Genomic DNA, 57,671 nt, shown 5'->3' on the forward strand with positions numbered 1-57,671 from the left:
CATAAAAAAAGCTCCCACAAATGTGAGAGCTTTCTTTTACACAAAGTATATCTTACTTTTTGAAATAATCTTTAACCATTTCGTTAGGAACTACACCTTCTTGAAATGTATATGAACCGGTTTTATCTGATTTCACCATTTTGATTACTTTCGCATAACCTTTACCGGCACCTTTTTGCAATGATGCTACTGCTTTCTTTGCCATATCTCAAATTATTTAATTTCGCGGTGTACAGTTACTTTTTTCAAGTTCGGGTTGTATTTTTTCAACTCCAAACGTTCTGATGTGTTCTTGCGGTTTTTTGTAGTAATGTACCGTGAAGTTCCGGGAACGTTCGTTTCCTTTTGTTCGGTACATTCCATAATAACCTGAACTCTATTTCCTTTTTTAGCCATTTCTTTCGGTTTTAAACAGTTTTAATCAAACCTTGTTCTTTGGCACCTTTTAATGCCGCACTTAATCCATTTTTGTTAATGGTACGCAATCCGGCAGCCGATACAGTCAATGTAATCCAACGATCTTCTTCTGGAAGATAGAATTTTTTATTGAACAGGTTCGGACTAAACCGACGTTTAGTCTTTTTATTCGAGTGAGAAACATTATTTCCCACCATTGCTTTTTTTCCGGTTATTTGACAAATTCTTGACATTGTCTTTATTTTTTACAGTATCACACACGTTTTTCAAACAGTTCGCAAAATAAGTGCTTTTTCCTGAAATAATCAAATCGTAAAGAAAGTTTTTTCGACTTTTTTCAACAACTAAATGTTTAAAAATCAAAAAGTTTTTCAATTCTTTCAATTTCAACCCCAAATAAACGTATAAAATCAAGACAAATCAAATCAAATAAGGAACATATGTTCTATTTTCATATTTCCTAAAAACACTTGAATTTATTCAAAAAGAATCAGTTATTTGTATAACCGAAGGTAAATTCCTCGTATAAACCGATAAAATCATTACAACTATGGAAGAACAAGTAAATCAAATGCCGCGCATAGGCGACATGGCTCCCGATTTTCAGGCAGATACCACCTACGGTCCTTTGAAATTTTCAGAATACAACAACGGTAGCTGGGTTATTTTGTTTTCACACCCGGCAGATTTTACACCTGTTTGCACTACCGAGATGAGTGGTTTCGCCCTGCGAAGCGACGAATTTAAAGCTTTAAACACGAAGCTGATTGGTCTCAGCATCGATAGTATTCATGCTCACGTAGCTTGGGTAAACAATGTGAAAAAGAATTCCGGCGTACTTTTTAATTTCCCGATCATTGCCGATATCGACATGAAGGTTTCCAAATTGTACGGAATGCTTCAGCCCAACGAAAGCCAAACTGCCGCGGTACGGGCGGTGTTCATTATTGATCCGACAGGCAAAGTGCGCCTGATGATGTATTATCCATTGAACGTTGGTCGTAATATGGACGAAATTGTTCGGGCACTTAAAGCGTTGCAAACATCAGACAAGCATGGAGTAGCACTACCACTGAACTGGGTTCCGGGCGAAAAAGTGATCGTTCCACCTCCCAAAACAGTTGACGCCATGATTGAGCGCGAAAAATCTGATTACGAAATGATGGATTTCTATCTGGCTAAAAAAGATTTGTAACATATAATTCTTAATGATTCTAAAAGGAGACAGTTTTCACTCGTCTCCTTTTTCATATTTATCAGAAACGAATTATCTTCGGAGTAGTAATACACAACGCATGAATACAGAGCAACAGCGCTTCTACCCCACCTTTCTCGGTGCGGCACATTTGGTGATTCTCTACATTTTTATCCAAACCATTGTGGATTTTCCGCTGGCCATTTGGGATTATTACCACGGAACAGAATATTTGTACAACCCGGCAAAGAAAATTATACTTGGCGTAGGCTCAATCGTATTCATCCTTTATTTCGGGTACCGAAAGGCGAAAACGTCAATCGACAAGCTTTTCCCAGTGAAATTATTCAACCCGCTTATTCTGCTCCCCGTCACACTCTTTTTAATGAGCGCCCAAATATTTTTAACGGAAGTTAATCTGTGGGTGGACAGCTGGCTGCCTGCTCCACCTTGGTTTTGGGAACTTTTCGACAAAATATTCGATAATGATCTGGGCATTTGGGGAGCTTTCCTGAAAGTCGTGATCATTGCGCCGATAATTGAAGAATTGATTTTCAGGGGAATTATCATGCACGGGTTCATGCGTAACTACCCGCAACTGATTGCAATCTTCTTCTCGGGCTTATTGTTTGCTCTCTTCCACCTGAATCCCTGGCAGTTTCCCGCTACTTTTATGCTGGGATGCCTGCTGGGATGGATCATGATCATTACCCGGAATATTTTCGCCTGCATCCTGGGACACGCCATTAACAACCTGCTCGTACTGCTCAGCATCGAGTATAATCGTGAAATATCTGAATTCTCTTTCTTTCTACTAAAACGAAACGAGCAACTGCACATCAGTTACCTCGTTGCTGCACTCAGCTTGGTGCTAATCGGACTTTTTGCCGCATTTAAACGCAAGAAAGTCGTAGCATGATGGATTACCTCCTCATTATTCTCGGAGCCTGTTGCATTTTGATCGGGATCGCGGGTTCAGTATTGCCTGTTTTGCCAGGCCCTCCAATTAGCTACCTGGGGTTACTTTTGATGCACTTTACCGATAAATACCAGTTCAGCACAAAATTTCTGATTATCTGGGCTGCCATTTCTGTAGCTACAGTTCTGCTTGATCAGCTAATTCCGGTATGGGGTACAAAGAAATTCGGAGGCAGCAAACAGGGAGTTTGGGGCAGCGTGATCGGATTGCTGATCGGAATGATCTTTCTGGGACCTCCGGGGATTATTATCGGTCCGTTTTTGGGTGCTGTCGCTGGTGAATTGATTGCAGGAAAGCGCTCTTCTCAAGCATTAAGAGCGGGAACTGGTGCATTGCTGGGTTTTCTCGCTGGCACCATTCTCAAACTTGTGGTCTCAGGAATGATGTGTTGGTACTTTATGGCAAAACTGATTTATTGAGTTTGGCACGACGAATAAACAATTGGTCGAAATTTCCGGGGAATTTGGCGATTTTTTGATCTCTTTCCCTAATAAATTGTTTACACTTGACAAGCATTTAAACAAGACGTAGAAAACAAAACCAAGAATGAAAACATCGCATCGAATTTTATCCGGGCTTTTAATTATTGTATTTTCCACATTATTCACATTATCGGCATCAGCCTGGGGCAGTACCGGACACCGGGCAATCGCTCAAATTGCCTGGCAACAGCTAAGCGACAAGAACAAATCAAAAATTGAAGCCATATTGGGCGACAGCTATTTGCCCCTGTTTGCAACCTGGGCCGATGACATTCGTTCGGAGAAAGATTATCCGCTCGGCACCATCCCTCACTATGTGAATATGCCACTTGGCCAGAACTATGAAGATTCGCAAAAAAACGAAAAAGGTGATTTAGTCACCATCCTGAACGGGATGTTGGATCAGTTTCATAATCCAAAGTCGACAACTGAAGAAAAGGCTGTTGCTTTAAAAATTATTATTCACCTCATTGGAGATCTGCACCAACCGATGCACATTGGGCTGGCAGAAGATCTAGGTGGCAATACAATAAGTGTTAAATGGTTTAACGAAGATTCTAACCTGCACAAAGTTTGGGACGAAGATATTATCGATAACAGTCGGTTGAGTTATACAGAACTGGCTCGATTTGCCGGCCAACCGTCAGAAAAAGAACTTCAACAACTTGAAAAGGGCGGTTTGATCGCCTGGGTTGATGAAACCCACCAGATCACTCAAACAATCTACGACAACCTTGGTAACAAACATTTCAGTTACGAATATTACTACATGTTTAGCCCAGTCGTTTTGAAACAAATCCAAAAAGCGGGGTACAGATTGGGCTATGTGCTAAACAAGATTCTGGACGGAAAACAGATCTAGCGCGATTGGATTAAGCTATAATAATTATTACTTTTAGCCGTTTGTGCTCCGAAAGCTATTCGGAACAGACCGAATTAGTCTGGAATGATAATTAAACCGGCAAAAAGAGTTTGATCCAATCAGAATCAATTGCCTCTTAATCCAAAATTCATGAAGAAACTGGCATTTACTGCTGTTATTGCGCTATTATTTTTCGCTTCGTGCAAAGATAAACCTAAAAAATTACAGGTTGAAAAGGTTGTACCCAAAGTCGAGGAAGTAAAAAAAGATACGATTCAAAAGCAAGTGTTGGCACCACAACCAATCGAAAAGCCAGCGGACAAATACTTTCTGATCTCCGGAAGTTTTTTGAAAGAAGAACAAGCTGAAACTTATAAGTCAGAGCTTGAAACCCAAGGGTACCCGGCACAAGTTGTACAACGCTCGTGGGGGCCGAACAGCGAATACTTTCGGGTGGCTATGTACGGATACCACGAGAAAGGAGACGCTTACGCAGATCTAAGCAAGGCACAACAAGAAGGTAAAGTCGTTTGGTTGCTCGTCAAATAAGCAAAACAATCCATCAAATACACAAAGAGGCCCCGTTTGGCCTCTTTTTTTGTTCTAAATCGTCACTTTTAGTCACTGTCAAGCAAATTTCCTTGTTTTATGGCATAATAACTGCTGTTTTAGAATATCCCCGATTAATCTTTTTCGGCTCGAAAATGTTATAACTTAAAAAAGTTAAAAGATATGGAACTAAATACAGAAAGACTGATGCGCGGAATATTCGAGGAATTTAATAAGATGGATGCCTTTCGTACCCGTTTCAAAAACGACTTTTTTGAAACATTCCGGTTGGCCGTCGCAAAATTATATCCTGTTTCCGAAACCGACGATTTGGTTGAATACCTTGATATAATGGCAGAGGAAGCTCTGAGAGTTGCCAGTGATGTGATTGAGAAGGACCGCACTTATCCGGAGTATCGTCAGGTAATGGAGTTGAAGACATTCAATTCACTTTTGGAAAAACAAAACATTTCTGAATATCAAACGAAGGAAATCGAGTTTGTCAAGCATGAATTGAATAACCTTCTGTTGAAACACTACCCGGCGATTTTTGAATTTTCATCCTTCGGATATCGGTTGCTGGATCGTAATGTACAGTTCTTCGCACGCCAGTTTACAAAAGCGCTGCGCGAAGCCGCGGAGAAAGCAGTATAGCTACTAAGGCAATAGGATACGAACGGATGAAAGGGAAGATCAATCATCTTCCCTGCGTGACTGCGATGTGTTTTATTGTCCGATAATCATCTCTTTGAGGGACCATAGTATAAACAAAACATCCTTTTGCGTCACTTCATCAATTTTGTGATTGACCAAGGTGATCATCACATCGTCTACAACATGGGTGTATTCATCGCGACTGATGTTCATCCCTTTGTGGGCATTAACCATATCCTTGCCCGAATACTTGGCCGGTCCACCACTTCCCTCACTGAAAAACTCGACGGAATGCTGTTTCACCAATGCCAGCTTTTCGGGGGTATCCAAATACGGTACAAAACGCGCACTAACATGGGGATTCTTCATGTGGGCATCTACGGCATCATCAACAATTGCAATAATTCCTTCAGTGCCACCTAATCGTTCAAACAAACTCTGACTCATCTGACTTTCTATTTAGGGTTAATACTAATATTCACCTAATTCCGGCAGATCGTCGATTAATGATTTTTATTTTTTACAGACTACTAATTCAAGCAAAGTTACAGCGTTAGATCCTGCAACAACTAGCAATTTTAAACCAAATACTAATACGTTTCGGTCGTTTACAAACTAGACCAAAGCCTGTTGCAAATACTCCGATGGTAAAATACCGTACTTCCGCAAAAAGCATTTCGAGAAATAAGAAGGGCTGTTAAATCCTGTTTCGTAAGCTATTTCCGCAATGTTTCCACTTTGGCGCCTGATGCGTTTTGCAGCTTTCCGCAAGCGATAGTTTTTGATGAAATTATTGGGTGTCTCGCCAACCAGCGAAACCATTTTACGATAAAACTGAGATTTACTATATCCAAGGTTCTTTCCCAAATCTTCTACTTTCAAATAAGGATTTTGCCAGGTCTCAGCAATATAATCCATCAGTGGATAAAGAAATTTCTGGTCCGTTGGGCTGAGCGACACAAAGAGCTCGTGTTCCAAATAAGCATCCGGATTTTCTTCTTCATACAGGCTTTTCACATCTGCGGAAACCACGATATTGTTTTCGGAGATATCGTGGAGCATTCGTGCTTCTTTTTCAGCCTCTTCAAACAATTCCCGGTTACCGGAAACCGGCACTCCCGCGCTGATGCCTGTCTTCAATCTGATCGGAGCACAATTGGCCTTTTTCCCCCATTCCACAATTCCGGAATACAGCTCTAAGGCACACAAAATAGTCTGGGTAACCGACTGGAATGAAACCAGGTAAGAGGTTCGGAAAGTCTTTACGACCCGCCCGCCGAACTTCTGAAAAATCGGTATCAGTAAATTCATACAGGCCGGAATATTGACATCTTCTCCTGTTTTCTCCGCATGTAGAGAAGCCCAATCATCAAACCCCACCATCATCAGAGTTCGAAGTGCCGACTCGCTAATGACATTCAGTGGCCCTTCGCCTATTTGTTTGGGGTCGCTTATACGTCCCAAAAACGACTCAACCACAAGCGGGTCTACTTCAATAATCTCATTCGGAACTTCGCCATGTGCAGAACCATGCATCTGCTCAATAGCCTCCTTATTCGGGGCCTCAATCAGGCAAAAAGCTGTTTTCCGGCGATCGTCGAACCAATAAGTCAATCCCCGGCATTGAAAGTTATGCTGAATCTTCAGATCCTGTTGGTGAAGCTGGGCAACAATCTCAGCGGTTACCTTTTCCGAAACATCGTGTCGATCCATGTAGATAGGCATAGTCTTCGTTTTTAGTCGTTAGTTAAGCCATCTGCCGCGAAACAATCAGACAGACGGTATAACCATATACCGCTTTCAATTAAAATTGGTTATCATTCGGATGGAAATCTCCGTTGACAAGAAATTTCGGAAACAGGCGAATAGGATATTTTTTTGTCTACGGGCGGAGATAGATGAATTGAAAAATAAATCCGTAAATTCAGTAGAAGACTTTATTAGAGCTCAATCTAGAGAGATCCTCTCAAAATCAGCTTTGGAGGAAGCGTTTCGAAAAGTTTTTCCTTTGATTCGACAAAGTGTGCCGCTTTTTTACCCATTTCCGCAAAATCCACTGAAATAACTGTGATACCGTCGCCAACAAGTTCCTTCAGCGGACTATCGTTGTATGCAATCATTCCAATATCTTTCCCGAGTATCAGCTGTTGTTTCTTGGCACTTTTAACAATGTAAACCAAATCTTCTTCCTTAATTACAAAATAAGCTTCGCCTGATTGAACCGACTGTTCCGTTAACTTCTCTATTACATTGCAAACAATATCATTATCATTACAAAATGAAATAAATGAATTTACAAATTCAGACGGATGCGGCGTTGTTTTGGGAAATACCAGGTTGAATTTACGATAGCAAGTCAAACGATCTTTAACCTGCTCCAAACAGTTGACAGCGCCATTTGCGAAGTCCTGATTCAAATAGGCAATATCCGGGTTGTCGGGTGTTCCCATATCCAGAATCAGCAGTTTGTTGGGATCAATTTTGCGAACCACCTTCTCCATCCGATGATGTTTGATATTCATCACCACATACATACTGTAGCGCCCCAAGCTGTTTTGAATCAGCTGTTCAAACACATCCGGATTGTAATGATGGAAAAGTAAATCGACCACATAGTTATCCGGTAAATTAGCCCTGAAACTACCGTAAAGCTGTTCTTTAAACGCGCTGAAGTCGTCCAGCAACATCATCACTTTAAACGAGGCAGAATTTACAAAATAGCCCTTCGTCGGCGTTGATGAGATGATGCTGCGCTGCTTTAAAATCCGGTAGGCTTTGAAGATGGTGTCGCGGGATAAGCCGCTGGATTTGCTCAATTGATTGACCGAGGGCAGAAAATCACCTTCTCTAAGCACACCGTTGCTAATAGCCTCGTTTACGGCATGCAGCAGCTGCTGTATTTTAGTTTGTGCAGATCCCTCGTCTATGGAAAACTGAAAGCCCATAAGCTTAATTTAGTGAACGAAAAAGCCTGAACTGCCACTGCAATTCAGGCCTATAAACCCAACAACTTATCTGAATATAGTAGAAAAACGTTACTATCCAAGAGCGGATACTAACAGAAGTTTTCATAAAGCCACATTGCGTGGCCTTTATATTCAACTCAAAAATAGTATTTCTGCCCGAATAACCAGCAATATAAAACAAAGCTTTTGTCAAAAAACACCCTCCTTTCATTTGGTTATCCTTACAGAATTATTCTTTAGTCAGCATAATAGTGAATCGTAAATGTGCGATACCCATAGATCCCGATAATAACGAAACAAAACAATGGGATTGCAAACGACACATTTACCGCGGGCAGACTGAAAAGGCTTCCCTGATCGATAACCCAGGCCTGAATTTTGGGTAGGAAAGTACCACCAACAATCGACATGATCAGTCCGGCAGCACCGAACTTGGCATCCTCACCCATTCCGCGAAGCGCAATGCCGTAGATTGTTGGGAACATGAGCGACATACAGGCAGAAATTCCAACAAGACAGTATAGCCCCCAAATGTCCTGGAATAAGATCGTACCGGCCGACAAAAAGATTGCTCCAACCGAAAGGATCATCAGCAATCGTCCGGGGCGGATATATTTTAGCAGGAAGGTGCAAATGAACCGCGAAACCAGAAAGCTTCCCATGGCGAAAATATTGTACAACTGTGCTTTCTGAGCCGCATCCCCCGCCGTTAGACCGAACTGTTCCATGAAAATACGTTGCCCATATTGGACGATAAACGTCCAGCACATAATTTGCGCCCCAACGTAGAACAACTGCGCCACCACGCCTTCGTAGTAACGGGGAACTTTCATGAGGTTTTTCAGTGCACCGAAAAAATTCAAATCGTGCGAAGACTCTTCGTTCTTTGGCATCTTCGCAAAAAGAATAATCAGAAATACAGCGATAATCACCCCGCCAATGGCAATATAGGGCGAACTCAAAATATCCAGATCATGGACTTTTAGCTGGTTGAACTCTTCCGGCGACAACAGTGCTCTCTCATCAGCTCCACGCGGATCAAGACGAGCCTGAATAAATGTTTTAGCAATGAACATCCCTGTCAACGAACCCATCGGGTTAAAAGCCTGCGCCAGGTTCAACCGACGGGTTGCGGTACTGTCGGGCCCCATAAACAAGATGTAAGGGTTGGCACTCGTTTCCAAAAACGAAAGCCCGCAAGTCATTACGAAATAGGCGATCAGAAACGGGTAATACATCCCGATAGAGTTAGCCGGGATAAACAACAATGCTCCGGTAGCGTAGAGGCCTAAGCCCATTAAAATCCCGGATTTATATGAATATTTTCGAATGTAGAAGGCAGCAGGAAAGGCCATTGCGCCGTATCCTCCATAGAAAACGACCTGCACCCAGGTACCGCCACCGACCCCCATGTTAAAAATACGGGAAAAAGCTTCGACCATCGGGTTGGTAATATCATTGGCGAAGCCCCACAATGCAAAACAACTGGTAATTAGTATAAACGGAACTATGTATTCCGTTGGAACTACTTTTTCTTTGGTTTTCACGCTTGGTTTGTTTAGTTATTGTTTGAGTAATTTTTTAGTTGAATGAATCTTCTAATTTCAGCAAGGTCACGCCGAGAACATTTTCCGCAATGGCATTCAAGTCTTGCAAACTACCTTCAAAATGATAAGTCCGCTGGATATGAATATGACTTTGACCGGATTCAAGCTGAAGCGCTTCCGATGATGACTCCAACTCGTAAAATGGTCCAAGTTGTGCACCATTCGCAAGCGGTCCGTCATTGTAAACATTAATCAAATCTCCTTTAAACGGTTCTTTCTGGACTTCATCCCAGGCAGAATTGACATAGTCCGTCGCATACGGATTGATAGTTGTCTCCAGAATTGTCAACCGCTGATTTGCCAAATCATAGCTTCCTAAAAAACGCTTAGCTCGAACGGGAGGGATTCCCAACTTACTTCGGTACTGACCATCCGCTTTCAACAAAACATGGTCCGCTTTAATTTTGATCCGATCTTCCGGGATCTCTCCAAAGTAATCCGCTTTCAGAATTGGTCCTTCCTCTTCAGCATTAAACGGGACAATAATGATGACGTCCGGCGACGGATTATACATGGAAAGCATCCAAATGGAAGGCAAACCTCCCGCCTTGATCCATGTGTTCGCTCCAATGTTTTTTAGCTGATTTAACGACTCGTAAGCCACTGATTTGACAGACGGGCCGGGTTGACAATTCAAACTGAAAACAATCTCATCGGACAGGATGATCCCCACCCGACGGGTGACCTCCATCTCGAACTCGGTTCCGGAATAGTTTTTCAATTTAAATACTTGATTAACCGTGACCATTTCCGGCATCACTTCCTTCACCTCCCAGGGCATTACATCAATAACTGAAGGAACCTTCCAATTATTGATTTCCATGGTCTTTCCCTTTTCGAAATAAAAGGAGAACTGACCACCCTCGGGACCAAACCAGAAGCGCTCTTCGCCGCCATAAGCATTGAATTGTTCGGAACGTTTTTCCGCTTCAAACAGTTCGTGGTTTACCCATCCGAATGAATAGCCCTGCTTGCCCGACGTTGTGCTCGTCATGACCCGTCCCTGCAAATCGGGCGCCACTAAAACACGGGACTCTCCGCCAACCAGCTCCACGGCTGTTTGGTATTTTTGAAGACATTCCAGGTCGTATCCGTATTGTCCTTTCTTAAATGACATGTATTTGATTTACTTTCAGCGTTAAAAAGGTGGTGGTTTCAACCGAGAAGCGGCTGAAACCACCGAAATTTCTGCTAAAGATAAAATTCCTATCTAAAATCAGGCAAACATCGGCCCGTAAGTTTCGCAAGCTTTATAGTCCGCAGCCTCTTTATCCATGCCGAAAGATGCCCAGGCACTCGGTCTGAAAATAGATCCTTCCCCGACGTTGTGCATACAAACCGGAATTCGAAGAATGGAAGCTAAAGTGATTAAATCGGCTCCAATATGTCCGAATGAAATGGCTCCATGGTTCGCTCCCCAATTGGCCATTACGCTGTAAACATCTTTAAAAGCTCCGTTCCCGGTTAAACGAGGCACGAACCAGGTTGTTGGCCATGTTGGGTTGGTACGTTCGTCCAAAATGCTGTGAACGTCATCCGGTAGCTCAACGGTCCAGCCCTCCGCTATTTGAATCACAGGCCCCAAGCCCTTTACCCAATTCACACGCGACATGGTAACCGGCATCTGCCCGGCTGTTTTAAATTGTGATGAATAGCCACCGCCCCTAAAATACCCCAGGTCAGCCGGACTCCAGACTGTATTCTCAAGACAGGCTGAAACATCTGCCTCCGTAATTTCCCAATAAGGTTTCATCACCGAATTTCCATCAGCATCTTTCTGTTGTGCTGTTGCATCCAGCGTTGTTGAGCCGGAATTGATTAGGTGGATAATGCCGTCTTTTGCCAAGCCGGTTAGCTCTTTACCTGTAACACGTTTCACGGATTCAGGGCTCCAGAACGTGCGAACATCCGAGAAAATCTGAGCTGTATTGGTTAACAAGTGGCCAAACAGCATTGGTACGGCATTTAAGCTGTCATTTTCTGTGGCAAACACAAACGCCTCACGGATGCCATTCCAATCGAATGAGGAGTTTAAAATCGCTTCTGTGAAGTCCGCGTTTGGATAGTAATCGGTCCATTGGCGTTGCCCCTGGAAACCTCCGGTAATCGCGTTATGACCTTTTGACTCCTCGCCAAATCCAAGTTCAGCCAATTTCGGATTACCAATCATCAGGTCGCGGCAGATCAACGTCATTTTTACGACAATCTCCCACTCCCAATCTTTTCGTTCACGATCCGTTTGTTTTGCAGCATCGTTGCGGTCTTCGCCTTCTTGGCAATTCGCTTTTACCCAGGCCAGCGCCTTCTCAAATTCTTCTTTATCGTAAATTTCCTGATCAATCCGTCGTTTGACTTCAACCGAATCAACAAATTCGGTGCGCATGCCCAAATAATCCTGGAAAAAATCGGGGTTAACCATTGAGCCGGCAATCCCCATCGATGTGTAGCCAATCGACAAATACGATTTCCCTTTCATTTGAGCGGCAGCCAGCGCTGCCTTCGCAAATCGCAGTATTTTTTCTTTTACATCATTGGGGATCGTTGTGTCTCCGGCATCCTGCACATCGCGGCCATAAATCCCGAATGCAGGCAGACCTTTCTGTGTGTAGCCAGCCAAGGCAGCTGCCAGGTAAACTGCCCCCGGACGTTCCGTTCCGTTAAATCCCCAAACAGCTTTTGAAATCAGCGGATCGGCATCCATCACCTCGGTTCCGTAACACCAGCAAGGAGTTACCGTCAACGAAACTTCAACCCCTTCGCGCTTGAATTTATCGGCGCAGTTTGCTGCATCTGCCACACCGCCAATCGTGGTGTCGGCAATAACACATTCTACCTTTTCTCCTGACGGAAAACGCAGGTTCTCTTCGATCAAAGCAGCAGCAGCTTTGGCCATATTCATGGTTTGTACTTCAAGGGATTCGCGGACGCCGCGTTCACGTCCATCAATGACAGGACGAATACCAACTTTAGGCAAACGTCCGATTAATCGGTTTGACATAGCAATATTGTGTTTTATTAGGTTATTGTATTGTGCTGTACTGTGCTGCAATTTATAATATTTTCTTTTAGCCTCATTTATGTTGATAAACATTTTTTATTAGTAGATTTGTAACTATCAGTCAGTTATACCAGCTGATTGTAACCTGAACTAACGACTCTAATGACCTGCCTTAACGCTCAATATTTCAACCTCTTAAAACTCTGATATGTTTCTATTAAAAATGAAGCTTCACTGGCAAATTCTGATCGCGTTGGTCATCGCCGTTCTATTTGGTTACTTCTTTGCTAACCAGGTTCAATACATCTCCTGGATGGGCGACATTTTCCTACGCTTACTGAAAATGATTATTATTCCGCTTATTTTCAGTTCTATTATCAGCGGTGTTACCAGCATGGGAAGCGGCAAAAATCTTGGTCGGTTGGGATTGAAGACACTCTCCTACTACTTGTTCACCTCGCTTTTTGCCATCCTGACTGGTTTGGTCATGGTGAATCTGATCCGCCCCGGAGTTGGTGTCGACTTAGGATTACATTCCAATGCTCCTCAATTTGAAGCGCACGAATCGAAAATTTCGGATATCTTCTTCCGGATGATTCCGGAGAACATCTTTCAATCGCTTTACAACGGCGACATTTTATCAATCATCTTCTTTGCCATCCTGTTTGGCTTCTTTATAAATGCATCGAAAACGAAATACCAGCAAACGCTGACCAACTTTTTCGATGCGGTATTCGATGTGATGATGCAGCTCACCATGTTCATTATTCGGTTTACACCGCTTGGTATTTTGGGCATTGTTGCCAAGGAAGTCGCCCGCAACGCCGAGCAACTTTCATCCATCGCAGGTAGCATGGCCATCTATATGCTCACCGTTATTCTGGCGCTATCGATTCACGCATTTATAACGCTGCCTGTGATTGTAAAACTGGTTGGCAAGGCACATCCCTACCGCCACTTAAAAAACATGCTATCCCCGCTCTTAACGGCATTTTCTACCTCGTCATCAAGTGCAACTCTACCACTGACAATTGAAGCCGTTGAGAAAGAAAGTGGCGTATCAAATAAAATCACAAGTTTTACTCTTCCTCTGGGTGCAACCATCAATATGGACGGCACCGCGCTTTACGAGTGCGTGGCAGCTATGTTTATCGCGCAGGTTTACGGAATTGAATTGGGCTTCGGCCAACAGATGCTGGTGGTTGTGACAGCTCTTTTAGCCTCAATCGGAGCTGCAGGAATTCCGATGGCCGGACTTGTGATGATTACGATAATTCTATCGGCCGTAAACTTGCCGCTGGAAGGTGTTGGGTTGATTTTGGCAGTCGATCGTATCCTGGATATGTACCGTACATCTGTAAATGTATGGAGCGACAGCTGTGGTGCGGTGATCATCGCCAAAAGTGAAGGCGAGAAAACGCTCGTGTAAGCATGATTAAATTGATTCGGCATGCGGCTGCCGACGTGAAAATAACCGAAGGTTGCCGGAAGTGTTGGAGGCGGTTGAAAACAATTGTGCCTTCAACTTCTCCTTCCTGCGTTCAGGCGCTTCCGATGTCATCCCGTGAGTAGATTTGTCCTAAGATTTTCAAAAAAAATTCCCAACTCCAATAGCGAAAGCTACTCAAAGTTGGGAATTTCATAGGGGCGTTTCAAAAATCTAATCTTCTTCTGAATAATATTCATTCAGTGTAATAATCTCCAACGAGTTACATACCGGGCAGGTTTTATCGGTTTCGACTAACCGGTTAAATTTAGCCTGGCAGTTGTTGCAGTAAAACCAGTTGTCGTCGAACTGGAAGTTACCACCACGAATAATCAGGTCCTTTCCTTCCACCATTGATTGAGCGACTTTGTTTCGAGCCGATTCGTAGATTCGTGTCAGGGTAGGACGCGATACATCCATGCAAACAGCTGCTTCTTCCTGCGTCATGTTCTCGTAGTCCAATAGCTTGATGGCTTCATACTCCTCGAAATAAAGAACAACCTGCTCCGACCTGTTCTTGGGGCCGTACACAGACAATCCTTTAATTGCGGGAGGAGCCAACAGTCGGCGGTCTCTTTTTTTCCGTGGCATTAAATCTGATTTATTTTATTCAACAAATAATGATCGGCTATAACAAGAGCAGCCATTGCTTCCACAATCGGAACGGCTCTTGGGAGAACACACGGATCATGTCGTCCTTTCGGATTGATGACCGTTTCGTTTTCTTCTTTATCGACGGTGTGCTGTTCTTTCAACAGCGTTGCGATGGGTTTAAAAGCAACATTGAAATAAATGTCTTCTCCGTTGCTGATACCTCCCTGAATACCTCCGGAATTGTTGGTTTTGGTACGAATACCGCTCTCTGTCTTGATAAAAATATCGTTGTGCTCCGATCCCGATAATTTGGTCCCTTCAAAGCCGGAACCATACTCGAAACCTTTCACGGCGTTAATTCCCAGCATGGCGTGACCTAAGTCGGCATGCAGTTTGTTAAAAACCGGCTCGCCGAAACCTGTCGGCACCCCTTGAATAACCGCTTGAATTACTCCGCCCACTGTGTCGCGATCTCTTCCTGCCTCTTCAATTCGGGCAATCATTTTCTCGGCAACTTCAGCGTCGGGACAACGAACGATGTTTGAATCAATCTGGCTCAGGTCTATATCCTTGTAACTTTTCTGAAGTTCGATTTCGCCAACACGCTTCACGAAAGCATCAATACGAATACCCTGCTTTTGCAGCAGAAGTTTGGCAATGGCACCAGCCACAACACGGGCAATTGTTTCGCGAGCCGATGAACGGCCGCCTCCACGATGATCGCGGCTACCATACTTCTGAATATACGTGTAATCGGCATGCGACGGACGGTAAACGTCTTTCAGGTTGTTATAATCGTTGGAATGCTGATCCTGATTCCAAACCATAAAACCGATTGGCGTACCTTGCGTTTTACCTTCAAAAATACCGGATAAAAATTCGACCCTGTCAGCTTCGTTCCTTTGAGTTGTAATTTTTGATTGGCCTGGTTTTCTTCGATTTAATTCATTCTGAATGAATTCCATATCAATTTCCAACCCGGCTGGGCAACCGTCGATAACACCGCCAATTCCGCGGCCATGTGATTCTCCAAAGGAAGTAAGTCTGAAGATTTGTCCGAAGCTATTCATTGTAAAATTTTGTAGCCTTGCCACCCAGTGAGTGGCAAGGTATGAGAGAATAAAAAAGTCTGTCAAGAAAGATTAGCAACCGCAACCGCAGCCACCACTTGCGCTTTCAGTAGAGCAAGATTCGTCATCGCAACCACAGCCACCGCTTCCGCAACTTGAGTCACTTCCGCAACCACAGCCGCTTCCGCAACCACCGTGAATTGTTGCTGCGATTTCTTCGTCGGTAGCTTCGCGTACTTCCAGAATATCGCCTGTAAAATGCAGGTCCTCACCAGCCAATGGGTGGTTAAAGTCCATTTTTACAGCTTCCTCTGTAATTTCCAAAACCAAACCATTCATGCGTTGGCCGCTTGTGCTCATCATTGGAACAGTGTTGCCAATTTTGATGATGTCATCATCGAACTTACCGTCCATGATGAAAATAGATTTAGGAAGATCAACAATTGCATTCTCATCAATCTCTCCGTAAGCATCTGCACAATTCAAATCTATTTCGAATGTTTTGCCTTGTTCCATACCTTCCAGTAAAGCTTCGAATTTAGGGAGCATAGTTCCGGCTCCGTATACAAAGCTCAATGGTCTCTCAGCTGTTGCCTGTTCGATCAATTCACCCTCTGCACCACCGATTCTCAGATCGTAGGTCAGAGAAACCATTTTGTTTTTTGAAATCGCCATATCAAATTATTTAGATTGATTTTTAATAATTAAACTGCAAAGAAATAAAAATCATGCCATTAAAAAAAGACACTCTATTCCTATTTATTTTATTTAAAGATAACATCATAAACCAACATTAGTTTATTTGCCGGATCGATGTCTCTCAGTGTTAACAAAGATTTATCTAAGGCTATAATAACGATTGAAGCGCAAAAGAGTTTGTGAATACGAAAAATATCTGTTCAACTCCTTCATCCGTTACTCTTGGTGCCCCGCTCTTCGCTACGCCTTCGAATTCGGCAAGTCCGATTGATCAAATATCGCACCAAGTTTCAATGGCTCCGGATTAATTATCGTACCAGCTCTTGTTTTTGTCGATCTTAAGGTCTTTCAACATCGAAGAAGAAGCATTCAGAGAGAAGCTGTAACTTTTACGATCACCAAACGGTACGAAGTTGAAACTCATACTCCAGCAGTGTAACGAACGCGAAATATTAAACGTTGTAAACGAAAATTCTTTGGCTTGAATATCAAAGTTTGTCGTCATTGTCATATTCCACTTATCGGTCAAACTCAGTCGCCCATTGAAATTAACACTCTGATTTATAGTAGCTGATTCGAATGGATTCGATTTTGAATAACTCATGGTGTAGTCCATTCGGAACTCCCAGGGAATACTAAAGTCGTAATATTGAGGTCCGGTCATCATCAGTACCGGCAGCGGCTGTCCGAATTCATCAAAACCGGTATCGGGCTGTCCACTACTTTGTGGCCCTTGCCCGGGTTGTCCCCCGCCAGTTCCGCCTTTGTTGCCTCCTTTTTTGTCCTTCGACTTAAACGACAAGCCAAAGGAGAGGTTCGCATTGGTAAGCCGCCCTAACTTTGCCAATCCCGACCGGTGATTCCAGGCATACTGGTTAATCGTGACATCACCGGTTGTATCTGTCAAATACGGGTTTAAAGTACCTCCAAAGTTAATACTGATCCCCTTGATGGTTGTACGGCCGCGTATGGCGATATTACTCAGGTTCAACGAGTCGGCCACCAGGTTGTATGAGCCACTGAAACTCAGGTTTTCCAAGATCTTGACTTTCGTGTACTTGTCATCGCTTTTTTCTCCCCCCTCCGTATTGGTGCTGCTAATTGTATCTGTCCTCGCTGCCATTTTGGCTTCGATGTTGTTTGACAAACCAAAGGAGATGGCCCCACTCTCACCTCGGGACGTTGAACCGAACACTCCGTTCTGGAAACGGTTAAAATATTTGATTTTACCCTTGGCATCAACATAACTGTCCCAGAATCCGTATTTCGGATCGCCGAAGTCGGGGCGGTAACTGAAACTCATGGTGGGCGTCATTTTATGACGAATCGCTTTAATGCGCGAGTTCGGGTTTTTAATCAAATACATCCCGTAAATATTCGTCGATGCACTCAATGAATATGAATATTCGTAGTTCCGTTTGAAGCCGTAAATGGTGTCTTTCAGAATCATCTCTTCACCGGTCACATGGTTGAAGATATATTTCGACTGCACCTCGTTGGTGTACCATCGTTCTTTGTAAGTAAATGACGGGCTCATATTGATGTACTTCAGCAAGTTGAAGCTTGGCAAAGTAATCGGAATACTGTGCTGCCAACCGTTCTGCCAATCCTTAACCAACGACATCTGTAGAATAGAATCCTCGCGCGCGGTGATTGAGTTTTTGATATTACCGGTGTAACCAATGCTGATTTTCTCCCAAAATCTCGTTTTTCCGACGTGGTTCTTACTTTTAAACGGATAGATCTTAGACATACTGAAGGTCATCTCCGGGAAGCTAATCGTCATTGTTGAATCCGAAGAATTCTGCGAGTGCCGGAAGTTAACCGACATATTGAACGGCGAATTTTCCCATTTTTTAGAGTAGCTGATACTCGAAGACTTCTGGGAGTTCAAATAGCTGTATACGTTATACGAGTTTTGTTTGTCGTAACTGGAGGTTGACATGTTTACACTGGCCGAAAACGTTTGATACGGATTCGCTTTGCTGTCCTGCGAATGTGTCCACTGAATGCTAAAACCGGGACTCCTGCTATAATCGGGCAACCCTTCTTCACTGTACTTATTCACATTATACTTGATGTTCACACTCCCGTTGAACTTGTATCGCTTTCGGTAATTTGAACTAAAGTAAGTACCCCAAGATCCTTTGGAATAAATATCCCCTTTCAAGGTCACATCAAAATACTCGCTTGCAGCCCAATAGTATCCTCCTTCACGCAGGAAGAAACCACGACTGTTTTCCTCTCCGTACGACGGGATAATGATCCCCGACGAATAACTGGGTGAATTCGGGAAAAAGCCAAATGGCAAAATGGGAAAATAGATCGGAAAATCTTCCAAAACCATATAGGCCGGCCCGGTAATAATCTTTTTGTTAGAAATGACTTTGGCCTTTGTCATTTTCAGGTAAAAGTGCGGGTGATCAGCATCACAGGTTGTGTATTTACCATTCTTCAGAATGAATGCATCCTTGCTGACTTTTTTGGTCCGTTCGCTATGAACGTAGCCCTCTCCCTGTTCGGTTTTCACATCCTGAATGATCCCTTTCTGCGACTTGAAATTATAGCGAAGTGTCTTACATTCAAACTCATCGGTTCCATCCTTAAAAATCGGGTTGCCCTGCATCACACCGGTCGAATCCGGCAATCCTTCAGCGTAAACCTCTTTTGTATTTAAATCGAGAATGATGTAATCAGCTGTCAGCTCAATATTTTCGTAGGTAACAACGCCACCTTTATACATGTACACTTTTTTGCCGTCGAGCGCAACAATTATGGAGTCTTGTGCATTATAGTTGATGGTTGCATCCAGCACCGGCTTCTTTTCCTTGGCTTCTGTCTGAAGTGTATCCGTTAGAAGTGAATCGGCAGGCAGTGCCAAACTGTCGGGTATTGCAGGCATAGCCAACGAATCGGGCGCAATACTTATTAATGAATCAGGAAAGTCCAGCTCTTCAATCACGAGCTTAGGTGTCTCTTGTGCATTAGCACACAGACCAATCAGGAGAAAAAGGTATATTACTAGTTTTCGTTTCAAAATGCCCATAAAAATTGCCTTCGTTGGCTGGTTGGTGTGCAAAAATATAAATTCATCGGCGACTAAGTGGTTAACAGCTGAAAAATAATATTAATATTTCTATTTTTACCCGAGCAAAGTTTGATTGTACATGGTGGTTATCCGGTATTTACTTCTCATTTCTCTAGTTGTACTCTACAGTGCGAACTCGCACGTCTACGCAAAAAAGATAAGCAATAAAAGCTTCACAATTGTCATCGACCCCGGGCACGGCGGTCATGATCCGGGAGCTATTTATCAGAAAATTAGAGAAAAAGATGTTGTCCTGAATCTGGCAATCCGCTTGGGAAGATACATCAACCAGGAAATGCCCGATGTAAAAATTGTCTTCACCCGGAAAACCGATGTTTTCATTCCGCTTCACGAACGTGCCGAAAAAGCCATTGCCAGCAAGGCCGACCTGTTTCTGTCGCTTCACGCCAACTCGTGCCCTACTCCTTCGGTTAGCGGTACCGAAACTTTCGTTTTGGGGATGCACAAAACAGAAGAAAACCTCGACGTTGCCAAAAAGGAAAACTCGGTAATTTTAATCGAAGACGATTACTCGACCCGTTACGAAGGTTTCGACCCGAATTCGTCAGAATCATACATCATGTTCGACCTCGTACAGGAAGAATATTTTGATCAAAGCGTGACCATGGCTGCTTTGGTGCAAAACAATTTCAAGAACCACGCAAAACGAAATGACCGGGGCGTCAAGCAAGCCGGCTTCCTTGTACTTCGTCAAACCAGCATGCCCAGCATTTTGGTTGAAGCAGGTTATTTAAGCAATGAGGCCGAAGCGCAATACTTAAACTCGGAAAAGGGACAGACCGAACTGGCAAAATCGATTTGCGATGCCGTGAAATCCTACAAGACGAGTTACGAAACAAAAAACGACTTCGAGCTGAAAAGTATCGTCAATGAAGAAACGAAAGAAGACCGGTCGAACGAAGGACAGCACGCTCCGCCTGCCGAAACTTCCAAGCCTGAGATAAAAACGGAACTTCAGAAAACCGCACCGATTGTAGAGAAAGCCCGGCCGAAGGAAGTTTATTACAGCATTCAACTGGCAGTAACACATACTAAACTGGAGCTAAAACCCTACAATTTCCGTGGTTTGGATTCTGTTTACATGATCGAAAACAACGGTGTTTATAAATATTACTACGCCAGAGAGCAAAGCTTCGAAGCTATTCTGAAACGAAAAGAAGAAGCAAAACAACATTATAATGACGCTTTTATTGCCGCTTTCTGCGAAGGGAAACAGATTTCGGTTGACGAAGCCCGCGCCCTGCAACAACGGTAGTTATTCACATAAGCTTGTTTTCTACTCCAATGCTTAGTATTATTGCATAATCAAGTTGTTGTAGAAAACCAATCCGAACTAATTCTTACAAATTTTAGGTCACAACATCGGAAAACCCTTAAAAAAATCAACATGAAAATCTCGAAATACACCAAGTTAGGTTTATTGATTATCTCTAGTGTTGCCATACTGATCTGGGGTCTTAATTATCTGAAAGGAATCGACTATTTCAATACCAATACAACATACTACGCCGTTTACGACCGTGTTGACGGTTTGATGAAATCAAGTGCTGTTGATATTAACGGATACCAGGTTGGTCAAGTAAAGGACATCAGCTTTTCGGACAAAAACGACGGAAGCCTGATTGTAACATTCTCCATCGAAGGTAAATTTAAGTTGCCGATTGGAACTGAAGCGCGGATTATCTCCAGCGACATTATGGGAACCCGTTCCATCAAATTGTTGATAAATCCGAATAACCAGTTCTACGCTGCTTACGACACAATACCGGCAAGTATCGAGGGCGACCTGAAAGAACAGGTCAGCATGCAGGTTTTACCGCTAAAGAACAAAGCGGAGCAGCTATTGGCATCTCTTGACTCGGCTATTACTGTTATTACTTATGTGTTTAACCCGGAGGCCCGAAAAAACCTGTCGGAAAGTTTTGCACATATCAACCAAACAATCATTAACCTTGAAAGTGCTTCGGCTGAATTGGATTTACTGTTGCGCAACGAAAGAGGCAACATCCAGGGAGTCATGGAAAACATGAATCAACTGACCTCTACGCTGGCGTCAAGCTCCGAGGATTTCTCGGCTATTGCCGACAATCTTGCGAATATTACCGACAGTATATCGGCAGTCAACCTTAAAGAAATGATGGAAAGCCTGTCGGAAAGCACCGTCGGTATCAACGACATTATAGCGAAGGTTAATTCAAAAGAGGGATCAGCCGGTTTGTTGATCAACGATCCGGAATTGTACCAGAACCTGACACAACTTAGCTTGAGTATGGATTACCTGCTCAAAGACTTCCGCAACAATCCGAAGCGGTATGTGCATTTCTCGGCCCTGGATCTGGGAAAGAGTATTTATATAAATCCTGAGCAAAACTCGTCGGCTTCCAATTCGGACTACACTTTTAAAGTGCACTTGCTGTCGAGCCCCGAAAGGCTGAATTTGAACAACCCGATCTTCGAAGGATTTACCAAAGTTGAAGAAACCGAAATTGCGGGTATCTATAATTACTCGATTGGAAATTCTTCTGACATTCAGGAAATGTATCCGCTTTTAGAGAAAGCGAAGAAGGTTTTTCCGGATGCTTCGATCATTGCCTTCAAAAATGGCCGTCAAGTCAAGCTGGATAAAGCTTTGCGGAAAATTGGACAATAAAATTTTTCATAATGTTTATTTAGGACGTCATCCGTAATGCCCTTTATTCTCAACAGTTACAGAAAACACCTATGTCAAAAACCTGATTATCAGATTGTTATACAGCATAAAATTTTTTCAAATTTTTAAGTAATTGAGTTATAAAGCCTTTATAATTATTCATAAAAAGTCAAGGGCAATTTCATTTTTTTTATACTTTTTTTTTGAACACTTTTGTTCTCGGGAAAAAAATAAAGGGAAAATTTTTGTCGAACTCAATTAATCCTGCTGTTCAAAATGACTAATACTCATCTTGGTGTATGGGAGCGTTGTCTAGGTGTGATACGTGATAATGTTCCGACAATTAGCTTTAAAACTTGGTTTGAACCGATTGTACCGCTTCGAATAGACAATCAGGTTCTGACGATTCAGGTACCTAGTCCGTTCTTTTACGAGTACCTGGAAGAACAATACATTGACTTGTTGCGCAAAACGTTGAGAAAAGAAGTTGGACAAGACGCAAAACTGGAGTACGTGGTTGTAATGGGGAATCAAGCAAACTCACAACCATATACAGTAAAGTATCCGACCAACAACAATCCGAAGATTCAAAACAAGCCACTAAACGTTCCTCTGAAAACTGAGGGGAAACCGTCTATTAAAAACCCGTTTATCATACCGGGAATCCAAAAATTGCACGTTGATCCACAACTGAAACCGGACAATACGTTTGATAATTTTGTGGAAGGCGAATGCAACAGCCTGGCGCGTGCTGCCGGCTATGCTGTAGCACAAAATCCGGGGGGTACTGCTTTCAACCCGTTGATGATATTCGGAAATTCCGGATTGGGAAAAACACACCTTGCCCATGCGATCGGAATTCAGGTAAAAGAACAATTTCCGGACAAAGTGGTGTTGTATGTGAATGCCAATAAATTTCAAACGCAATTTACCGAGGCTACCCGCAACAACAACCGGAACGACTTCTTGCACTTCTATCAAATGATTGATGTGCTGATTTTGGATGATGTACAGGAATTTGCAGGAAAAGAAAAGACGCAGGAAACATTCTTCCATATTTTCAACCACTTACACCAAAGTGGCAAACAATTAATTTTGACTTCAGACAAGCCTCCAATCGAATTGAAAGGAATGGAACAACGCTTGCTATCCCGTTTCAAATGGGGATTGACAGCCGAGTTGTTGGTTCCGGATTTCGAAACCCGCATGGAGATTTTGAAGCGCAAAACGTACAAAGACGGAATTGAAATCAGCGACGAAGTGTTGGAATACATCGCTTCTCACATTACCAACAATGTGCGTGAGCTGGAAGGTGCTTTGGTTTCGCTGTTGGCTCAGTCAACGCTGAATAAGAAAGAAGTGACGATTGAGCTTGCGAGCGACATGGTTAATAAACTGGTAAAAAGTTCGAAACGCGAATTATCGATCGATTACATTTCGAAAGTTGTTTGCGACTACTTCAACTTGCCGGTTGATAACCTGCAGACCAAAACCCGCAAACGCGAAATTGTACAGGCTCGCCAGCTGGCTATGTATTTCTCGAAAAGTATGACCAAATCGTCTCTGGCATCCATCGGTTCGCAAATTGGGAATAAGGACCACGCAACGGTGCTTCATGCCTGCAAAACGGTGAATAACCTGATAGAGACCGACAAGAATTTCAGGAATTTTGTCGACGAAATAGAAAAGAAATTGAAAATGTAAATATGCCCGGCAGATCATTGTGATCTGCCTTTTTTTTATCCGCCAATGAGTGATTCTTATTTGACAATAGCCCAAGCCTGCGAAGGCCTTTTCAAAGACAAAGGCAGTAAGTTTTTGGCTTATGCCTACCCTGTTGAAACGGAGGACGAGATAAAAGAGCACATTCAGAACCTCAAGAAAGAACATTACTCGGCCCGCCACCATTGTTATGCCTGGCGCCTGGGAGCCGACAAAACCCAATTTCGCGCCAATGACGATGGTGAACCTTCGTCTACTGCCGGGAAACCAATACTTGGACAAATTCAGCGTCTTGATTTAACGAATATACTCGTAGTTGTAGTTCGGTACTTCGGAGGTACTTTGCTTGGCGTAAGCGGCCTGATCAACGCATACAGAGCTGCCGCAGCAGATGCCCTAGAGCAAGCTGAAATTGTAGAACAGCTGGTCGAAATAGCATTTTGGGTCGAGTTCGACTATTTAAATATGAATAGTGTGATGAAGGTATTCAAAGACGAAAACCTGCCGCAAAAGAAAACCGATTTCGACCTGCGCTGCAGAATCCGTTCATCTATCCGTGAAAGCGAGTCGGAACGCCTGTTTGCCTTGCTTTTAAACATCGAGGGAGTACGAATAAACCAACTGTAAACAATGACAATATTGTTAGTAAGTCATTAATAAATACTGCTCAAAATCATGCTATAATAAACGATAGCTCTATAACTTTACATTTTAATGAAAGGCTTGCATAATCGATATCATTTTCAGCTGGATGGCAGCGACCATTCCTTTATTCTTTTCCCAAATTTCTTTTATGATTTGATTCGATTAGGCGGTCATTTTAAGCAATTTCATATTTCAGAAATTTCAAAGACTTTAAAAGAGCCAGCAGTTGTGAAAAACACTGTTGGTTTTTTTATGTCTGCGTTTCAAACTAAAAAACAAACACCATAAATGAAGAAAGATTTAATTTCCATCATGGATTATTCGAAGGAAGAATACCTTCGGATTATGGAATTGGCTGCGGATTTTGAACGAAATCCCAACCAACGACTGCTGGAAGGCAAGGTAGTCGCTTCGCTCTTCTTTGAACCGTCAACCCGAACCCGCTTGAGTTTTGAAACTGCAATCAACCGTTTGGGTGGACGAATCATCGGTTTTTCCGATTCTAACTCGTCGAGTGTTACCAAAGGCGAAACGCTACACGACACCATTCGCATGGTTTCCAACTATGCCGATCTTATTGTGATGCGTCACCCGTTGGAAGGCAGCGCCCGGTATGCGGCCGAAGTTTCTTCGGTGCCAATTATCAATGCAGGCGACGGAGCTAACCAACACCCAACACAAACCCTGCTCGACATGTATTCGATCATTAAAACACAGGGGCGCCTCGATAACATTAATATCTTCATGGTTGGTGACTTGAAATACGGACGCACCGTACACTCGTTGCTGATGGCCCTGTCGCAGTTTGAAAACCCGATCTTCAACTTTATAGCGCCCGAAGAACTGCAGATGCCGGAAGAATACAAACTCTACCTGCGCGAAAAAGGAATCCGCTATTTTGAGCACCGGGAATTTACCGACATCATCTCGGAAGCCGACATTGTTTACATGACCCGCGTACAAAAGGAACGTTTCTCGGATCCGATTGAATACGAACAGGTGAAAAACGTTTACATCCTCCGGAACAGCATGCTCAAAAATACCAAGCCGAACATGCGTATTTTGCACCCGCTACCACGTGTCAACGAAATTCATACCGACGTTGATAAAAACGAAAAAGCATATTACTTCGACCAGGCATTGAATGGTGTTTTTGCCCGCGAAGCAATTATTGCTCACACGTTAAATCTTAAATAAGCAGCCATGAGCGACAAAATAAAAAAGAAACTAAAACTGAAAGTGAGTGCCATCAGCGAGGGCACTGTGATCGATCACATTCCTTCTGAGGTGTTGTTCGAGGTGATCTCCATCCTGGAACTCGACAAAACGACCAACATGATTACTTTCGGGGCGAATCTCGACAGTGAGAAACAAGGTCGCAAAGCGATCATCAAGGTTTCGAACCAGTTTTTTGCCAACGACGACATTAACCGGATTGCCTTGATTGCGCCGAACGCCAAGCTGAACATTATCCGCGATTACGAGGTTGTGGAGAAAAAGGTAGTCGAAGTGCCGGACCAGGTTATTGGCATCGTTAAATGCTTCAACCCCAAATGCATCACCAACAACGAGGAAGTGCTGACCTCGTTCAAAGTGGTACAGAAGAGTCCGCTGGCTTTAAAATGTAAATACTGCGAGAAGATTACCCACGAACATCAAATGGTTATTAAATAGAACGAATGAAGACAGAATTCAAAGCTTGTTTGGACACAATCAAGAAGTTAGTTGATGAAAATCCCAACGACCTGTTGTTCCAAATTTGCCAAACATTAAAAGAGCAAGTGTACCATTACGATTGGGTTGGCTTTTATGTGCTCGAAAACGGAGGATTGGTATTGGGCCCTTACGTTGGAAAGCCAACTGAACATACACATATTGCCATTGGAAAAGGCATTTGCGGACAGGTAGCCGAACGCGAAGAGACCATGATTGTACAGGATGTCACCCAGGTTGAAAACTACATCTCCTGTGGGCTCGATGTCCAATCGGAGATTGTTGTACCGGTAATGAGAAACGGGCGTTTTGTTGCCGAACTCGATATCGACAGCCACTCACCTGCCCCGTTTACAAAAGACGACCAGACTTTCCTGGAAGAAATTTGCCAATTGATCAACGACAAATTTTAAGCAAAAAAAATCGCCGGGATCATCCCGGCGATTATATCTTCACAGCCTAATGGCTTCTTAGTAGCGTTCACGTCTTTGAGGACGGCCACCATCGCTATTTCTGTTAAAGCGATCACCGCCACCGTGTCCTCTGTCTCTGTCATAACCACCGCCGCCTCTGTTGAAGCCGCCACCGCCTTGACGTTGGAAACCACCTTCACGACGAGGTCTGCTGTTGAAACCACCACCACCGGTGTTTTCTCTCGGCTTAGCCTCATTTACTTTGATGTTACGACCTTGAACATCTGCACCGTCTAATTTAGCGATTGCAGCTGCACCTTCTTCATCATCGGCCATTTCAACGAAACCGAATCCTTTAGCACGACCGGTTTCACGATCTTTTACAAGTTTTACAGAAACAACTTCTCCGTATGCTGCAAACAATTCTGCAACATCTTCTTCTTTAAGTGTGTAGTTTAAATTACCTACGTAAATGTTCATAATTTGGAAAAAATAAAAATTAAAAAATAAAAACACATGAGGTAAAATCAAGGAATTTGAGAAACGGAGAGAAATTATTTCAATTTTATAAAATCACCTGAACCAAAAAGCATTGACCCTACCTTAATAAAAATACAATTGTTCAAAGAATCTGGTCATGAAGGTAATTTTTGTACCGGAAGGCAGGTTACTTTCCTGTTCATTTATTACAAGTCATTACACCATAGCTGAATACAAATTTAAAGATAGTTTTGAATCCGCAAGCGCAAGTCCGATATTTTTTATGAATTATTGACAGGAATTAAATTTTATTGCCTCCAATGTTTAATCGACATAAAGAACAAGCCCCTTTAAGTACTCACCCTCAGGATGATAGATATTTACGGGATGATCGGCCGGCTGAGTTAATTGATGTAATATTCTTACTTTTCGGCCCGAAATAGCGGCTCCGGAGAAGACTGCTTCCCGAAATTTATCCTTTGTAACCACCTGTGAACAGCTAAAAGTGAACACAATTCCGCCCGGACGAATCTGTTCGAACGCTCTCGCATTTAAACGCTTGTAAGCCTGAAGGGCCTGGTGCAAGGCATTGCGATGTTTGGCAAATGCCGGCGGATCAAGAATAATCAGGTCGTATTTATCTTTGATATCGCGCATGAATTCGAAGGCGTCGGCCACGTATGCTTCGTGACGGGCATCATCCGGGAAGTTCAGACCAACGTTCTGGCGGGTAAGGTCAATTGCTTTGGCCGAAGCGTCAACAGAATGCACCAATCTTGCATTCCCCTGCATGGCATAAAACGAAAAGCCTCCGCTGTAACAGAACATGTTCAGCACATCGCGGTTTTCCGAGAATTCGCGCACCAAGCGACGGTTCTCCCGCTGGTCGACAAAGAAACCGGTCTTCTGCCCTTCAACCCAGTCAACGCGGAACTGGTTGTCGTATTCTTTTACGATCGTCGGCTCCGAAGTACCCAGCAGGTAACCATTTTCAGGTTGAATGTCGGCTTTGAACGGCAAAGTTTTATCACTTTTATCGTACACAGCAATGAGCTTGTCGCCCAACAATTCCTTCAGAATATCCGCTAACTCGACGCGAATGTGGTACATGCCCACCGAGTGTGCCTGGTAAACGGCTGTTCCGTTATAAAAATCGATGATTAGGCCGGGCAAACCATCGCCTTCGCCATGAACCAGGCGAAAAACGTTTGTTGATTGATTGTCGAGCAGCCCCAGCGAAGCCCGCAGATTTACAGCCTCGCCCAGTAGTTGCTTCCAAAAACTGCGATCGATTTCAACGTCTTTGAAGCTCAAAATACGCACGGCAATGGAGCCGATCTGGTAATGGCCAATTCCCAGGAATTCGTTGGAATTGGACACAACACGAACCAAGTCCCCTTCCTGAACTTCTGAACTGATTTTTTTGATCGCCCCTGAAAAAACCCAGGGGTGAAAACGCTTCAGTGATTGTTCTTTTCCTTTGCTAAGAACAACGGTAGCGCGAATATTTGTCATGATTGAGCTTCTGTTAATGAATAAAAAATTTCGTGCGCAACCCAAGCGTCAGTTGCGGCGTAAGTTTGCTGGCCTTCAGATAAATTATCGGCCTCCCAATTGGTTAAACGTTGCGATTTGGAAATACGAACTCCAAGGACAATTCCGGCTATTTTCTTCAGGCTGAAATCCTGAATACCGAAACCTTTTACTTTTTCCTGCAGTTCAACAAAACCAGCCGCCTTGAAATGGCTGAGCCGTTGCAGCGCCTTTACGTCATCGCGTATTGCCACGCCGACTTTTAAAATATTTGAATCAGAGAGCAGCGTCTTCAAATCGTCCGGAAGACCCACTTTGTGCAGTTGAAATAGAAATGCCCGCTCAGAGTTCGATAACTGCAGCAAAGCTACTTTATTCACCTGTCCCCGCTTAAATGATGGTTTGGTTTCCGTATCGAATCCCAAAACTTCCGATTGCGACAAATAAGACACAGCTTCCTTCAGCTGCGCGAAATTATCCACAACAGTTATCTCTCCATCAAACGCTTTTTGAGGAAGGTCGTCCAATTCTTCTTTCGTAATACTCTCCTGAAACATCTATTGTCACTCGTCTTTTAGATTCATAAATACGGCGCCTGGTCGTGTAGTCGTTTGTTCGTGCTAATCCATCGGATCGTTAAACAAATTTTTCAACCATGCCGGTTTGCTGGTTTCTTCTTCATCGTCCGAAGGAATTTTAATATCCTCTTCGAAATCGACATCGCTGTAAACCAAAGTATGCACAGCGCGAAGGCTATTCACCAGCTTTTGCCCCCAGTAATTTTTAAAATTATCCACGCATTCCCACAAGGCTTCCTGCATCACCAACTCATCGCCGGTTCGGTACGAAAGCACAAAATCCTTCAAATCCTGGTACACGTCCGTGAGATTTTCAGAAATACTTGCAGTTAACGGTGTCTCACTAAATTGCATATCCTGATCAAACACTTCGTAGTAATCGTCGTGCGCGCCCAACAGATTCATAATTCGTTGTTGCAGGTAATTGTAGTCCACCTCCGATACAAACTTCTCCAGGGCCAACTCTTCCGAACTTTCGAAATCGGGCAAAAGCGTCGCCTTCAAATAAACTAAGGGGAGAATTTTCTGGATTTTCGAAAGCATGTCTTTGGCGCCCATCGCACCGGCCGACTCTACAAACTTACAATACTCGTTGGCAACAGTCACAAATTCGATGACTTGTTTGGAATAAACCAACTGATTAAACTGATCTTCTGACATAGAATGAAATGCAATATATCCCGCAAAAATAATAAGATTTAAATTAAGAGAGCGAATTAAATTCGAAGCTGTTGCAATATCATTTCGAAAGAACAACGAATTTAAAACTGAGCTAAGATAAGTTTCCTCGTTCTGACCGAAACTTCATGATCAAGTTGCTTGAAAAAAATTTCAATGCGGCACATAAAAAAGCAGGACCACATCATTTTGGAGCCCTGCTCATTATCTCAATTTATATTGACTATTCCGTCGCTTCCAGCACCAAGTCTTCCTGGTACGATTCAATCCATTGAATCAATGATTGCTTTTCAACCTCCGAGAGGCGCGCATCCGCATGAATCAGCGTGTATGACTTCAGCGGCATTTTGCCTTCCTGTACTTCTTTTTTCATGTCTTCCAGTTTCCCGATTTTGTCCATCGTTGAAATTGGTCGCCATTCCGACAGATTCAACTCATGTTTTCCTTCCTGGATGTGGTTTGAAATGAACCACGAAACCGGGGCAAATTTGTGATACCACTGGTAGTGTGTCTGGTTTGAATGACAATCCAAACACGCCTTTTTCAGCGTCAACTGCACCGATTCCGGCACCTTGGTTTGCAAAAACATGTGATCTGTTGTCATCTTTCCCAAATTCTTTTCAGGTTGGAAAAACTGAATCACGATAATGCCAACAACCAGTACCAAAAATAAAATCCGAATAATCTTTTTCATTTCATCAAAATTTCACGCGTGAAGGAATGCGCTGCAAAGAAAGCTATTTTTTCTTCAATAAAGCCTTCGATTCTTTTTGCACCCAATCAACCAAAAGTTTGGTCTCATCCGGAGTCAATGCAGCTTCCGGGTGTTTCTCCAGGAATTTTTGAGGTGGCATTTCACCCTCGCTCACTTCTTTTTTAACTTCGCTCAGGGTCGCTATTTTCTCGATGTTTGTAAAACCGTCCAACGTACTGAAGTTTAAGCCCTTTTTTGCCTTGTCGCTACGGCCGGCATCATTGTGGCATTCAAAACATTTACTTTCCATTACCGCTTTTACCTTTTGAGGCATCGGGTATGTGATTTTACTTTCTTCATCATTGTTACCGCCAGCCTGACTGGCAATAGCAACGGCTACAAACGCAAAAAGCAGGCTTAATTTCTTCATAATAAATTGTTATTGAAGTGATTTAATTGAATGTATGACATTAGAAACTTCCAAAGGTTTAAAAAGGTTTAGAACATCTCGTTAATAGATGCTAACAAAGCATGAAACAAAACAACTTGGCCATTTCAAAACAAAACAGGCCATCGGTGATTCCGACAGCCTGCGTTTATCTTTTATATGGATTTCCTATTTCACATCCAAAACCTTTGGATCAGCTCCGTCGGCGAATTCAATGTTTTCAGCCGTCAATCCGGATGATTTGATTTTGAGCGCTGATGTTTCTGCCCCTTTCACTTGCACCAGTTTTTCGGTTGAAGCATGCATGTTTTCAAATGAAAAATTGCTAACATCTTCGAGCAGAAAAGCTGGGCCTCTTTCAGGCTCCACGGTCACATTTTTCAAGCTGATTCCTTCACTTCGGATGGCTTCAAAACCTTCACGTGTTTGCAGCAACATATTTTCAAAGGTCACATTCTTCACATTCAAATCGGCATTTACGCCGCCAAGCACAGCAGCCTTCTCTGCCCCGTAGCAATAAATATTTTTGAAATGCAAACCGTCAAAATCTGGAGCCAAAAACTTCGAAGCATCAATATTCACGGGTATTGCAGCATTGTCTTTATAATCCAGGTTGAACGAAATCGCCTCACCGATCAGGTTGGTCATGTACACATCCTCAATGTAAACATTGGTAACTTTTCCGCCGCGCGTCACGTCCGATTTAAAACGCAGGCCAATGTCAGTCATGCTGCAGCTCAGGTTTTTGACGTAGATGTTGTTCATGCCTCCATCCGTGTTACTTCCGATCACAAAACCACCATGACCGTGAAAAACCTTGCAGTCTTTGATAACGATATTCTCGAGTCGGAATTCGCCTTCTTTTTTACCGCTGGATTTCATACAAATGCCGTCGTCACCCGTATTTACCGTGCAATTATACAACAGCACATTTTGGCAACGTGAAATATCTAAACCATCTGCATTCTGGTACCACCATTCGTTCAACACCTTCACATCGTGCATTACCAAACCATCAATACTGCGCAGCATGTTGGTAATGTGTGGCGAATTCATCAGCGTGATACCTTCAACAAGCATATTTTTCGTTTCCTCCACATTCAGCGTGTACGAACGCAGGGTTAAACGGACTTTCTCCCAATCTTCCCTGGTCATTTTCGACTCTTTCATGCCCTTTTTCAGGTCAATGGCTGCTTGCGTTCCTTTCTGCGGAAACCATATTTTTTCGTCATCACTCAACTCACCACCACTTTTCACCAGCTCTTTCCATTGCTTTTCTGTCCGCTTTTCCTTTTTTACAGGTCGCCATTTATCTCCATTTCCGTTAATTACGCCGTCTCCGGTAATGGCTACATCGACCAAATCAGAGCCACTGATTAAAGAAGGCATACTGGCTTTTCCACTAGAAGAAAAATCCAGGGGATAGTCTTCCGAATCGCCACTGAACAAGATCACCGCCCCGGCTTCCAAATGCAAATTCACATGGCTGGCCATCGTAATAGGGCCGGTCACAAAAATCCCGGCAGGAACAACAACAGTTCCCCCACCGGCTTTTGAGCATTCCTGAATCGCACTGTTTATGATCTGCGTATTCTTGAAAACACCATAGCCAACCGCTCCCTGTTCCACAATATTGAATGTCCGGTCGGGAAAAGTCGGGAGTTTTATTTTGAAGGACTCAAAAGGCAATTCTTTTAACTGATCGTCAACTTCTTTTTGGGTAATTTTTTGCGCCGAAACCGCGAGAGTGAAAAATATAAGCGCAACGAGAATGTTTAATCGTTTCATATGCATTAAAATAGTCTGATTTTCGATTGAATTATGATGAATTGTAAGGCTGTGGAATGCAATATTAACGATTTTGCTCCCTGATACAAACGAAAAAAGCGACTATTCCGTTTTCACCCACTCCAGCTTGTTGTCAATCCGGTGCACAATTTTGCCGTTATCAATCATCCAACGAATCACGCTAATCAGCTCGTCTTCGTTTTTATCTATTTTGAAAATCAGCTCTTCAAACAAGCAGGGTTCCTCCAGCAGTTCTTTCAGTTGGTCGCCAATCCGGTCGAGTTCAAGCTGGCTCAATCCCAATTGATTTTGTTCCATGCACACATCGCATTTTCCGCAGCGCACCGAGCTTTCCTCGCCAAAATATTCCAGCAAAATCTGGCTGCGGCATTTCAACCGACCAAACGAATAGTTCAACATGGCATCAATTCGTCGCTGGTAGTCGTCTTTCCGGTCGGTGTAGTTTTCCTTCGATATTTTAAGCCGCTCGGGCTCAATCCGCTCTTTGTTAAAAATGACATACGGCGTTTTCTTGCGGGGTATGTAATGAATAACCCGGTGCGAACTCAGCATCGTGAGGAAACGCCCGACAGCTTCAGTTGTGATGTTGGCCCGTTTGGCCAGCATATCTTCGTCAATGTTCACATAATTGGTGAAAAGCGCCGAGTACGACCGCAGCAGCAATTTCAGAAATCCATCGAAATTCGCATTTGCCACCTGGAACCTGTACAGCTCGTCACGTCCTACTGTAAAATGTACTCGCGACGGATTATCCAGCTCTTCCGTCAGCTCCAGGTAGCCCTCGCGCTGTAAAATCTTCAGACATGCCAGCACCGTCTGAATTTGCATATTGTAACGGCTGGCAAAATCCCCGATTTTGAAAGCCAGTATCTGATCCTTACCGTAACCAATTGCCAGTTGAAAGTAGTTACACAACGCCTGGTAAACCCGACGAATGACATCAACCGGCGGAAACGACTTCTCAACCTGCCCTTTCAAGCTACGCTCATCCGACTTGGCAGCAATTAGCACAGCGAAAGCCCGCTTCTCGTCCCGCCCGGCACGACCTGCCTCTTGAAAATAGGCTTCGGGCGAGTCCGGCGGCCCCATATGAATCACAAAGCGCACATCCGATTTGTCAATTCCCATCCCAAACGCGTTGGTTGCCACAATCACCCGCGTTTTGCCACTCTTCCAGTCCTCCTGTTTCTGCGCCCGGCTAACGCCCGATAAGCCGGCATGGTAATAATCAGCCGACACTTTGTTCTGCCGGAGGTAGTCCGAGATTTCCCGCGTCAGCTTTCGGCTTCGGACATACACGATGCCGGTTCCTTTGGCTCGCTGAACCGATTGCAGCAAATACTGCATCTTGTCTTCCCGCTCGCGAACCAGATAAGTCAGGTTGTCACGGAAAAAGCTCTTTTGCAGCACATTCTCCTTTTTAAACTGCAATTGCTGCTGAATGTCCTTTACGACGACTGGCGTCGCAGTCGCTGTAAGCGCCAAAATCGGCACTTTGGGCAGCAAGTCCCGCAGCTCTTTTATGCGTCGGTACGAAGGCCGAAAATCATAGCCCCACTGCGAAATACAGTGCGCTTCGTCAACTGCAATCAGGTTCACTTCCATTTGTTGCAGCCGCTCTTTGAAACGTTCGGTACCGACTCGTTCGGGCGATAGATAAAGAAACTTGTAATCACCCCAGGCAGCGCTGTCAAAAGCCAGCTTTACTTCCTGCTGACTCATTCCGGAGTGAATTGCCAGTGCCCGGATTCCCTTCTTTTGGAGATTCTCCACCTGGTCTTTCATCAGCGAAATCAACGGCGTAACCACCAAACAAATACCGGGTTTCGACAAACTATAAACCTGGAAAGTCACCGATTTTCCGCCGCCGGTTGGCATCAAGCCAAGCGTGTCCTTCCCGGCAGCAACCGATTCGATAATCTCCTCCTGCAAAGGTCTGAAATTGGGATATCCCCAGTGTTTTTGGAGTATGCTTCTGTAAATAGACACGTTAAATTCGGAGTTCTGTTTTAATACTATTTCGGATGAAAATTATGCTTTTTATCCTTCAGCTACAAATTGCAAATAAAGACAATATCCGTTTATTTTTCGTAGTTTTGAGATCATATACACATCTAACAATAATGACAATGCCATTTTTTGCCGACAAAGTAATATCTGAGGGATTGACATTCGATGATGTTTTACTGATTCCCGCCTACTCTGAAGTACTACCACGCGATGTCAATCTGAATTCCAAATTCTCACAATCCATCCAATTAAACACGCCAATCGTAACTGCAGCGATGGATACAGTAACCGAAGCCCCCATGGCCATTGCCATTGCGCGCGAAGGTGGCATCGGGGTAATTCACAAAAATATGTCGATTGAGGAGCAAGCCCGACAGGTTATTTCAGTGAAAAGGGCTGAAAACGGCATGATCTACGACCCCATAACCATCGAAAAAGAAAAGAAGGTTTTGGACGCGCTGGAACTGATGAGAACCTATAAAATTGGTGGTATCCCCGTGGTTGATGGCGATCGAAAATTAGTTGGAATCGTGACTAATCGGGATCTTCGCTTCGAAACCGACCTGCAAAAGCCGGTGGCCGAAGTGATGACCTCGAAAAATTTGATTTACACAACCGAGTCGACCGATTTGATGCGGGCGGCGGAAATACTGCAAAAGCACAAAATTGAAAAACTACCGGTCGTCGATAAGTCGAACCGCTTGATCGGGCTGGTTACCTATAAAGATATTACAAAAGCAAAAGACAAACCACTGGCATGCAAGGATGCGAAAGGTCGTCTGCGTGTCGCTGCAGGAGTTGGTCTGGCTTCCGATACCTTCGACCGTATTGATGAGCTCGTGAAAGCCCAGGTGGACGCCATTGTTATCGACACCGCACACGGGCATTCGAAAGGTGTGCTCGACTTGCTGAGAAAGGCCAAACAAAAATATCCGGAAATCGATATTGTTGCCGGGAATATTGCCACAGCCGAAGCAGCTACCGACATGGTACTTGCGGGTGCCGATGCTGTGAAAGTTGGAATCGGGCCTGGATCGATCTGTACAACCCGCGTGGTTGCCGGTGTTGGAATTCCGCAGCTTTCAGCAATCTACAGCGTAGCAAAAGCTTTAAAGCACAGCAAAATTCCGGTTATTGCCGATGGTGGCATCCGTTACTCGGGTGATATTGTAAAAGCATTGGCAGCCGGAGCTAGCTGCATCATGGCTGGTTCGTTGTTTGCCGGTGTGGAAGAATCGCCCGGTGAAACCATCATTTTCCAGGGTCGAAAATTTAAGACCTATCGCGGCATGGGCTCTGTTGAAGCAATGCAAGCCGGCTCGAAAGACCGTTATTTTCAGGATGTGGAAGATGACGTAAAAAAACTGGTTCCCGAAGGAATTACTGCCCGTGTACCTTTTAAAGGATCGCTTTACGAAGTGCTTTACCAATTAATCGGGGGACTTCGCTCGGGCATGGGCTACTGCGGGGCCAAAAACCTTGAAGAACTGAAACAAGCTAAATTTACGCGCATTACCAACAACGGTGTGCAGGAAAGTCACCCGCACGATGTAACCATTACCCGCGAGTCTCCAAACTACAGTTCTCGCCTATAAAATGATATGAATTTTAAGCGCTCTGAGTTGAAAACAAGAAAATACCTGGTTGGAGCACTCCTGCTGTTACTTCTGGCTCCACTTACTTTATTTGCACAGCAATCCGACGAGATTCTGCTGACGATTGATGACACACCGATTACAAAGGATGAATTTGTTCGGCTGTACCAGAAAAACAACAAAAATCTTCAGGACGACAGTTTAAAGAAGAGCCCTGAAGTGTACCTCGAGTTGTTCATAAACTACAAGCTGAAAGTAATGGAAGCCAAAGAATTGAAAATGGACACCGTGGCTTCTTTCCAAAAAGAATTCAAACAATACAGGAATCAGGTAGCCAAACCCTATTTGAGCTATTCCAATATCAATGATGAATCGCTGCATCAGGCCTACGACCGTATGACAACCGAAGTGAAAGCCAGTCACATCCTGATTGCCGTTTCACTCGATGCTCTGCCAGCCGATGTGGACGCCGCTTACCAAAAATGTCTGAAGATACGTCAACAGATTCTGGATGGTGCTGATTTCGGGGAAATGGCACGCCAGTTTTCGAACGATCCATCGGCCGCCCAAAACAATGGTCTGCTGGGATATTTCACCGGATTCCAAATGGTACCCGAATTTGAAGACGCCGCGTTCAGCTTAAAAACAGGCGAACTTTCGATGCCAGTGCGAACCAAATTTGGCTTTCACCTGATCCGACTCGAAGACAAACGGCCGGCTGCAGGTAAGCTCCAGGTTGCCCACATTATGAAACGCCTCTCACCTGCTGCCCCTGACGATTTGGTTGCCCGTGCAATGGCTGAAATGGACAGTCTCAAAACTTTGCTGGACAATGGAGCTTCATTCACGGAATTGGCCCGACGGTATTCTGACGACAAACAAACCGCTATGAACGGGGGCGTACTGCCTTGGTTTACTGCGACTGAAATGGTGCCCGAATTTGCCGAAGCGGCATTAAAGCTCAAGAATAATGGTGATATTTCGCCGGTGGTTCGTACCCCCTACGGCCTGCACTTGATAAAACTGCTCGACCGGCAACCCATTCCAACATTTGAAGAATCAAAATCCCTCTTAACCGAGAAAGTTCGTAACAATCCCGTCATCACCGAACACAACCAGGAGTTATTTATCCAGCACCTGAAAGATGAATACCAGTTTGAAGAGAATATTCCTGCGAAGGTTGCGATAATAGAGATATTCCCGCAAGAATTTGATAAAAACAAAGGGTCTGTTTCGCTCGGAACAGACGAGCTTCTGTTTCAATTTGACAGCGTTCAAATCTCACAACAAAATTTTATCGATTACCTAAACACAAAAAATTTCAATTCGACTCAAGACATCCGGCAGCAAGCCAACCACTACTACATTCAATTTGTAAATGAAACGCTGCTGCAGTTCGAAAACGACCAACTTGAGTCGAAATATCCCGACTTTCGTTACCTCGTTCAGGAATATTACGATGGCATTTTGCTGTTCAACCTTTCGGAGGAAAAAGTCTGGGAGAAAGCGGCCACGGATACTTTGGGCCTGCAACAGTTCTACGCGCAACACAATGATCTGGTAAAATGGGATGAGCGCTTTGAAGGATGGGCCATTCGCTGCGAGAACCAGGAAATCAGAGATTACATTGATGATATATTTGAAGAGGATGATAAGCTTTCGAAAGAAGAACTAACGGATCTGCTGAATATCCGGTTTCAGAATCAAGCTTTCGTACAAAAAGGTATATTTGCACGCGGAACAAATGATTTGGTCGACTATCTCGTTTGGGACGGGACCAAGCCGCAGAACTTTAAAGACGGCCTTTATTTCGTGCGCGGCGACCTTGTACCACCATCACCTAAAACACTTGAAGAAGCTCGGGGACAATACCTTTCGGCCTACCAGGATGAACTGGAGCAAGAATGGGTTGCAGACTTGCGAAGAGCTCACAAAATCCGGGTAAACAAGAAAGTTTTAAAATCGATTGAAAACATAAAATGAGGAACAGAATTTACTTTTTTTTGATTTGCTGCGTCGTTATGACAGCATGCCAGCCTAAAGAGATTGAAAAAACAACGGTTGCACAGGTTGGAGAATCGTACCTGTATTGGGAAGATTTAGCCAAAGTGGTTCCGAAAAACCTGAAAGGCGGCGACAGTACGCTCTGGGTCGACGACTTTGTGCGCAAATGGGTACAAAACGAACTCGTCATTATGAACGCTGAGCAAAACCTGACGGACGAACAGAAAAATGTTGACCAGGAGCTCAAAGAATACCGCAACTCGCTTCTCACCTACCGGTACAAAAAAGAATTGATGGCTCAGAAAATGGACACCATCATTAGTGATTCGGATGTGAACGCCTACTACAGCCTTCACCTCGACCGCTACAAACTAACTAACGATATTGTTAAAGCTGTTTATTTGAAAATTCCGCTGGAAGTTGCCAATGCCGAACTTCTGAAAACACTCTGCAAAGAAGCTGATACTGACAACTTAACACCAATAAGCGAATACGGCATACAGTACGCCAAAGTGTTCGATCGTTTCGACGACAAGTGGGTAAGCTGGGACAAAATAGCCGTGCAAGTTCCCGAAGAAATTAACATAGATCAACAAATTTTAAGAAGAAACAAGTTTATTGAAAGTAGCGATACAGATTATTATTACTTTATTTGTATCCTGGATTTTCGGCAGAAAGGCGAAAACGCACCCGTTGAGTTTGTCAGCCAGGAAATCCGGAATATTCTTTTGAACGAACGTAAAATTGAATTTCTGAAGAATATTGACGATGACATCTACAAAGAAGGCTTAGCATCGAATAAATTTAAAATTTATAATATAAAAAAATAGATCGATATGTTCCGAAAAGTATTGACTGCTTTTACCATGATTTCCTGCCTGACAAGCAGTTATACCGTATTTGCTCAAGACAAGATTGTTGATCAGATTGTTGCCGTAGTAGGTAGCAACATCATCATGAAATCTGACATTGAAGAGATGTATATGAACAACCAGGCACAGGGTGTGACCACCGACGGTGACATGAAATGTGAGATTCTGGAAGATTTTCTGGTGGAAAAATTGCTGTTAGCCGAAGCTGAACTGGACACCAACATCACGGTGACCGACAGCCAGATCAACCAACAGCTGGACCAGCGGATGCAATACTTTATCAAGAACCTGGGTTCTGAAAAAGCAGTTGAAGCTTATTTCAAGAAACCAATTATCGAAATCAAAGCGAGTTTGCAGGAAGTTATCAAAAACCAACTGCTGACAAGCCAAATGCAAAATAAAATCACCGGTGAAGTAACGATTACTCCGGCTGAAGTACGTTATAAAGTGCGGAACTCGAACCCGAATGACTTGCCGATGGTTGAACCACAGGTTGAATACGCGCAAATCAGCCTGTTCCCTCCAATCTCCATCGAAGAAGAAAACCGGATCAAAGCTCGTTTACGTGAATTCAAGAAGCGTATCGAAGACGGCGAAAACTTTGCAACCTTGGCTGTACTATACTCTGAAGGCCCTTCGGCGCCAAACGGCGGTGAATTAGGCTACATGGGACGCGCTCAACTCGATCCGGCTTACGCAGCAGCAGCTTTCAACCTTCGTGGAGACCGTGTGTCGAACGTTGTGAAAAGTGATTTCGGATACCACATCATCCAATTGGTTGATCGTCGTGGTGAGCAAATCAACACTCGTCACATCATCTTGAAACCGAAACCTTCAACTCAGGCGTTGGAAGATGCTTCAGCTCGTCTTGACAGTCTTGCGTCATTGATTCGTCGCGATAAGATTACATTTGAAGATGCTGCCATGCGCTTCTCGGCTGATAAAAACTCAAGAAACGGAGGTGGTATTGCCATCAACCCATATACCATGTCTTCAAAATGGAAAAAGCAGGAACTTGATCCTGATGTGAGTAAAGTACTCGACAACCTGAAGGAAAACGAGATTTCTGATCCATTCCAAACGATTGACGACAAACAACGAACTGTTTTCAAAATCGTGAAGTTGATCAACCGTTCGAAAGAACACCGCGCTAATCTTCAAGACGATTACCAGTTATTGTCGGACATGTATTTAAAAGAAAAGCAAGACGAGGCTTTGAATAAGTGGATTGCTGAAAGACAATCAAAAACTTATATCCGCATTGACGATTCCTATGTAAATTGTAACTACAAGTTCAAGAACTGGATTAAATAACCATTTTATGGTAGAATTCAAAAACGAGGTAGAAGCAGTTGACACCCTGAGCGCCAAGATGAAAAGTCTGCGCGAAGAGGTCAAGAAACGCATCTATGGACAGGACGAAATTGTTGATCAGGTTCTGATCTCCATGTTCAGTCGTGGTCACTGTTTGCTGGTTGGGGTTCCCGGGCTGGCAAAAACCTTGTTGGTGAATACCATTGCTGAAGTTTTTAACCTGAAATATAACCGCATTCAGTTCACTCCGGACTTAATGCCATCGGATATTATCGGAACGGAAATTCTGGACAAGGAACGCAATTTCAAGTTTATCCAGGGCCCTTTGTTTGCGAACATCATTCTGGCCGACGAAATTAACCGTACGCCTCCAAAAACTCAGGCTGCCTTGCTCGAAGCGATGCAGGAAAGAGCGGTAACTGCGGCAGGGCAACGATTCAATCTCGATAAGCCATTTTTTGTGTTGGCTACACAAAACCCAATCGAGCAGGAAGGAACCTATCCCCTGCCCGAAGCGCAACTCGACCGTTTCATGTTTTCAATCTGGCTGGATTATCCCAAGTTTGACGACGAGCTGACAATTGTGAAAAACACGACGTCAGCGCAAAAAGCAGATTTGAGAGCCATCATTTCCGCCGACGAAATCCGCTATTTCCAGGACCTGATTCTGAAGATTCCGGTGAATGACAATGTACTTCGCTATGCGGTTACTTTAGCTGCGAAGACCCGGCCCGGAACAGAATTGGCAGATCCGCTGGCCGACAAATATTTGAAATGGGGAGCAGGCCCACGAGCATCCCAGTACCTGATTCTGGGTGCCAAAACTAATGCGGCTGTCTCCGGAAAATATTCACCCGACATTGAAGATGTGCAGGTCGTTGCCAAAAACATCCTTCGTCACCGGATCATCAAAAACTACAAAGCTGAAGCTGAGGGAATCTCGGTTGACCAGCTCATCGCTAAATTGTTGTAATTAAACCGACTCATGTCTCATTCTGGTCACAAACTTCAATTTCTCCTGTTACTACTTTTTGCTTTGCCTTTTGGCCTTATGGCGCAAAACAAGGCTGAAGTGAAGATTGTACAGGCTGAAACCTGGAAGAACAACCAAAAGATTGTAAAAAACGCGAACCGGCTGTTAGGCGATGTCATCATCGACCATGAGGATATCCGCATGTGGTGCGACAGCGCTTACATGTACACCGACACCAACATTGTTGATGCTTTTGGCCGCGTGCATATCCTGAAATCAGACACCCTCAATATGTACGCGCGATATGTCCGCTATAACGGAGATACCAAATGGGCTTTCGCATCGGGGAATGTAAAGCTGATCAATAAGCAGGTCACCTTAACAACCGACACGCTTAACTACGACATGAACCAGGGTGTGGGTTACTACGACGATTACGGCACCGTGCAGGATAGCGCGAACACGCTCTACAGTAAAATTGGCGAATACTATACACAACTCGACAAAGCCTATTTTAAGACAGAAGTTGACGTGACGACCGACACCTACAAAATGCTGTCGGATACCTTGGTCTATGAGCCTAAAACCGGCATCACGTCCATCGTAGGGCCAACAACTATTTTTGACGAAAAAGACACGCTTATCGCCTCTTCCGGATTCTACAATACGAAAACCGGCGAAACGGAGCTTCACAAATACCCGATCATAAAAACTGAAGGGCAAGATATCACCGCCGAATCAATTTTCTACAATAAAATTAGCGGCGACGGTCTGGCTGTTGGCGATGCCAGCATTCATGATTTCAAAAACCGGGTGATTGTAAAGGGAAACCGGATTACCTACAACGACATTCGGAAAGAGTCCCTGGTGAATGACTCGGCATTGGTGCTGTTTTATACGCAAAAGGACACCCTTTTTATGCACGCTGACACGCTTCGGACACTCCCGGACTCAATACCGGACGAGAAAATCGTTAAAGGGTATTTCAACGTCAAGTTTTTCCGTCAGGATCTGCAGGGAAAATGCGATTCGCTGGTTTACTTCACCCGCGACTCGACCTTGTGCCTGCATCACGATCCGATTATCTGGTCTGAGACCAATCAGTTAACGGCGAACTACATGGAAATGGTGGCCAAAGATTCGATCAACCAGGAATTCACCATGACCCAAAACTCTTTCATTGTTGCACAGCAAGACTCGGCCATGTTTAACCAAATCAAAGGGCGGAACATGAAAGGATACATCCGGGGAAACCAACTTTACAAAATTGATGTTGATGGTAACGGCCAAAGCCTTTATTACGCCAGCGACGACACGGGTGTTATTGGTTTGAACAAAGCGCAGAGCAGCACCATCGAAATTCGACTGCAGGACAGCAAAGTCACGCGCATTGCTTTTGTTACCACGCCCGACGGGCAGTTAGTGCCAATACCTGAAGTTACCGAACCTGAAAAGAAATTACCAGGCTTCAACTGGTTGGACGATCAGCGTCCAAAAAAACTGGAAGACATCTTCATCAAACAAAAATAGCAGGACGAATCCTGCTATTCAGTTGAAGATATGTTAATCTCGATTAATACTCATCTTCGTTAAAGAAGAAGTCGTCTTTGCTCGGATAATCCGGCCAAATGTCTTCGATACTTTCAAAAACTTCTCCTTCTTCTTCAATCTCTTGTAAGTTTTCAATTACTTCAAGAGGAGCCCCTGAACGAATTGCATAGTCAATCAACTCATCTTTAGAGGCAGGCCATGGCGCATCTTCCAATTTTGATGCTAGTTCTAGTGTCCAGTACATATTAGAGCGGTATTTTTAGTTTTATTTTTATTGATTTTGCGAATATAGAAAAAAATAGAACATGTACAACAAAAAAAATATTTCTTAGCTTTTATCTGAAATCCAAGGAGTTTCAGTCACTTTTTGATCAAAATTCAACTTCCGGCTTAGTACGAAAAGGTAGTCTGAAAGGCGATTTATGTACTTCACCAGATTCTGATCAAGATCAACCTGGTCAGCCAACTCAACGATTCGTCTTTCGGCCCGGCGGCATACAGTGCGGGCAACATGTGCAAATGCAGCGGCCTGGCAACCTGTCGGCAAGATGAAGTGATTCAACTTCGGAAGAATTTCGAACATTTGATCCATTTCCTGCTCCAGCAGCTCAATGTCCTTCTCCGTACACGGTAACTGCGCTTTCAACGCCCCTGCATTGTCGTCCATTGCCAGGTGAGCTCCGATCACAAATAGTTTTGATTGAACATTGGTCAGCACTTCACGTACGTTCTGATCGTTCGTGGCGGATAAAACCAGCCCAACATGACTGTTCAATTCATCAACTGTTCCGTACGCTTCCAAACGGATATCGTATTTCTTTACGCGGGTACCGCCGATCAAACCGGTAGTTCCGTCGTCGCCGGTCTTGGTATAAATTTGTACTTCTTTTGCCATCTCAAAAAACTTTCATTCCTAACCGGCATTGGCCGATCGTTGATTTAATTGATTCAATAAACCGGATTTGGATTGACAATATCCGATTCAACTTGCCCGTCTTTCAACCGGATGATCCGGTGTGCGTGGCGTGCGATGTCTTCTTCGTGCGTTACAACAACCAAAGTATTTCCTTGTTTATGGATTTCGGAGAACAACTGCATAATTTCTTCCGAAGTTGTTGAGTCCAGGTTTCCGGTGGGCTCGTCAGCCAACAAAATTGCCGGCCGGTTAACCAGAGCCCGGGCAACAGCAACCCGTTGTCGCTGACCTCCGGAAAGCTCATTGGGTTTGTGTTCCATCCGTTCCTCCAGGCCGACGTTGACCAGAATTTTTTCAGCACGCTCAACCCGCTCCTGCTTTCTAACTCCGGCATAAACCAGTGGTAACATCACGTTCTCGAGTGCCGTATTCCGTGGCATCAGGTTAAAGGTCTGGAAAATGAAACCGATCTCTGAATTTCGGATCTCAGCCAACTCATCATCCGACAAGTCACTTACATCTTTGCCGTTCAGAACATAGTTGCCCGCTGTTGGTGTATCCAAACAGCCAATTACGTTCATCATGGTCGACTTACCGGATCCGGAAGCTCCCATGATTGCAACATACTCACCCTCATGGATAACCAGGTTGACCGAGCGCAGTGCCCTAACAATTTGCGTTCCTACTTTATAATTTTTAACGATCTCCTTTAGGCGAATGACTTCTTTCATAAATTAAAATGTTTCATGGTTTTAGTTGTTTCTCCGCACAAATCGGGCCATCTCAAAATCCAAGTAAATATAATCATATGCGCGCAATTTCAGATTGCACCAAGTAGTAATTTAATTCTAAAAATATTTAAACAAGTAAAATCTACGGATATTTTACTTGAAGGTCGAAGCGGAAACAGGTTAATTTTTATCTTTGCTACATGCCCGATTTTTTGGATCAAGATATCAAGTTTTTGGCAGGCGTCGGCCCCCAACGAGCAGAATTACTGAAGAAGGAACTGAACATTGCCAGTTTCCGCGATCTGCTCTACTATTTCCCATATAAATACATCGATCGCACCAAGTTTTATAAAATAGCAGAGCTTGATGCCAACCAGGCGTACATTCAGGTAAAAGGAACGCTCGGTAATTTTGAGCTAATCGGCGAAGGCCGCAAACAGCGTTTGCTGGCCTCCTTTCACGATTCAACCGGAAGCATGGATTTGATCTGGTTCGCCGGAATAAAATACATCCGCGAGAACCTGAAACCCCGACAGGAATACGTTGTTTTTGGGAAGCCATCTGTCTTTAACGGGCGTGTAAATATTATTCATCCTGAAATCGAAACGGCCAGTGCTCAGCAGGTAACAACCGGTGTTTTACAGGGTTTTTACAATACCTCTGAAACGTTGAAGAAACGTTTCCTGAATACCCGGGCCATCAATAAAATTCAATATAACCTGGCTTTGGCAATTGAAGGGAAAATTTACGAAACACTCCCCCCTTCGGTTCGTGAGCCACTGAGGTTGATGTCGCTGAAAGATGCACTTCGGCAAATACACTTTCCGGAGAATACGCAACTGCTACAAAAAGCGACCTTCCGCCTAAAATTTGAAGAACTCTTTTATATACAGCTGAAAATACTCAGCCTGAAGCACCGCCGCGAGGAAGTTTTCAAAGGCTTCGTATTCGAGCATGTGGGCTACAATTTCAACACCTTCTTTCAAAACAACCTTCCGTTTGAGCTGACCAATGCCCAAAAGAAGGTCATTCGCGAGATCCGGAAAGACTTGGGGAGCGCCCGGCAAATGAACCGCTTGGTTCAGGGCGATGTAGGCAGCGGCAAAACGCTGGTTGCCCTGATGGTCGCGCTCATCGCCTTCGACAATGGCTACCAGGCCAGTTTGATGGCGCCAACAGAGATTCTGGCAACACAACACTACAACACAATTAGCCGGATGTTGAATGGCATTAGCATTCAGGTTGCCCTGCTGACTGGCTCGACACGGAAAAAGGAGCGTGAACGAATCTATGCGGGGATTGAAAGCGGCGAAATTCAATTTTTAATCGGCACCCATGCCCTGATTGAAGACACCGTAAATTTCATAAAACTTGGTCTGGTCATTGTTGACGAACAACACCGCTTCGGAGTTGCACAGCGGGCCAAGTTGTGGAAGAAAAATGCCGGTATTCCGCCACATGTTTTGGTGATGACCGCCACTCCAATTCCGCGCACCCTGGCCATGACACTGTACGGCGATTTGGATGTGTCGGTGATCGACGAGCTGCCTCCGGGCAGAAAACCAATTGAAACTCGCCACTACCTTGAAAATCGACGCGAACAAGTTTACAAGTTTATTCGCGATCAGGTTGATAAAGGACGCCAGGCATACATCGTTTATCCGTTGATTAGCGAATCGGAAAAGCTGGATCTGAAAAACCTGGAGAACGGCTACGAGTTGCTTCAAAAAGTCTTCCCGCGTTATAAACTTAGCATGGTTCACGGAAAGCTGAAACCGGCAGAAAAGGATGCGGAAATGAACCTCTTTAAAGAAGGCAAAACACAGATCATGGTTGCAACAACCGTAATTGAAGTGGGTGTGGATGTACCCAATGCTTCAATAATGGTGATCGAAAGTGCTGAGCGGTTCGGACTCTCGCAACTTCATCAGCTGCGCGGGCGGGTTGGCCGTGGTGCCGAACAATCCTATTGTCTGCTCATGTCGTCATACAAAATAAGCAATGAAAGCCGCAAACGACTCGAGACCATGGTTCGCACAAATGATGGTTTCGAAATAGCAGAAGTCGATCTGCAACTGCGTGGCCCCGGCGATCTGGAGGGAACGCAGCAAAGCGGTCTTGGTTTCAACCTGAACATTGCCAATTTGGGTAAAGACGGCGAAATATTACGCATTGCGCGGGACACTGCCGCTAACATACTCGATAACGACCCGCATCTGCAAAGCCATGAAAACCAGCTCCTGGTTTATCATTTACAGCGAATGAAGAACACCGAATTCGACTGGAGTATCATCTCCTAAACCTAAAATCCGGGGAAAATTTTGATTTCAAAATAAAGTAATTACATTTGCCGTGCAATCGATTGTACAAGCACATTTGCAAAACAATGATTTTTGTCACAAAAGCTTGTATCAACCTGATTGTCAGTTGTAAAATTGCAATAAATATTCTCTATTATTTATAAAGAATATAAATAAGAACAGAAGTTTTAAAAATAATTTTACAACATAAGCAAGTTATACAAATAGGTATAGTTTTGCAGCGAAAAGCTTTAGGGGTTATTAAGTTATTGAAGGATGTCAGGTGAAATTACACACACGGGAATTGTAAAAAAGCTTTCAGAAAAGGGGTTGATTGTCAGCATTATCAATGAATCAGCATGCGCATCCTGCCATGCGAAAGGAGCCTGTACCGCTGCCGATATGAAAGATAAAGAAGTGGAAATTCATCATTTCGATGGCGAATATTCCGTCGGACAACACGTCTCCATTATCGGTAAAACGGAGCAAGGTTTTAAAGCACTTTTCTGGGGATATTTACTTCCTTTTTTACTTGTCCTAACCATTCTTATTGTTTCAACCTCAATTGGCCTTTCCGAGGGAATAAGTGGCCTGTCAGCAATTGCTGTTTTAGTGCCCTATTACCTGTTTCTGTACCTGTTCAGAAATAAAATGAAAAAATCTTTTGAATTTGAAATCAAGCCTTTATAAATGTACCCATGAACATGACAATTGTTTATACGATTATTAGTTTGAGTGCAATCGGAACATTGGCGGCAGTGATTCTGTACTTTGTTGCTCAAAAATTTAAAGTATATGAAGATCCACGGATCGACGATGTAGAAAAATCCCTGCCCGGTGCAAACTGCGGCGGTTGTGGTTTTGCCGGATGCCGCGCTTTTGCCGAAGCTTGTGTGAAAGCTTCAGACCTCTCGGGTCTTTTTTGCCCTGTTGGCGGTAACGATTGCATGACCGGTGTTGCCGACATTTTAGGCATGGAAGCCGTTGCACAAACACCTAAAGTTGCGGTTGTACGTTGTAGCGGAAGCTGTGAGCATCGTCCGAAAACAAACCAGTTCGACGGCGCTTCTTCCTGCGCGGTTGCGGCTTCGCTCTATAGTGGCGATACCGGCTGTCAGTACGGCTGTTTGAGCCATGGCGACTGTGTTACTGCCTGCGAATTCGACGCCATCCGCATGAACCCGGAAACCGGTTTACCGGAAGTGATCGACGACAAATGTGTGGCTTGCGGCGCCTGTGTGGATGCCTGTCCGAAAAGCCTGATTGAATTGCGTAAAAAAGGACCGAAAGATCGTAAGATCTACGTTTCCTGCCGCAATGAAGAAAAAGGTGGCGTGGCCAAAAAATCCTGCTCGGTTGCCTGTATCGGCTGTAGCAAATGTGCGAAAGTTTGCCCGTTCGATGCGATCACCATGAGTAATAACCTGGCTTACATCGACTCCGACAAATGTAAACTTTGCCGCAAATGCGTTGTGGAATGTCCGACAAATGCGATTGTCGAACTCAACTTCCCGCCGCGCAAGCCAAAAACCGAAGATCTGCCTCCCAAACCAGCTGCCAAGCCTGCAGCACCTAAGGCAGAAAAACCGGCAGTTTCAGAAGATGCTGCCCCCGAAAGTGAAACCAAGAACAACGAAACTAAATAAGGAGGCCAATCGTGTTAAAAACGTTTAAGTTAGGCGGGGTCCACCCGGCTGAAAATAAGTTTTCGGCCGATAAAGCCATCGAAAAGCTGGCTTTACCCAAAAGTGTTTTTATCCCCGTAGCCCAACATATTGGAGCACCGGCGCAGGCGCTGGTTAAAAAAGGAGATCAAGTTAAAGTTGGACAAGTGATCGCCAAAGCGGGCGGTTTTGTTTCTGCCAACATCCACTCATCTGTTTCCGGAACCGTTACAAAGGTTGATTTAGCAACCGATGCTTCCGGATATCCGAAACAAGGTATTTTCATTGAAGTTGCCGGTGATGAATGGGAAGAGTGTATCGTTACCGATGAAACGCTGGTCGAAAGATTTGAAGCTGACAGCAAAACAATCATCGACAAAATTAATGAAGCAGGTATCGTAGGATTGGGAGGTGCGACCTTCCCTACCCACGTCAAATTGATGCCACCTCCGGGATCAAAAGCAGAAATGCTGATCATTAATGGTGTGGAATGTGAGCCTTACCTGACTGCCGACCACCGCCTGATGCTTGAAAAAGGTCCGGAACTGTTGGTGGGAATCCGTTTGCTGATGTGTGCATTGAGTGTCAATAAAGCCTACATCGGCATCGAGAACAACAAGAAAGACGCCATTGAAAGCCTGAAAAAACTTTGTGCTTCAGATGCATCGATTGAGGTTGTTCCGTTGAAAGTGAAATATCCGCAAGGAGGCGAAAAGCAGCTGATTAAAGCGGTAACCGGTCGCGAAGTTCCATCGGGAGCATTGCCAATCGCTGTTGGAGCAGTGGTGAGCAACGTCGGTACTGCGTTTGCTGTTTACGAAGCCGTTCAAAAAAATAAGCCGCTCATCGAGCGTGTTGTCACCGTTACCGGTAAATCCCTGTCAAAACCATCGAACTTTCTGGTTCGCATCGGTACTCCCGCCAACGAGTTGGTTGAAGCAGCAGGCGGTCTTCCTGAAGATACCGGTAAAATTATCAGCGGTGGCCCGATGATGGGAAAAGCGGTTGCATCATTGGATATTCCGGTTACCAAAGGAACATCAGGAATCCTGATTATGCCCGATCCGGATGCCAAACGCAAAACCAGCCAAAACTGTATTCGTTGCGGTCGCTGTGTCACCGTTTGCCCAATGGGACTGGAGCCATTCCTGCTGATGACGGTTTCCGAAAAACAAATTTGGGAAAGAGCCGAAAAAGACTGCATCATGGATTGTATTGAATGCGGATCGTGCAGCTTCACCTGCCCCGCCGATCGTCCGTTGCTCGACTACATCCGTTTAGGCAAAGGAAAAGTCGGACAAATCATCCGCAGCAGAAAAAAATAAACCTCAAAACAAAAATCAACGAAATCATTCAGAATAAATAAAGATGAGTAAACTGCTTACCATATCACCTTCACCGCACGTCCATACCAGCGACTCGGTGAATAAGATCATGTACCGGGTTATTCTGGCCCTGGTTCCGGCTTTGGTCTGGTCGGTATTCATGTTTGGTCTCGATGCGGTTCGGGTAACTTTGTTAGCCGTTGTTGCCTGCATGGGATTCGAATACCTGATCCAGCGCTTCCTGATGAAGGAAGAGCCGAAAATAACCGATGGATCAGCCGCGCTGACCGGTATTTTATTAGCATTTAACGTACCCGCATCCATCCCCAGCTGGATTATTATTATTGGAGCGCTGGTGGCTGTTGGTGTCGGCAAACTGTCGTTCGGCGGACTGGGAAATAACCCGTTCAACCCGGCATTGGTTGGCCGCGTGTTCCTGCTAATTTCGTTCCCGGTTCAAATGACCAGCTGGCCAATTGGCATTCATGCACAAACCGACGCGGTAACGACCGCTACGCCGCTGGCAATCCTGAAAGAAGGCGTTAAAAATGGTCAGCCTGTTGCCGACCTGATGCACAATCTTCCTTCCAGCATCGACCTGCTTTATGGTAACATGGCCGGTTCGATGGGTGAAATTTCAGCGATGTTGCTGTTACTTGGTTTCGCCTACATGTTGTGGAAAAAAGTGATTAGCTGGCATATTCCCGTTTTCGTTTTGGGAACCATTTTCGTTTTCCAGGGCGTCTTGTTCCTGGCAAACCCGGATAAATTTATTGAACCTGTGTTCCACCTATTGACCGGTGGTGCGATGCTTGGAGCAATCTTCATGGCAACCGACATGGTCACCTCGCCAATGACCCATAAAGGCCAGCTGATCTTCGGTATTGGAATCGGTGTTATCACGGTGCTCATCCGTAACTTCGGTGCTTATCCGGAAGGAATCTCATTCGCGATCCTGATTATGAACGGCTTCACCCCGTTGATTAACGCCTACGTGAAACCAAAACGTTTTGGAGGGAAAAAGTAATGGCTATTCAATCAAGTTTTAAAAATATGGTGCTGACCCTGCTGACGGTTTCATTGATTTCGGCCACCGTTCTGGGTTTTGTGCACAGCCTCACCAAAGATGCTATTGAAGCATCGAAATTGAAAGCGCAGAATGATGCGATCAAAGCAATTCTGCCTGAATTCGATCACCTGGGAGCAAGCTGGAAAGCGCTTCCTGCTGATGCTTCCGACAGTTTAACCTTTTTCCCGGCCTATGACGGATCGAACCAACTTGTTGCCGTAGCTGTGAAAAGTTACACGAACAACGGGTTCAGCGGATTGATTGAAATTATGGTCGGTTTTAAACCCGAAGGCGACATTACCGGCTACCAGGTACTCGAAACCAAAGAAACACCGGGGCTGGGATCGAAAGCACAGGATTGGTTTAGCAATGAAGCCAAGCCAAAGCAAAACATTATTGGTAAAAACCCCGGCACAACGGATATGCATGTAAGCAAAGACGGTGGCGATGTGGATGCGATTACCGCGTCAACCATTACATCCCGTGCTTTTCTGGAAGCTGTTCGCCGTGCTTACGATACATTTAAAAGTGCAGCGCCCGCTTCGGCAACACCAGAGCAAACTGCTGCAGCAACAGCAGAACCTGTAACAGAAGGAGGTGAATCATGAATCAGATGAATAACTTCACAAAAGGATTTTTTAGAGAGAACCCCATCTTTGTTCTTCTGCTGGGGATGTGCCCAACGCTTGGGGTAACTTCTTCGGCCATCAACGGACTGGGGATGGGATTGGCAACAACCTTCGTGTTGGTAATGGCAAACATGTCGGTTTCGATGGTGAAAAACGTGATTCCGGACAAAGTGAGGATCCCGAGCTTCATCGTCATTATCGCAGCCTTCGTAACTGTTGTTGAGTTGCTGATGCAGGCTTACCTGCCAGCCTTATTCAAAAGCTTAGGTCTGTTCATCCCGTTGATCGTGGTAAACTGTATCGTACTGGGACGTGCCGAAGCATTTGCCTCAAAAAACAATGTGGTATCATCGGCAATCGACGGTGCCAGCATGGGACTTGGGTTCTCACTGGCATTGACCATGCTGGGAGCTATCCGCGAATTTCTGGGTAGCGGCATGATGTTCGGCATCAGAATTTACCCCGAAGATTACGGCATGCTGCTGTTCGTTTTGGCACCAGGCGCGTTCATCGCACTGGGCTACCTGATTGCCATTATCAATAAACTCAGAAAAGCATAGGAGACTGACAAATGGAATATATCTTAATCATTATATCTGCTGTATTTGTACACAACATTGTACTGTCGCAGTTCCTCGGAATTTGTCCGTTCTTGGGCGTATCCAAACGTATTTCGACAGCCGTTGGGATGACCGGTGCTGTAACCTTCGTTTTGGTTTTGGCAACCATTGTAACCTACCTGATTCAGAAAAATGTCTTGGATCCCTTCAACATCGGTTACCTGCAAACCATTTCATTCATCCTGATTATCGCATCGCTGGTGCAGCTGGTTGAAATTATTCTGAAAAAAGTCAGTCCGTCGTTATACCAGGCATTGGGTGTTTTCCTGCCGCTGATTACAACCAACTGTGCGATCCTTGGGGTTGCCATCCTGACCATTCAGAAAGACCTGAACCTGATCGAGAGCGTGGTTTTTGCCGCTTCAAACGCAATTGGCTTTGGTTTGGCTTTGGTGCTGTTTGCCGGTATCCGCGAACACCTGGATTTAATTGAAATACCAAAAGGTTTAAAAGGAACCCCAATTGCCTTAATTGTTGCCGGTATCCTGGCAATGGCTTTTATGGGTTTTAGTGGTCTAGTTTAATTTTTCGAACCGATATAAATTTTGAAAAGCAGTCCTTCGGGATTGCTTTTTTTGTTACTGCAAATCCGGTTTTGGTCATACTTCACACAGAATTAAAGCCCCCTTTGGCATTTCTTCTGAAAAGTTGGATACATTTAGCGCTACAACTGAAAACCACCTTTTATGAGCAAAATAATTCCTCTCTTGCTGATTGCAGCAATTCTCATTCAATGTAAACCAAGTACTCAAGATAAAGAAAAGACAACCGAGCGTGGTTTGATCGGACAATCAGCTATGGTTGTGTCGGCTCGTGAAGAAGCTTCTGAAGTTGGACTGGCCATTCTGAAAAAAGGCGGCAATGCCTTCGATGCGATGGTTGCAACAGATTTGTCGCTGTTGGTTTCCTTCCCCTTTGCCGGGAACATCGGTGGCGGAGGCTTCATGGTTTACCGGCTGGCCAATGGTGAATGCGGGGCAATTGACTATCGCGAAAAGGCGCCTTTTGCCGCATCACACGACATGTATCTGGATGAACAAGGGAATGTGATTCCCGGGAAAAGTACTTTAGGCGCGATGGCAATCGGCGTTCCCGGAACGATCGCCGGCCTGTTTGCCGTTCACGAAAAGCTGGGCTCACTGCCGATGAAAGACCTCATTCAACCGGCTATTGACTTGGCGACGAACGGCGTTGTTGTCACCGAAAAACAAGCCAATCGATTAAACCATTACCGGCATTTATTCAGCCAGGCCAACAAGCGAACCATTCTGCTCGACAAAGAATGGACTGCCGGTGATACCATTCGATACCCGGAATTGGCCGAAACATTGACCCGCATCCGCGACCATGGCAAAGACGAATTCTATAAAGGAAAAACCGCCCAATTGCTAGTAGATTACGTGCAGCAGTTAGGCGGAATTATAACAATGGACGACTTGGCTGCTTACGAAGCCAAATGGAGGACACCCATTACCTTCACCTACAACGGCAACAAAATCATATCGATGCCACCGCCATCCAGCGGAGGTATTTGCCTGGCGCAGATTTTAAAAAGCATTGAGCCGTTCAACATCAGCCAATACGGCCAAAACTCGGTTCAATATATTCAATTATTGACCGAGGCTGAAAGACGGGCTTACGCTGATCGCGCACATTTTTTGGGCGATCCGGATTTTGTCGATATCCCTACCGACAGTTTGATAGACCCGGCTTATTTGAACCAGCGCATGGCTGATTTCTCTTGGGAAAAAGCCAGCCGATCGACGGACATCTCTCATGGTGAATTGAATGCTTACGAAAGCAACGAAACAACCCACTACTCCATCGTCGATTCGATGGGTAATGCGGTTTCTGTAACCACAACGTTGAACGGTGCCTACGGATCGAAAGTCTACGTGGCAGGAGCAGGTTTCTTCCTGAACAACGAGATGGACGATTTCAGCTCGAAACCGGGAACGCCGAATATGTTTGGACTGGTTGGAGCCGAAGCGAATGCCATTGCCCCGGAGAAACGCATGTTGAGTTCGATGACGCCAACAATTGTAGAGCAAGGCGGAAAACTGAAAATGGTGGTTGGAACGCCGGGAGGATCGACAATCATTACTTCAGTTGCCCAAAACATTCTCAACGTACTGGATTACGATATGGGCATGCAGGAATCCGTTTCACAACCTCGTTTTCATCACCAATGGCTGCCGGACGATGTTCGCTTCGAGCCGGGTTTTGACACACTGGTATTTGCTCCATTGCGGGACTTGGGCTACAACATCGATCAAAGCAACTCCCCCATTATCGGGAAAGTTGACGCTGTCTTGCTATTGCCCGACGGATCGCTGGAAGGCGGTGCTGACCCCAGAGGCGACGACAAAGCGGCGGGGTTCTAACTAGAAATTCACACGCACATTAACATGAAAAAGGGATAACAACCATGCAGTTGTTATCCCCACCTTCATAGCAGGTTGCAGATCTATACCAGCATTTCTACTGTCTCGAAAGCCGAAGCATTCAGCATTTGCAGCATTTGCCAGCCATATTCAGGATTCACATACATCAGGTTGATGAGTAGCTCGAAATCACCACATAAACGGTAATACATGAGCGAGTTGACAGTCATGCCATTCGGATAAATTGCACTCAGGTTGAAGAGTTGAAAATCTAATCCGGACACCATTACCTCAGTCGCTGCCGATTCAACCCTAGCTTGCGGTAATTCAGTTTTAAAAGCTTGCAACAGCGTTTGACATTCCCGGGCACAAGCATCTTTGTAATTGCCTTCCAGCACGACATCGTACGGTCGCCAGCTCGCTTCGAGGAAATTCGCATCGTCGGCTTTGTAAACAAACAAAATCTCGGGGCGACTGCCAATCGGCTCAGCCGAGCTTTTCTCAATGGCCTGTTCACCCTTCTCAGTTATCGATGACCACTGTTCCGCTGTTACTTCTTGAAAATTTTCAGGGATCGATATTTCCCATTTCAGATTATCGAGCTCATACTTCCGGCTGCAATCGCTCTGCGGTTTCCCCAAACCCAGAACAGCCCGAATACCATTATAAATTGTATTCATGCGCGTTTGCTTTTATTTTTCTCTTATTCCCCCTGGAGTCCCACTCCTTCTATTGAACGCAAACAATAAACTAAATATTTTACAAACTAAACATTTGTGCTTTATCTATTTTGTTAACAATCGGCTGTTTATAGTAAATTTCAACCAATATGTAACCGGTTTATAAATCGCGACTAAGGAACATAATTCTGTATTGCCTGAAAATACAGGGGATTTAGCTCTTCCCTGCATGTAACCTTTCGATCATTCTGCACTAAAGCAGTTTCCCATTGGATCTTTCGATTTTACGTTGCATTTAATTTCTTACTCAGGTGCGTTTCTCCCCAAAAGCTTGAAAGAAATGTTAAATCACCTGCAAACAAAGATGGCACAGTAACAGAATAACTCATTCGAAGCTTATTTTTGTTTACCAAATTGAACTTATGTGGGGTATCTTTAAATTCGACACCAAGAACCATCAGCCCAGACTTGGCGCGGCTGAAATCTTCAAATTTATTGGTCCGGGACTGCTGGTCACCGTTGGCTTTATCGACCCGGGAAACTGGGCTTCGAACCTGGCTGCGGGCGCCCAGTTCGGATACTCCCTGTTGTGGATGGTCACGCTCTCCACGATTATGCTCATCGTGCTTCAGCACAATGTTGCCCACCTGGGAATCGTAACCGGTCTTTGTCTCTCAGAGGCTGCCACCGAGCATTTAAAACCGCTTTATTCGCGCGGATTGCTGATCTCGGCCATGATGGCTTCAGTTTCAACCTCGCTGGCTGAAATTCTTGGGGGAGCCATCGCCTTGAAAATGCTATTTGATATCCCTATCGTAATCGGATCGGTACTTGTCACGGTTTTTGTCATCATCATGTTGTTTTCCAAAAACTACCGGGTAATCGAAAAATGGATCATCGCCTTCGTTTCTGTCATCGGGCTTTCATTTCTGTACGAGCTTTCGCTGGTTGACGTGGCATGGGGACAAGCCGTAAAAGGCTGGGTAACACCCTCCTTCCCCGAGAATTCGATCCTGGTGATCATGAGCGTGCTTGGAGCTGTTGTGATGCCGCATAACCTGTTTCTGCATTCCGAAATCATTCAAAGCCGCCAATGGAACCTGGCCGACGATGCCGTGATCAAAAAACAACTGAAGTACGAGTTCTTCGATACGCTGTTCAGTATGATTATTGGCTGGGCCATCAACAGCGCCATGATTTTGCTGGCTGCTGTAACCTTTTTTAAAACGAAAACCCCGGTTGATGAACTGGAGCAAGCCAATCATCTCTTAGGGCCACTTTTGGGTAGTCATGCCTCCAACGTGTTTGCCGTAGCGCTACTGTTTGCCGGCATCTCGTCAACCATTACTTCAGGCATGTCGGCAGGAAGTATTTTTGCAGGAATTTACAAGGAACCCTACGATATAAAGGACAGTCACTCCAAACTTGGTGTGATCCTCTCACTGGTATTGGCACTCATCATCATTTTCTTTATTTCCAATCCTTTCCAGGGATTGTTGATTTCACAAATGGTTTTGAGCATCCAGCTCCCGTTGACGATTTTTGCACAGGTTTATCTCACCTCATCCGAAAAGGTGATGGGGAAATATAAAAACTCCATAAAATCAAAATGGATGCTTTATGCCCTGGGCGCAATCGTTACAGCTCTGAATATTGTGTTATTTGTTAGTGCTTTTCAGTAGAAATTCAATATTCAATCAATTAGGAATACGCACGAGCTAAACTGAGCTTTTTAACTACCACAAACTTCCTTTGTTAGCCGATCCAGGTTTTGCTCGTTGGAAGGAATAACAACTGGCGCCACAATATTGGCAACCTCTTCGCTGTCAAACTCCTGATTCCAGTCAACGACTGTCCCTGTCTTCGAATCGATTAGTTGGATAGTTAAAGTGAAATGTGGCTGCGAAAGGTGCCGGATAACCACCTTTTCATTGCCAATAATTTCAACAAACTCGGATTCGTTGGCATAGTCAGTTCCATCAGGCCCGTGCATGATAAACGACC

Annotated in this window: 59 protein-coding genes (2 of these 59 cut by a window edge); 33 read left to right on the forward strand and 26 right to left on the reverse strand. The window is 44.4% G+C overall.

The genetic code is table 11. The features are described 5' to 3' along the window. Positions 1 to 5 carry the end of a TIGR03915 family putative DNA repair protein gene (locus tag BC643_RS02205; RefSeq protein ID WP_120271537.1) on the forward strand. 766 nt of this gene lie to the left of the window's left edge, so the window shows 5 of its 771 coding nt (coding positions 767-771); the start codon falls outside the window, past its left edge; it ends in the stop codon at positions 3 to 5. Between the two features lie 47 nt (positions 6 to 52). Here the strand turns inward: BC643_RS02205 and BC643_RS02210 are convergent, their stop codons facing one another. The 3 genes from BC643_RS02210 to rpmB are packed head-to-tail and all read right to left on the reverse strand — an operon-like array spanning position 53 to position 650. Then, positions 53 to 205, reverse strand: a complete 153-nt coding sequence (locus BC643_RS02210) for a DUF4295 domain-containing protein (protein WP_120271538.1) — start codon at positions 203 to 205, stop codon at positions 53 to 55. Positions 206 to 213: 8 nt separating this feature from the next. Continuing rightward, positions 214 to 396: a 50S ribosomal protein L33 gene (rpmG, locus tag BC643_RS02215; RefSeq protein WP_120271539.1), complete on the reverse strand. Its 183-nt coding sequence runs from the start codon at positions 394 to 396 to the stop codon at positions 214 to 216. A gap of 11 nt (positions 397 to 407) precedes the next feature. After that, on the reverse strand, positions 408 to 650 hold the full coding sequence (gene rpmB, locus BC643_RS02220) for a 50S ribosomal protein L28 (protein WP_120271540.1): 243 nt from the start codon (positions 648 to 650) through the stop codon (positions 408 to 410). Positions 651 to 967: 317 nt separating this feature from the next. On the opposite strand from rpmB, the gene BC643_RS02230 reads away from it, so the two are divergent. The 6 genes from BC643_RS02230 to BC643_RS02255 all read left to right on the forward strand — a co-directional run bounded on the left by BC643_RS02230 (position 968) and on the right by BC643_RS02255 (position 5,138). After that, positions 968 to 1,612: a peroxiredoxin gene (locus BC643_RS02230; protein WP_120271542.1), complete on the forward strand. Its 645-nt coding sequence runs from the start codon at positions 968 to 970 to the stop codon at positions 1,610 to 1,612. A gap of 100 nt (positions 1,613 to 1,712) precedes the next feature. Beyond that, on the forward strand, positions 1,713 to 2,531 hold the full coding sequence (locus BC643_RS02235; protein WP_170154425.1) for a CPBP family intramembrane glutamic endopeptidase: 819 nt from the start codon (positions 1,713 to 1,715) through the stop codon (positions 2,529 to 2,531). Beyond that, on the forward strand, positions 2,528 to 3,010 hold the full coding sequence (locus tag BC643_RS02240; protein WP_120271544.1) for a DUF456 domain-containing protein: 483 nt from the start codon (positions 2,528 to 2,530) through the stop codon (positions 3,008 to 3,010). The genes BC643_RS02235 and BC643_RS02240 overlap by 4 nt, the downstream gene beginning before the upstream one ends. A 127-nt stretch (positions 3,011 to 3,137) precedes the next feature. Then, positions 3,138 to 3,935, forward strand: a complete 798-nt coding sequence (locus tag BC643_RS02245) for a S1/P1 nuclease (RefSeq protein WP_120271545.1) — start codon at positions 3,138 to 3,140, stop codon at positions 3,933 to 3,935. Between the two features lie 150 nt (positions 3,936 to 4,085). Continuing rightward, positions 4,086 to 4,484 (forward strand): SPOR domain-containing protein, encoded by a 399-nt coding sequence (locus BC643_RS02250; RefSeq protein ID WP_120271546.1) that lies wholly within the window; start codon positions 4,086 to 4,088, stop codon positions 4,482 to 4,484. 183 nt (positions 4,485 to 4,667) lie between these two features. Continuing rightward, positions 4,668 to 5,138: a hypothetical protein gene (locus BC643_RS02255; protein WP_147377110.1), complete on the forward strand. Its 471-nt coding sequence runs from the start codon at positions 4,668 to 4,670 to the stop codon at positions 5,136 to 5,138. A gap of 72 nt (positions 5,139 to 5,210) precedes the next feature. Here BC643_RS02255 and BC643_RS02260 read toward each other — a convergent pair whose 3' ends face one another. The 6 genes from BC643_RS02260 to BC643_RS02285 form a co-directional block, all read right to left on the reverse strand. Next, positions 5,211 to 5,585: a group I truncated hemoglobin gene (locus BC643_RS02260; protein WP_120271548.1), complete on the reverse strand. Its 375-nt coding sequence runs from the start codon at positions 5,583 to 5,585 to the stop codon at positions 5,211 to 5,213. 168 nt (positions 5,586 to 5,753) lie between these two features. Further along, positions 5,754 to 6,863 (reverse strand): nickel-binding protein, encoded by a 1,110-nt coding sequence (locus BC643_RS02265; RefSeq protein WP_120271549.1) that lies wholly within the window; start codon positions 6,861 to 6,863, stop codon positions 5,754 to 5,756. A 227-nt stretch (positions 6,864 to 7,090) separates the two neighbouring features. Continuing rightward, positions 7,091 to 8,083, reverse strand: coding sequence for a GntR family transcriptional regulator (locus tag BC643_RS02270; RefSeq protein WP_120271550.1), 993 nt, complete (start codon positions 8,081 to 8,083; stop codon positions 7,091 to 7,093). Between the two features lie 257 nt (positions 8,084 to 8,340). Continuing rightward, positions 8,341 to 9,651, reverse strand: a complete 1,311-nt coding sequence (fucP, locus tag BC643_RS02275) for an L-fucose:H+ symporter permease (RefSeq protein ID WP_120271551.1) — start codon at positions 9,649 to 9,651, stop codon at positions 8,341 to 8,343. 34 nt (positions 9,652 to 9,685) lie between these two features. Continuing rightward, positions 9,686 to 10,828, reverse strand: a complete 1,143-nt coding sequence (locus tag BC643_RS02280) for a DUF6786 family protein (protein WP_120271552.1) — start codon at positions 10,826 to 10,828, stop codon at positions 9,686 to 9,688. A gap of 99 nt (positions 10,829 to 10,927) precedes the next feature. Beyond that, positions 10,928 to 12,709, reverse strand: a complete 1,782-nt coding sequence (locus BC643_RS02285) for an L-fucose isomerase (RefSeq protein WP_120271553.1) — start codon at positions 12,707 to 12,709, stop codon at positions 10,928 to 10,930. A gap of 208 nt (positions 12,710 to 12,917) precedes the next feature. On the opposite strand from BC643_RS02285, the gene BC643_RS02290 reads away from it, so the two are divergent. Both BC643_RS02290 and BC643_RS23360 read left to right on the forward strand, forming a co-directional pair. Beyond that, positions 12,918 to 14,138: a dicarboxylate/amino acid:cation symporter gene (locus BC643_RS02290; RefSeq protein WP_120271554.1), complete on the forward strand. Its 1,221-nt coding sequence runs from the start codon at positions 12,918 to 12,920 to the stop codon at positions 14,136 to 14,138. 2 nt (positions 14,139 to 14,140) lie between these two features. Then, a complete protein-coding gene (locus BC643_RS23360; protein ID WP_170154426.1) occupies positions 14,141 to 14,281 on the forward strand; it encodes a hypothetical protein in 141 nt (46 codons plus the stop codon). A gap of 88 nt (positions 14,282 to 14,369) precedes the next feature. On the opposite strand, the gene BC643_RS02295 is transcribed toward BC643_RS23360, so the two are convergent. The 4 genes from BC643_RS02295 to BC643_RS02310 form a co-directional block, all read right to left on the reverse strand. Then, complete coding sequence (locus BC643_RS02295; RefSeq protein WP_120271555.1) at positions 14,370 to 14,786, reverse strand: DUF134 domain-containing protein; 417 nt, start codon at positions 14,784 to 14,786, stop codon at positions 14,370 to 14,372. After that, positions 14,786 to 15,859, reverse strand: a complete 1,074-nt coding sequence (gene aroC / locus BC643_RS02300) for a chorismate synthase (RefSeq protein WP_120271556.1) — start codon at positions 15,857 to 15,859, stop codon at positions 14,786 to 14,788. The genes BC643_RS02295 and aroC overlap by 1 nt, the downstream gene beginning before the upstream one ends. 72 nt (positions 15,860 to 15,931) lie before the next feature. Next, positions 15,932 to 16,534 carry an FKBP-type peptidyl-prolyl cis-trans isomerase gene (locus BC643_RS02305; protein WP_120271557.1) on the reverse strand — a complete coding sequence of 201 codons (603 nt, stop codon included), beginning with the start codon at positions 16,532 to 16,534 and terminating at the stop codon, positions 15,932 to 15,934. A gap of 328 nt (positions 16,535 to 16,862) precedes the next feature. Then, positions 16,863 to 19,595 (reverse strand): putative LPS assembly protein LptD, encoded by a 2,733-nt coding sequence (locus tag BC643_RS02310; protein WP_147377111.1) that lies wholly within the window; start codon positions 19,593 to 19,595, stop codon positions 16,863 to 16,865. Positions 19,596 to 19,725: 130 nt separating this feature from the next. On the opposite strand from BC643_RS02310, the gene BC643_RS02315 reads away from it, so the two are divergent. From BC643_RS02315 to BC643_RS02350, 8 genes are all read left to right on the forward strand, one after another. Next, positions 19,726 to 20,922: an N-acetylmuramoyl-L-alanine amidase family protein gene (locus tag BC643_RS02315; RefSeq protein WP_120271559.1), complete on the forward strand. Its 1,197-nt coding sequence runs from the start codon at positions 19,726 to 19,728 to the stop codon at positions 20,920 to 20,922. Between the two features lie 132 nt (positions 20,923 to 21,054). Continuing rightward, positions 21,055 to 22,317 carry an MlaD family protein gene (locus BC643_RS02320; protein WP_120271560.1) on the forward strand — a complete coding sequence of 421 codons (1,263 nt, stop codon included), beginning with the start codon at positions 21,055 to 21,057 and terminating at the stop codon, positions 22,315 to 22,317. Positions 22,318 to 22,593: 276 nt separating this feature from the next. Continuing rightward, the gene (gene dnaA / locus BC643_RS02325) at positions 22,594 to 24,021 is read left to right on the forward strand and encodes a chromosomal replication initiator protein DnaA (protein ID WP_120271561.1); all 1,428 of its coding nucleotides are present in this window, start codon (positions 22,594 to 22,596) and stop codon (positions 24,019 to 24,021) included. Positions 24,022 to 24,066: 45 nt separating this feature from the next. Next, positions 24,067 to 24,666 (forward strand): IMPACT family protein, encoded by a 600-nt coding sequence (locus BC643_RS02330; RefSeq protein ID WP_120271562.1) that lies wholly within the window; start codon positions 24,067 to 24,069, stop codon positions 24,664 to 24,666. An 87-nt stretch (positions 24,667 to 24,753) separates the two neighbouring features. Next, the gene (locus tag BC643_RS02335; RefSeq protein ID WP_120271563.1) at positions 24,754 to 24,972 is read left to right on the forward strand and encodes a hypothetical protein; all 219 of its coding nucleotides are present in this window, start codon (positions 24,754 to 24,756) and stop codon (positions 24,970 to 24,972) included. Further along, complete coding sequence (gene pyrB / locus BC643_RS02340; RefSeq protein ID WP_120271564.1) at positions 24,973 to 25,881, forward strand: aspartate carbamoyltransferase; 909 nt, start codon at positions 24,973 to 24,975, stop codon at positions 25,879 to 25,881. It begins immediately after the preceding gene. 6 nt (positions 25,882 to 25,887) lie between these two features. Continuing rightward, a complete protein-coding gene (pyrI, locus tag BC643_RS02345; protein ID WP_120271565.1) occupies positions 25,888 to 26,358 on the forward strand; it encodes an aspartate carbamoyltransferase regulatory subunit in 471 nt (156 codons plus the stop codon). A gap of 5 nt (positions 26,359 to 26,363) precedes the next feature. Further along, positions 26,364 to 26,810 (forward strand): GAF domain-containing protein, encoded by a 447-nt coding sequence (locus BC643_RS02350; RefSeq protein ID WP_120271566.1) that lies wholly within the window; start codon positions 26,364 to 26,366, stop codon positions 26,808 to 26,810. A 57-nt stretch (positions 26,811 to 26,867) separates the two neighbouring features. Here the strand turns inward: BC643_RS02350 and BC643_RS02355 are convergent, their stop codons facing one another. The 8 genes from BC643_RS02355 to BC643_RS02390 form a co-directional block, all read right to left on the reverse strand. Next, complete coding sequence (locus BC643_RS02355; RefSeq protein ID WP_120271567.1) at positions 26,868 to 27,290, reverse strand: RNA recognition motif domain-containing protein; 423 nt, start codon at positions 27,288 to 27,290, stop codon at positions 26,868 to 26,870. 324 nt (positions 27,291 to 27,614) lie between these two features. After that, on the reverse strand, positions 27,615 to 28,805 hold the full coding sequence (locus BC643_RS02360) for a class I SAM-dependent rRNA methyltransferase (RefSeq protein WP_120271568.1): 1,191 nt from the start codon (positions 28,803 to 28,805) through the stop codon (positions 27,615 to 27,617). Beyond that, the gene (locus BC643_RS02365; protein WP_120271569.1) at positions 28,802 to 29,380 is read right to left on the reverse strand and encodes a 3'-5' exonuclease; all 579 of its coding nucleotides are present in this window, start codon (positions 29,378 to 29,380) and stop codon (positions 28,802 to 28,804) included. Before BC643_RS02365 ends, BC643_RS02360 begins: the two co-directional genes overlap by 4 nt. Positions 29,381 to 29,443: 63 nt before the next feature. Then, positions 29,444 to 30,061 carry a DUF5063 domain-containing protein gene (locus tag BC643_RS02370; RefSeq protein WP_120271570.1) on the reverse strand — a complete coding sequence of 206 codons (618 nt, stop codon included), beginning with the start codon at positions 30,059 to 30,061 and terminating at the stop codon, positions 29,444 to 29,446. Positions 30,062 to 30,302: 241 nt separating this feature from the next. Then, positions 30,303 to 30,773: a heme-binding domain-containing protein gene (locus BC643_RS02375; RefSeq protein WP_120271571.1), complete on the reverse strand. Its 471-nt coding sequence runs from the start codon at positions 30,771 to 30,773 to the stop codon at positions 30,303 to 30,305. 43 nt (positions 30,774 to 30,816) lie between these two features. Next, the gene (locus tag BC643_RS02380) at positions 30,817 to 31,203 is read right to left on the reverse strand and encodes a heme-binding domain-containing protein (RefSeq protein WP_120271572.1); all 387 of its coding nucleotides are present in this window, start codon (positions 31,201 to 31,203) and stop codon (positions 30,817 to 30,819) included. A 186-nt stretch (positions 31,204 to 31,389) separates the two neighbouring features. Then, a complete protein-coding gene (locus tag BC643_RS02385; protein WP_170154427.1) occupies positions 31,390 to 33,009 on the reverse strand; it encodes a glycoside hydrolase family 28 protein in 1,620 nt (539 codons plus the stop codon). Between the two features lie 102 nt (positions 33,010 to 33,111). Continuing rightward, complete coding sequence (locus BC643_RS02390; protein WP_120271574.1) at positions 33,112 to 35,019, reverse strand: RecQ family ATP-dependent DNA helicase; 1,908 nt, start codon at positions 35,017 to 35,019, stop codon at positions 33,112 to 33,114. 140 nt (positions 35,020 to 35,159) lie between these two features. Between BC643_RS02390 and guaB the strand changes: the two genes are divergently transcribed. From guaB to BC643_RS02420, 6 genes are all read left to right on the forward strand, one after another. Next, on the forward strand, positions 35,160 to 36,635 hold the full coding sequence (gene guaB, locus BC643_RS02395; protein ID WP_120274106.1) for an IMP dehydrogenase: 1,476 nt from the start codon (positions 35,160 to 35,162) through the stop codon (positions 36,633 to 36,635). Positions 36,636 to 36,641: 6 nt separating this feature from the next. Then, positions 36,642 to 38,618, forward strand: coding sequence for a peptidylprolyl isomerase (locus BC643_RS02400; protein ID WP_120271575.1), 1,977 nt, complete (start codon positions 36,642 to 36,644; stop codon positions 38,616 to 38,618). Then, the gene (locus tag BC643_RS02405; protein WP_147377112.1) at positions 38,615 to 39,469 is read left to right on the forward strand and encodes a hypothetical protein; all 855 of its coding nucleotides are present in this window, start codon (positions 38,615 to 38,617) and stop codon (positions 39,467 to 39,469) included. The genes BC643_RS02400 and BC643_RS02405 overlap by 4 nt, the downstream gene beginning before the upstream one ends. A gap of 6 nt (positions 39,470 to 39,475) precedes the next feature. Then, complete coding sequence (locus BC643_RS02410) at positions 39,476 to 40,825, forward strand: peptidylprolyl isomerase (protein ID WP_120271577.1); 1,350 nt, start codon at positions 39,476 to 39,478, stop codon at positions 40,823 to 40,825. Positions 40,826 to 40,832: 7 nt separating this feature from the next. Further along, positions 40,833 to 41,798 carry an AAA family ATPase gene (locus tag BC643_RS02415; RefSeq protein ID WP_120271578.1) on the forward strand — a complete coding sequence of 322 codons (966 nt, stop codon included), beginning with the start codon at positions 40,833 to 40,835 and terminating at the stop codon, positions 41,796 to 41,798. Between the two features lie 99 nt (positions 41,799 to 41,897). After that, positions 41,898 to 43,328 (forward strand): OstA-like protein, encoded by a 1,431-nt coding sequence (locus BC643_RS02420; RefSeq protein WP_170154428.1) that lies wholly within the window; start codon positions 41,898 to 41,900, stop codon positions 43,326 to 43,328. A gap of 43 nt (positions 43,329 to 43,371) precedes the next feature. Here BC643_RS02420 and BC643_RS02425 read toward each other — a convergent pair whose 3' ends face one another. From BC643_RS02425 to BC643_RS02435, 3 genes are all read right to left on the reverse strand, one after another. Then, positions 43,372 to 43,593 (reverse strand): DUF2795 domain-containing protein, encoded by a 222-nt coding sequence (locus tag BC643_RS02425; protein ID WP_120271580.1) that lies wholly within the window; start codon positions 43,591 to 43,593, stop codon positions 43,372 to 43,374. A gap of 84 nt (positions 43,594 to 43,677) precedes the next feature. Continuing rightward, positions 43,678 to 44,244, reverse strand: a complete 567-nt coding sequence (locus BC643_RS02430; RefSeq protein WP_120271581.1) for a cob(I)yrinic acid a,c-diamide adenosyltransferase — start codon at positions 44,242 to 44,244, stop codon at positions 43,678 to 43,680. A 53-nt stretch (positions 44,245 to 44,297) separates the two neighbouring features. Continuing rightward, positions 44,298 to 44,996 (reverse strand): ABC transporter ATP-binding protein, encoded by a 699-nt coding sequence (locus BC643_RS02435; RefSeq protein WP_120271582.1) that lies wholly within the window; start codon positions 44,994 to 44,996, stop codon positions 44,298 to 44,300. Between the two features lie 200 nt (positions 44,997 to 45,196). On the opposite strand from BC643_RS02435, the gene recG reads away from it, so the two are divergent. The 9 genes from recG (at position 45,197) to ggt (ending at position 54,987) form a co-directional block, all read left to right on the forward strand. Further along, positions 45,197 to 47,296 carry an ATP-dependent DNA helicase RecG gene (gene recG, locus BC643_RS02440; RefSeq protein WP_120271583.1) on the forward strand — a complete coding sequence of 700 codons (2,100 nt, stop codon included), beginning with the start codon at positions 45,197 to 45,199 and terminating at the stop codon, positions 47,294 to 47,296. 276 nt (positions 47,297 to 47,572) lie between these two features. Beyond that, the gene (locus BC643_RS02445) at positions 47,573 to 47,986 is read left to right on the forward strand and encodes a SoxR reducing system RseC family protein (protein ID WP_120271584.1); all 414 of its coding nucleotides are present in this window, start codon (positions 47,573 to 47,575) and stop codon (positions 47,984 to 47,986) included. An 8-nt stretch (positions 47,987 to 47,994) separates the two neighbouring features. Continuing rightward, entirely contained in the window at positions 47,995 to 48,942 is a 948-nt protein-coding gene (locus BC643_RS02450) for a Fe-S cluster domain-containing protein (protein WP_245994843.1), read from the forward strand. 11 nt (positions 48,943 to 48,953) lie between these two features. Continuing rightward, positions 48,954 to 50,285 (forward strand): electron transport complex subunit RsxC, encoded by a 1,332-nt coding sequence (rsxC, locus tag BC643_RS02455; RefSeq protein WP_120271585.1) that lies wholly within the window; start codon positions 48,954 to 48,956, stop codon positions 50,283 to 50,285. Between the two features lie 43 nt (positions 50,286 to 50,328). Next, the gene (locus BC643_RS02460) at positions 50,329 to 51,312 is read left to right on the forward strand and encodes an RnfABCDGE type electron transport complex subunit D (RefSeq protein ID WP_120271586.1); all 984 of its coding nucleotides are present in this window, start codon (positions 50,329 to 50,331) and stop codon (positions 51,310 to 51,312) included. Then, positions 51,312 to 51,962 (forward strand): RnfABCDGE type electron transport complex subunit G, encoded by a 651-nt coding sequence (locus tag BC643_RS02465; RefSeq protein WP_211337952.1) that lies wholly within the window; start codon positions 51,312 to 51,314, stop codon positions 51,960 to 51,962. The genes BC643_RS02460 and BC643_RS02465 overlap by 1 nt, the downstream gene beginning before the upstream one ends. A gap of 5 nt (positions 51,963 to 51,967) precedes the next feature. Next, the gene (gene rsxE / locus BC643_RS02470) at positions 51,968 to 52,543 is read left to right on the forward strand and encodes an electron transport complex subunit RsxE (protein ID WP_245994847.1); all 576 of its coding nucleotides are present in this window, start codon (positions 51,968 to 51,970) and stop codon (positions 52,541 to 52,543) included. Between the two features lie 11 nt (positions 52,544 to 52,554). Next, entirely contained in the window at positions 52,555 to 53,127 is a 573-nt protein-coding gene (gene rsxA, locus BC643_RS02475) for an electron transport complex subunit RsxA (RefSeq protein WP_120271588.1), read from the forward strand. 162 nt (positions 53,128 to 53,289) lie between these two features. Next, complete coding sequence (gene ggt, locus BC643_RS02480; RefSeq protein WP_120271589.1) at positions 53,290 to 54,987, forward strand: gamma-glutamyltransferase; 1,698 nt, start codon at positions 53,290 to 53,292, stop codon at positions 54,985 to 54,987. Between the two features lie 83 nt (positions 54,988 to 55,070). Here the strand turns inward: ggt and BC643_RS02485 are convergent, their stop codons facing one another. Beyond that, positions 55,071 to 55,667, reverse strand: coding sequence for a hypothetical protein (locus BC643_RS02485; RefSeq protein ID WP_120271590.1), 597 nt, complete (start codon positions 55,665 to 55,667; stop codon positions 55,071 to 55,073). A gap of 422 nt (positions 55,668 to 56,089) precedes the next feature. Here BC643_RS02485 and BC643_RS02490 point away from each other — a divergent pair, with 422 nt between their 5' ends. Continuing rightward, complete coding sequence (locus tag BC643_RS02490) at positions 56,090 to 57,349, forward strand: Nramp family divalent metal transporter (protein ID WP_120271591.1); 1,260 nt, start codon at positions 56,090 to 56,092, stop codon at positions 57,347 to 57,349. A gap of 50 nt (positions 57,350 to 57,399) precedes the next feature. Here BC643_RS02490 and BC643_RS02495 read toward each other — a convergent pair whose 3' ends face one another. Next, positions 57,400 to 57,671, reverse strand: partial view of an SRPBCC family protein gene (locus BC643_RS02495; RefSeq protein WP_120271592.1) — the 3' portion only. It continues 151 nt past the right edge of the window; the window shows 272 of its 423 coding nt (coding positions 152-423); its start codon lies beyond the right edge, outside the window — the gene reads right to left on this strand; its stop codon occupies positions 57,400 to 57,402.

Source organism: Mangrovibacterium diazotrophicum (assembly GCF_003610535.1).
GTDB lineage: Bacteria > Bacteroidota > Bacteroidia > Bacteroidales > Prolixibacteraceae > Mangrovibacterium > Mangrovibacterium diazotrophicum.

Excerpts from the sequence above, each read along its gene's own strand:
- BC643_RS02210 (WP_120271538.1), bottom strand. The coding sequence starts at position 205 with ATGGCAAAGAAAGCAGTAGCATCATTGCAAAAAGGTGCCGGTAAAGGT.
- rpmG (WP_120271539.1), bottom strand. The coding sequence starts at position 396 with ATGGCTAAAAAAGGAAATAGAGTTCAGGTTATTATGGAATGTACCGAA.
- rpmB (WP_120271540.1), bottom strand. The coding sequence starts at position 650 with ATGTCAAGAATTTGTCAAATAACCGGAAAAAAAGCAATGGTGGGAAAT.
- BC643_RS02230 (WP_120271542.1), top strand. The coding sequence starts at position 968 with ATGGAAGAACAAGTAAATCAAATGCCGCGCATAGGCGACATGGCTCCC.
- BC643_RS02235 (WP_170154425.1), top strand. The coding sequence starts at position 1,713 with ATGAATACAGAGCAACAGCGCTTCTACCCCACCTTTCTCGGTGCGGCA.
- BC643_RS02240 (WP_120271544.1), top strand. The coding sequence starts at position 2,528 with ATGATGGATTACCTCCTCATTATTCTCGGAGCCTGTTGCATTTTGATC.
- BC643_RS02245 (WP_120271545.1), top strand. The coding sequence starts at position 3,138 with ATGAAAACATCGCATCGAATTTTATCCGGGCTTTTAATTATTGTATTT.
- BC643_RS02250 (WP_120271546.1), top strand. The coding sequence starts at position 4,086 with ATGAAGAAACTGGCATTTACTGCTGTTATTGCGCTATTATTTTTCGCT.
- BC643_RS02255 (WP_147377110.1), top strand. The coding sequence starts at position 4,668 with ATGGAACTAAATACAGAAAGACTGATGCGCGGAATATTCGAGGAATTT.
- BC643_RS02260 (WP_120271548.1), bottom strand. The coding sequence starts at position 5,585 with ATGAGTCAGAGTTTGTTTGAACGATTAGGTGGCACTGAAGGAATTATT.
- BC643_RS02265 (WP_120271549.1), bottom strand. The coding sequence starts at position 6,863 with ATGCCTATCTACATGGATCGACACGATGTTTCGGAAAAGGTAACCGCT.
- BC643_RS02270 (WP_120271550.1), bottom strand. The coding sequence starts at position 8,083 with ATGGGCTTTCAGTTTTCCATAGACGAGGGATCTGCACAAACTAAAATA.
- BC643_RS02280 (WP_120271552.1), bottom strand. The coding sequence starts at position 10,828 with ATGTCATTTAAGAAAGGACAATACGGATACGACCTGGAATGTCTTCAA.
- BC643_RS02285 (WP_120271553.1), bottom strand. The coding sequence starts at position 12,709 with ATGTCAAACCGATTAATCGGACGTTTGCCTAAAGTTGGTATTCGTCCT.
- BC643_RS02290 (WP_120271554.1), top strand. The coding sequence starts at position 12,918 with ATGTTTCTATTAAAAATGAAGCTTCACTGGCAAATTCTGATCGCGTTG.
- BC643_RS23360 (WP_170154426.1), top strand. The coding sequence starts at position 14,141 with ATGATTAAATTGATTCGGCATGCGGCTGCCGACGTGAAAATAACCGAA.
- BC643_RS02295 (WP_120271555.1), bottom strand. The coding sequence starts at position 14,786 with ATGCCACGGAAAAAAAGAGACCGCCGACTGTTGGCTCCTCCCGCAATT.
- aroC (WP_120271556.1), bottom strand. The coding sequence starts at position 15,859 with ATGAATAGCTTCGGACAAATCTTCAGACTTACTTCCTTTGGAGAATCA.
- BC643_RS02305 (WP_120271557.1), bottom strand. The coding sequence starts at position 16,534 with ATGGCGATTTCAAAAAACAAAATGGTTTCTCTGACCTACGATCTGAGA.
- BC643_RS02315 (WP_120271559.1), top strand. The coding sequence starts at position 19,726 with ATGGTGGTTATCCGGTATTTACTTCTCATTTCTCTAGTTGTACTCTAC.
- BC643_RS02320 (WP_120271560.1), top strand. The coding sequence starts at position 21,055 with ATGAAAATCTCGAAATACACCAAGTTAGGTTTATTGATTATCTCTAGT.
- dnaA (WP_120271561.1), top strand. The coding sequence starts at position 22,594 with ATGACTAATACTCATCTTGGTGTATGGGAGCGTTGTCTAGGTGTGATA.
- BC643_RS02330 (WP_120271562.1), top strand. The coding sequence starts at position 24,067 with ATGAGTGATTCTTATTTGACAATAGCCCAAGCCTGCGAAGGCCTTTTC.
- BC643_RS02335 (WP_120271563.1), top strand. The coding sequence starts at position 24,754 with ATGAAAGGCTTGCATAATCGATATCATTTTCAGCTGGATGGCAGCGAC.
- pyrB (WP_120271564.1), top strand. The coding sequence starts at position 24,973 with ATGAAGAAAGATTTAATTTCCATCATGGATTATTCGAAGGAAGAATAC.
- pyrI (WP_120271565.1), top strand. The coding sequence starts at position 25,888 with ATGAGCGACAAAATAAAAAAGAAACTAAAACTGAAAGTGAGTGCCATC.
- BC643_RS02350 (WP_120271566.1), top strand. The coding sequence starts at position 26,364 with ATGAAGACAGAATTCAAAGCTTGTTTGGACACAATCAAGAAGTTAGTT.
- BC643_RS02355 (WP_120271567.1), bottom strand. The coding sequence starts at position 27,290 with ATGAACATTTACGTAGGTAATTTAAACTACACACTTAAAGAAGAAGAT.
- BC643_RS02360 (WP_120271568.1), bottom strand. The coding sequence starts at position 28,805 with ATGACAAATATTCGCGCTACCGTTGTTCTTAGCAAAGGAAAAGAACAA.
- BC643_RS02365 (WP_120271569.1), bottom strand. The coding sequence starts at position 29,380 with ATGTTTCAGGAGAGTATTACGAAAGAAGAATTGGACGACCTTCCTCAA.
- BC643_RS02370 (WP_120271570.1), bottom strand. The coding sequence starts at position 30,061 with ATGTCAGAAGATCAGTTTAATCAGTTGGTTTATTCCAAACAAGTCATC.
- BC643_RS02375 (WP_120271571.1), bottom strand. The coding sequence starts at position 30,773 with ATGAAAAAGATTATTCGGATTTTATTTTTGGTACTGGTTGTTGGCATT.
- BC643_RS02380 (WP_120271572.1), bottom strand. The coding sequence starts at position 31,203 with ATGAAGAAATTAAGCCTGCTTTTTGCGTTTGTAGCCGTTGCTATTGCC.
- BC643_RS02385 (WP_170154427.1), bottom strand. The coding sequence starts at position 33,009 with ATGAAACGATTAAACATTCTCGTTGCGCTTATATTTTTCACTCTCGCG.
- guaB (WP_120274106.1), top strand. The coding sequence starts at position 35,160 with ATGCCATTTTTTGCCGACAAAGTAATATCTGAGGGATTGACATTCGAT.
- BC643_RS02400 (WP_120271575.1), top strand. The coding sequence starts at position 36,642 with ATGAATTTTAAGCGCTCTGAGTTGAAAACAAGAAAATACCTGGTTGGA.
- BC643_RS02405 (WP_147377112.1), top strand. The coding sequence starts at position 38,615 with ATGAGGAACAGAATTTACTTTTTTTTGATTTGCTGCGTCGTTATGACA.
- BC643_RS02410 (WP_120271577.1), top strand. The coding sequence starts at position 39,476 with ATGTTCCGAAAAGTATTGACTGCTTTTACCATGATTTCCTGCCTGACA.
- BC643_RS02415 (WP_120271578.1), top strand. The coding sequence starts at position 40,833 with ATGGTAGAATTCAAAAACGAGGTAGAAGCAGTTGACACCCTGAGCGCC.
- BC643_RS02425 (WP_120271580.1), bottom strand. The coding sequence starts at position 43,593 with ATGTACTGGACACTAGAACTAGCATCAAAATTGGAAGATGCGCCATGG.
- BC643_RS02430 (WP_120271581.1), bottom strand. The coding sequence starts at position 44,244 with ATGGCAAAAGAAGTACAAATTTATACCAAGACCGGCGACGACGGAACT.
- BC643_RS02435 (WP_120271582.1), bottom strand. The coding sequence starts at position 44,996 with ATGAAAGAAGTCATTCGCCTAAAGGAGATCGTTAAAAATTATAAAGTA.
- recG (WP_120271583.1), top strand. The coding sequence starts at position 45,197 with ATGCCCGATTTTTTGGATCAAGATATCAAGTTTTTGGCAGGCGTCGGC.
- BC643_RS02445 (WP_120271584.1), top strand. The coding sequence starts at position 47,573 with ATGTCAGGTGAAATTACACACACGGGAATTGTAAAAAAGCTTTCAGAA.
- BC643_RS02450 (WP_245994843.1), top strand. The coding sequence starts at position 47,995 with ATGAACATGACAATTGTTTATACGATTATTAGTTTGAGTGCAATCGGA.
- BC643_RS02460 (WP_120271586.1), top strand. The coding sequence starts at position 50,329 with ATGAGTAAACTGCTTACCATATCACCTTCACCGCACGTCCATACCAGC.
- BC643_RS02465 (WP_211337952.1), top strand. The coding sequence starts at position 51,312 with ATGGCTATTCAATCAAGTTTTAAAAATATGGTGCTGACCCTGCTGACG.
- rsxE (WP_245994847.1), top strand. The coding sequence starts at position 51,968 with ATGAATAACTTCACAAAAGGATTTTTTAGAGAGAACCCCATCTTTGTT.
- rsxA (WP_120271588.1), top strand. The coding sequence starts at position 52,555 with ATGGAATATATCTTAATCATTATATCTGCTGTATTTGTACACAACATT.
- ggt (WP_120271589.1), top strand. The coding sequence starts at position 53,290 with ATGAGCAAAATAATTCCTCTCTTGCTGATTGCAGCAATTCTCATTCAA.
- BC643_RS02485 (WP_120271590.1), bottom strand. The coding sequence starts at position 55,667 with ATGAATACAATTTATAATGGTATTCGGGCTGTTCTGGGTTTGGGGAAA.
- BC643_RS02490 (WP_120271591.1), top strand. The coding sequence starts at position 56,090 with ATGTGGGGTATCTTTAAATTCGACACCAAGAACCATCAGCCCAGACTT.